At 44.0% G+C, this 57,671-nt stretch carries 39 protein-coding genes (2 of these 39 cut by a window edge); 11 read left to right on the forward strand and 28 right to left on the reverse strand.

What is annotated here, in order from left to right:
• The 4 genes from Q0L00_RS10825 to Q0L00_RS10840 form a co-directional block, all read right to left on the reverse strand.
• On the reverse strand, window positions 1-217 hold the 5' end (the start) of the coding sequence (locus Q0L00_RS10825) for an MATE family efflux transporter (protein WP_297336890.1). Its footprint begins 1,178 nt before the window's first position; 217 of the gene's 1,395 nt are visible here — the first part of the coding sequence; its start codon is at window positions 215-217; its stop codon lies beyond the left edge, outside the window.
• Window positions 217-2,640 carry a TonB-dependent receptor gene (locus tag Q0L00_RS10830; RefSeq protein WP_297336891.1) on the reverse strand — a complete coding sequence of 808 codons (2,424 nt, stop codon included), beginning with the start codon at window positions 2,638-2,640 and terminating at the stop codon, window positions 217-219. Before Q0L00_RS10830 ends, Q0L00_RS10825 begins: the two co-directional genes overlap by 1 nt.
• A gap of 48 nt (window positions 2,641-2,688) precedes the next feature.
• Window positions 2,689-17,829 carry a non-ribosomal peptide synthetase gene (locus Q0L00_RS10835; RefSeq protein ID WP_297336892.1) on the reverse strand — a complete coding sequence of 5,047 codons (15,141 nt, stop codon included), beginning with the start codon at window positions 17,827-17,829 and terminating at the stop codon, window positions 2,689-2,691.
• 558 nt (window positions 17,830-18,387) lie between these two features.
• On the reverse strand, window positions 18,388-20,202 hold the full coding sequence (locus tag Q0L00_RS10840) for a tetratricopeptide repeat protein (protein ID WP_297336893.1): 1,815 nt from the start codon (window positions 20,200-20,202) through the stop codon (window positions 18,388-18,390).
• 310 nt (window positions 20,203-20,512) lie between these two features.
• Between Q0L00_RS10840 and Q0L00_RS10845 the strand changes: the two genes are divergently transcribed.
• The gene (locus Q0L00_RS10845; protein WP_297336894.1) at window positions 20,513-20,716 is read left to right on the forward strand and encodes a hypothetical protein; all 204 of its coding nucleotides are present in this window, start codon (window positions 20,513-20,515) and stop codon (window positions 20,714-20,716) included.
• A gap of 131 nt (window positions 20,717-20,847) precedes the next feature.
• Here Q0L00_RS10845 and Q0L00_RS10850 read toward each other — a convergent pair whose 3' ends face one another.
• From Q0L00_RS10850 to uvrA, 4 genes are all read right to left on the reverse strand, one after another.
• Window positions 20,848-21,603: a response regulator gene (locus tag Q0L00_RS10850; RefSeq protein ID WP_297336895.1), complete on the reverse strand. Its 756-nt coding sequence runs from the start codon at window positions 21,601-21,603 to the stop codon at window positions 20,848-20,850.
• Window positions 21,604-21,848: 245 nt separating this feature from the next.
• The gene (locus Q0L00_RS10855) at window positions 21,849-22,583 is read right to left on the reverse strand and encodes a response regulator (protein ID WP_297336896.1); all 735 of its coding nucleotides are present in this window, start codon (window positions 22,581-22,583) and stop codon (window positions 21,849-21,851) included.
• 14 nt (window positions 22,584-22,597) lie between these two features.
• Window positions 22,598-23,653, reverse strand: coding sequence for a histidine kinase (locus Q0L00_RS10860; RefSeq protein ID WP_297336897.1), 1,056 nt, complete (start codon window positions 23,651-23,653; stop codon window positions 22,598-22,600).
• 144 nt (window positions 23,654-23,797) lie between these two features.
• The gene (gene uvrA / locus Q0L00_RS10865) at window positions 23,798-26,632 is read right to left on the reverse strand and encodes an excinuclease ABC subunit UvrA (RefSeq protein WP_297336898.1); all 2,835 of its coding nucleotides are present in this window, start codon (window positions 26,630-26,632) and stop codon (window positions 23,798-23,800) included.
• A 418-nt stretch (window positions 26,633-27,050) separates the two neighbouring features.
• On the opposite strand from uvrA, the gene Q0L00_RS10870 reads away from it, so the two are divergent.
• From Q0L00_RS10870 to Q0L00_RS10880, 3 genes are all read left to right on the forward strand, one after another.
• Window positions 27,051-27,626 (forward strand): YceI family protein, encoded by a 576-nt coding sequence (locus Q0L00_RS10870; protein ID WP_297336899.1) that lies wholly within the window; start codon window positions 27,051-27,053, stop codon window positions 27,624-27,626.
• Between the two features lie 20 nt (window positions 27,627-27,646).
• Window positions 27,647-28,921: a hypothetical protein gene (locus Q0L00_RS10875; protein ID WP_297336900.1), complete on the forward strand. Its 1,275-nt coding sequence runs from the start codon at window positions 27,647-27,649 to the stop codon at window positions 28,919-28,921.
• A 69-nt stretch (window positions 28,922-28,990) separates the two neighbouring features.
• Window positions 28,991-29,584, forward strand: a complete 594-nt coding sequence (locus Q0L00_RS10880) for a hypothetical protein (protein WP_297336901.1) — start codon at window positions 28,991-28,993, stop codon at window positions 29,582-29,584.
• Between the two features lies 1 nt (window position 29,585).
• Here Q0L00_RS10880 and Q0L00_RS10885 read toward each other — a convergent pair whose 3' ends face one another.
• The 7 genes from Q0L00_RS10885 to Q0L00_RS10915 all read right to left on the reverse strand — a co-directional run bounded on the left by Q0L00_RS10885 (window position 29,586) and on the right by Q0L00_RS10915 (window position 37,091).
• Window positions 29,586-29,978 (reverse strand): VOC family protein, encoded by a 393-nt coding sequence (locus tag Q0L00_RS10885; RefSeq protein ID WP_363318535.1) that lies wholly within the window; start codon window positions 29,976-29,978, stop codon window positions 29,586-29,588.
• 4 nt (window positions 29,979-29,982) lie between these two features.
• Window positions 29,983-31,770: a M14 family metallopeptidase gene (locus tag Q0L00_RS10890; RefSeq protein WP_297336902.1), complete on the reverse strand. Its 1,788-nt coding sequence runs from the start codon at window positions 31,768-31,770 to the stop codon at window positions 29,983-29,985.
• Window positions 31,771-31,876: 106 nt separating this feature from the next.
• Window positions 31,877-33,538, reverse strand: a complete 1,662-nt coding sequence (gene glgP, locus Q0L00_RS10895; protein ID WP_297336903.1) for an alpha-glucan family phosphorylase — start codon at window positions 33,536-33,538, stop codon at window positions 31,877-31,879.
• A 54-nt stretch (window positions 33,539-33,592) separates the two neighbouring features.
• Window positions 33,593-34,654: a CNNM domain-containing protein gene (locus Q0L00_RS10900; protein WP_297336904.1), complete on the reverse strand. Its 1,062-nt coding sequence runs from the start codon at window positions 34,652-34,654 to the stop codon at window positions 33,593-33,595.
• Between the two features lie 148 nt (window positions 34,655-34,802).
• Window positions 34,803-35,411: a superoxide dismutase gene (locus tag Q0L00_RS10905; RefSeq protein ID WP_297336905.1), complete on the reverse strand. Its 609-nt coding sequence runs from the start codon at window positions 35,409-35,411 to the stop codon at window positions 34,803-34,805.
• Between the two features lie 103 nt (window positions 35,412-35,514).
• Window positions 35,515-35,958, reverse strand: coding sequence for a nucleoside deaminase (locus tag Q0L00_RS10910; protein ID WP_297336906.1), 444 nt, complete (start codon window positions 35,956-35,958; stop codon window positions 35,515-35,517).
• Window positions 35,958-37,091, reverse strand: coding sequence for a hypothetical protein (locus Q0L00_RS10915; protein WP_297336907.1), 1,134 nt, complete (start codon window positions 37,089-37,091; stop codon window positions 35,958-35,960). The genes Q0L00_RS10910 and Q0L00_RS10915 overlap by 1 nt, the downstream gene beginning before the upstream one ends.
• Window positions 37,092-37,323: 232 nt before the next feature.
• Between Q0L00_RS10915 and Q0L00_RS10920 the strand changes: the two genes are divergently transcribed.
• Window positions 37,324-38,433, forward strand: a complete 1,110-nt coding sequence (locus tag Q0L00_RS10920) for a Na/Pi symporter (RefSeq protein ID WP_297336908.1) — start codon at window positions 37,324-37,326, stop codon at window positions 38,431-38,433.
• Here Q0L00_RS10920 and deoC read toward each other — a convergent pair.
• Both deoC and Q0L00_RS10930 read right to left on the reverse strand, forming a co-directional pair.
• Window positions 38,430-39,095: a deoxyribose-phosphate aldolase gene (deoC, locus tag Q0L00_RS10925; protein WP_297336909.1), complete on the reverse strand. Its 666-nt coding sequence runs from the start codon at window positions 39,093-39,095 to the stop codon at window positions 38,430-38,432. The genes Q0L00_RS10920 and deoC overlap by 4 nt on opposite strands.
• Complete coding sequence (locus Q0L00_RS10930; protein ID WP_297336910.1) at window positions 39,088-40,296, reverse strand: NAD(P)-dependent oxidoreductase; 1,209 nt, start codon at window positions 40,294-40,296, stop codon at window positions 39,088-39,090. Before Q0L00_RS10930 ends, deoC begins: the two co-directional genes overlap by 8 nt.
• A 34-nt stretch (window positions 40,297-40,330) precedes the next feature.
• Here Q0L00_RS10930 and Q0L00_RS10935 point away from each other — a divergent pair, with 34 nt between their 5' ends.
• Window positions 40,331-40,912 (forward strand): isoprenylcysteine carboxylmethyltransferase family protein, encoded by a 582-nt coding sequence (locus Q0L00_RS10935; RefSeq protein WP_297336911.1) that lies wholly within the window; start codon window positions 40,331-40,333, stop codon window positions 40,910-40,912.
• Between the two features lie 222 nt (window positions 40,913-41,134).
• On the opposite strand, the gene Q0L00_RS10940 is transcribed toward Q0L00_RS10935, so the two are convergent.
• Genes Q0L00_RS10940 through Q0L00_RS10955 form a run of 4 tightly spaced genes read right to left on the reverse strand, consistent with a single transcriptional unit; the run spans window position 41,135 to window position 44,293 of the window.
• Window positions 41,135-41,692, reverse strand: coding sequence for an FKBP-type peptidyl-prolyl cis-trans isomerase (locus Q0L00_RS10940; protein ID WP_297336912.1), 558 nt, complete (start codon window positions 41,690-41,692; stop codon window positions 41,135-41,137).
• A complete protein-coding gene (locus Q0L00_RS10945; protein ID WP_297336913.1) occupies window positions 41,692-42,258 on the reverse strand; it encodes an FKBP-type peptidyl-prolyl cis-trans isomerase in 567 nt (188 codons plus the stop codon). The genes Q0L00_RS10940 and Q0L00_RS10945 overlap by 1 nt, the downstream gene beginning before the upstream one ends.
• A 36-nt stretch (window positions 42,259-42,294) precedes the next feature.
• Window positions 42,295-43,218: an FKBP-type peptidyl-prolyl cis-trans isomerase gene (locus tag Q0L00_RS10950; protein ID WP_297336914.1), complete on the reverse strand. Its 924-nt coding sequence runs from the start codon at window positions 43,216-43,218 to the stop codon at window positions 42,295-42,297.
• 40 nt (window positions 43,219-43,258) lie between these two features.
• Window positions 43,259-44,293 carry a bifunctional oligoribonuclease/PAP phosphatase NrnA gene (locus Q0L00_RS10955; RefSeq protein ID WP_297336915.1) on the reverse strand — a complete coding sequence of 345 codons (1,035 nt, stop codon included), beginning with the start codon at window positions 44,291-44,293 and terminating at the stop codon, window positions 43,259-43,261.
• A 187-nt stretch (window positions 44,294-44,480) separates the two neighbouring features.
• Between Q0L00_RS10955 and Q0L00_RS10960 the strand changes: the two genes are divergently transcribed.
• Window positions 44,481-44,903, forward strand: coding sequence for a nucleoside-diphosphate kinase (locus Q0L00_RS10960; RefSeq protein ID WP_297336916.1), 423 nt, complete (start codon window positions 44,481-44,483; stop codon window positions 44,901-44,903).
• Between the two features lie 63 nt (window positions 44,904-44,966).
• Here the strand turns inward: Q0L00_RS10960 and Q0L00_RS10965 are convergent, their stop codons facing one another.
• The 4 genes from Q0L00_RS10965 to Q0L00_RS10980 all read right to left on the reverse strand — a co-directional run bounded on the left by Q0L00_RS10965 (window position 44,967) and on the right by Q0L00_RS10980 (window position 48,065).
• Window positions 44,967-45,767, reverse strand: coding sequence for a TPM domain-containing protein (locus tag Q0L00_RS10965; RefSeq protein ID WP_297336917.1), 801 nt, complete (start codon window positions 45,765-45,767; stop codon window positions 44,967-44,969).
• Entirely contained in the window at window positions 45,745-46,182 is a 438-nt protein-coding gene (locus Q0L00_RS10970) for a TPM domain-containing protein (protein ID WP_297336918.1), read from the reverse strand. The genes Q0L00_RS10965 and Q0L00_RS10970 overlap by 23 nt, the downstream gene beginning before the upstream one ends.
• A gap of 10 nt (window positions 46,183-46,192) precedes the next feature.
• Window positions 46,193-46,783 carry a LemA family protein gene (locus Q0L00_RS10975; protein WP_297336919.1) on the reverse strand — a complete coding sequence of 197 codons (591 nt, stop codon included), beginning with the start codon at window positions 46,781-46,783 and terminating at the stop codon, window positions 46,193-46,195.
• A gap of 109 nt (window positions 46,784-46,892) precedes the next feature.
• Complete coding sequence (locus Q0L00_RS10980; protein ID WP_297336920.1) at window positions 46,893-48,065, reverse strand: aspartyl protease family protein; 1,173 nt, start codon at window positions 48,063-48,065, stop codon at window positions 46,893-46,895.
• A 280-nt stretch (window positions 48,066-48,345) separates the two neighbouring features.
• On the opposite strand from Q0L00_RS10980, the gene Q0L00_RS10985 reads away from it, so the two are divergent.
• Window positions 48,346-48,816: a transcriptional repressor gene (locus Q0L00_RS10985; protein ID WP_297336927.1), complete on the forward strand. Its 471-nt coding sequence runs from the start codon at window positions 48,346-48,348 to the stop codon at window positions 48,814-48,816.
• Here Q0L00_RS10985 and Q0L00_RS10990 read toward each other — a convergent pair.
• A complete protein-coding gene (locus Q0L00_RS10990) occupies window positions 48,813-49,253 on the reverse strand; it encodes a hypothetical protein (RefSeq protein ID WP_297336921.1) in 441 nt (146 codons plus the stop codon). The genes Q0L00_RS10985 and Q0L00_RS10990 overlap by 4 nt on opposite strands.
• A gap of 1 nt (window position 49,254) precedes the next feature.
• A complete protein-coding gene (locus tag Q0L00_RS10995; protein WP_297336922.1) occupies window positions 49,255-49,869 on the reverse strand; it encodes a cytochrome c oxidase subunit 3 in 615 nt (204 codons plus the stop codon).
• Window positions 49,870-49,988: 119 nt separating this feature from the next.
• Here Q0L00_RS10995 and mfd point away from each other — a divergent pair, with 119 nt between their 5' ends.
• Together mfd and gldJ are read left to right on the forward strand one after the other, a co-directional pair.
• Window positions 49,989-53,348, forward strand: a complete 3,360-nt coding sequence (gene mfd / locus Q0L00_RS11000) for a transcription-repair coupling factor (RefSeq protein ID WP_297336928.1) — start codon at window positions 49,989-49,991, stop codon at window positions 53,346-53,348.
• A gap of 172 nt (window positions 53,349-53,520) precedes the next feature.
• On the forward strand, window positions 53,521-54,744 hold the full coding sequence (gene gldJ / locus Q0L00_RS11005; RefSeq protein ID WP_297336923.1) for a gliding motility lipoprotein GldJ: 1,224 nt from the start codon (window positions 53,521-53,523) through the stop codon (window positions 54,742-54,744).
• Window positions 54,745-54,818: 74 nt separating this feature from the next.
• Here gldJ and Q0L00_RS11010 read toward each other — a convergent pair whose 3' ends face one another.
• Window positions 54,819-55,391, reverse strand: a complete 573-nt coding sequence (locus Q0L00_RS11010) for an outer membrane beta-barrel protein (protein ID WP_297336924.1) — start codon at window positions 55,389-55,391, stop codon at window positions 54,819-54,821.
• A gap of 179 nt (window positions 55,392-55,570) precedes the next feature.
• On the opposite strand from Q0L00_RS11010, the gene Q0L00_RS11015 reads away from it, so the two are divergent.
• Window positions 55,571-57,671: the 5' portion of a prolyl oligopeptidase family serine peptidase gene (locus Q0L00_RS11015; protein WP_297336925.1), read on the forward strand. 332 nt of this gene lie beyond the right edge of the window; the window shows 2,101 of its 2,433 coding nt (coding positions 1-2,101); it begins with the start codon at window positions 55,571-55,573; its stop codon lies off the right edge, out of view.

The following is a 57,671-nucleotide window of genomic DNA, read 5'->3' on the forward strand; positions in this document are numbered from 1 at the left end:
ATAAAATGACGGGTATCGTGGCAATATTGATTACTAATGATGCAGCTGCCAATTGGTTGCTGTCAATAGAACCTACCATAAGCCCATCGATGATAGGCAGGAGTATTTGGGTCAGGTTGCTCAAAATAATCGGCCAACCCAATGTCATGGTTAGCTTGACTTCTTCCTTGAAGGAATTTTGCTGGGATGAAAAGGCTATACGTGTTGAGGGTTCCATTAGTTAGTCCTTGATTTTTCCTCATCCACACCGGTGTCTCTACTTCTAGAAGCCTTCAGTTTACTGTTTCCAAAATGATAGCTAAAGGACACCATGAACCTTCTGGTATCTTCAATTCTGCGTTGATCAACAGTAATTAATGATGAGCTGACTAATTGAGGTAAATAGTTTGTTTTAAAAATATCTGATACTCCTAGGGTGACGGAGCCTCGGTCATTTAGTATTGATTTTTGAGCGCCTACGTCTACAGTCCAACTAGTACCTGTCTTATACACTCCGAGTAAAGTGGGGGAATTATAAAATCCGGATAATTCTATATTCCATGATTTAGGAAGTGAAAAGGTATTTTGTAGCGAAAGACTCATAGCGGTCATTTCTGCATCAAAACTTGTATTCAGGGTGTCAAATTTATTTTGCACATAAAATCCTGTTACCGTACCATATACTTCCCACCATTCTGAAACAGTTAGTGGAGCGCTGATATTTAGAGTGAGTTGAGTTTGCTTGTCCAGATTTACAAAGGTTCCTATGCTTCGATCGTTATCAAGTGGTAAATACAGATCTCCAAACAGGTTTGTAATTTGATTATAGGTTAAAGAGGAGGTAACTGTAGCGTGATAGGTATGCCCGATGGTCACAGTTGTGGCGTATTCAGGAAGTAAATTAGGATTGCCCTGCTCTAGATAAAACTCATTTAGCAAAACTTGGAAAGGATTTAGGTTTTTATAATTTGGGCGATTTATCCTTCTATTTGCTCCAAAAGACCAATCATGTTTTTCATTAGGAAGGTAGCTGAAACTTACACTCGGGAAAAAGTTTAAATAATTCCGCTCAAACAAAGCGTTTTCAAGTGACTGTTGACTTTGTAGATTACCTTTGGTTTGAGTGTGTTCTGCTCGTAAACCCGTGACGAGTTTATATTTTTCTCCCCAATTAATCCGGTAGGAAGTATATGCAGCGGTGACATTTTCAGCGTAAGAAAAATCATTGGATCGCTCGGTGTCTAGCATCAAATTACCTTCTTCATCTCGGAAAAACTCGAACTCATTGTCCGATTGAATATCGGTAAATTTCATTCCTAAACTCAAGTTGCCTGGACCGAGCGCAAATTCGGTGTCCGCTTTTATCGATTTGATATCGATAATCGTAGGGGCATTGGTGACATAAAAGTTTTCTGTAAGTATAGTACTCCCGGTAGGATCAAAAATTTGGTTAGGCTGACGATTATTCAGGCTATTATCAAAATAGGCATAATCTGCATCGAGGTTGAAAAATGTACCATTTTCATTTTGAAAGCGATAATTCAAATTAAATGAAAGATCGGTGCGGGCGACTAAATTATTGCTCTCTGCCCGTAGCAAACCTTCAACGCCAGAGGAAGAAGCAATGGTCGCTTGGTCAGCTATTTCCAATGATCCATCAAGAAAGCTCCCATTGGCCAAAAATCCAATGACACTTTTTGGCGACAGATTGACATCGACCCCAGTTTGGAAGGCATGCCGACTCAAAGCGAGATCACCTTGTGCCACTAAGTCTATGATTAAGTCTTTTTGCTGGGTTAAAAAGTCCTCATCGTAAGGATTTTGGTATCGATTATAACTATACGAGCCAAAGACGTTTAGCAAGTTGTTTCTATAGTTACCAGAAAGTGAGGTATTGTAGCGAGACTTGTTTCCTATGGAATAACCCGAACTAAACGACCCATTTGATCCCAAGTCTGAGTTTTTTTTCAGGACAATATTGATCACCCCTGAAGTTCCCACTGCATCAAACTGGGCTCCAGGCTCCGTGATTAATGCGATAGATTCGATTTGATCGGTTTGGATGGTTTGTAAATAAGCCGTAAGGTCAGCACCTGTTAGGGGAAGGATTTTTCCATTGATGGCTACAGTAGCGCCAGTTCTACCCAACAATCTGATATTTCCAGCATTGTCGATGAGTACATTTGGTGTTTTTCTCAGCAGCTCCAAGGTACTTATTCCTACCGTAGTGATGCTTTGGGCTACGTTGAAAATAACCTGCCCCTGTTTTACCTCTAAGATTGGTATTTCGCCCTGTACCACCACTTCGTCTAGTATTTCCTCTAAATTCTCAAGTCTCACCTCCTTCCAAGGCAATTCGAGGTTGGAGCCTAAGTCAAATTTGTCGCTGGTGTAGGATTGATAGCCGACGAAGCTGATTTTTAACCAGTAGCTACCTGCCTCTAGTCCAGGGAGGATAAATTTACCAACGTCATCTGTGAACCCAACTTTAACCAGGTTTGAATCACTTGCGGTGTAGAGGGCCACATTGGCAAATGGAATGGGTAGGGTTTGGTTATCGAGCACTCTTCCTGTTATACTTGAGGGAGATTCTTGAGCTTGAGCCCAAAAGATGGATGTGATTGGAAAGAAAATACTTAAAATTAATAGGCGCTTTTTCATGGGTTGTGGAGTTATTATCTGCGATAAAAAATTTTCTTCAGAGGGTTACTATATTTCTAATTGTTTCTTTTTTGAGGCTGAGTTGGAGTTCTTTAGAGTACTAAATTCTTCCTGATAATTACCGAATCCAGCAAGATTGGCTTGGATTGCTTTTGCTAAATAGGTCACATTAGGCTCGATCATCATGCTGATATGGTTTCCCGGCGTCACTGCTATTTGTAATGTTGTAGTCATCACAGATGACCAACCTAGACACCTTGGTACTTCAGAAGTTTCCGATTCAGTTTCTTCAGCTTTAAAAAGAATAGTTTTCTGTTTCGTGCTTTTTGGCTGAAAACTCATCCGACTATTTATCCCGATGACTTGTGCCCATCTTTTGATTTCTTCTTGGGAAAAATTGGCAGGGACTAATCCTTTGGAAATTGCCCATTGATTAACTTTTTCAGTTCGATCTGACTGAGCTACCAAGTCAAGAATTTTTTTTAGCTCTGAAAGGTTAATCTCTGGATCATAATAGTCTGCAAGTCTTTGGAGAAGCAAAAGGAGATCGTTGATCTCTTGGTCATTGGAGTGAATAGAGAATCCTTCTCTTTGCTCAAAAATGGTGGGAGAATAGGAGTCAAATAATCCAAGGAATACCACTTTCTCGCCTTGCTTCCTCAATTGATTGGACATTTCCATGACCACCCAGCCCCCCATTGAATGTCCTCCCAGAAGGTAGGGGCCTGATGGCTGGATTTTTTTCATCAACTGAATATTGAATTCCGCCATTGCTTCAATCGAGGTTAGGGGTTCCTCTCCGGCTAATAGACCTACACTTTGGAAGCCATATACAGGCTGATCCTCTCCCAGAGCTTTGGCTAATTCGACTAAATAATAGCATTTACCTTCGATCCCTGGAGCGATGAACAATGGGGTTTTAATTCCTTTCGGTTGCAATGGAATCAAAGAGGATTCCGTTTGACTTTTATCAGTTTTCAAGTCATTTAAAAAATCTGATTGTGCCCTTACAGTAGTTCGTTTAAATACTTCATGGAGAGGCAATTTCTTTAGGAGGTGCTTTTGAATTTCTGCTATTAAGGAGACAGCTTTTAGGGAGTTGCCACCTAATGCGAAGAAATCATCTTCAATTCCAATTTCTTCTATCCTTAGTCCTAATGTCTTAGACCATAGTTCAACTATATCTTTTTCTTGTTTTGTTCTCGGAGCAATAAATTCAGTTCCTGTCAGGATACTTTCTCCAGGCTCAGGCAGGGCTTTTCGGTCAATTTTACCGGCAGGACTCAAGGGGAGGTTTTCCATGGCCACATATCGGGCTGGAATCATAAATTCGGGCAGGGTCTGGCCAAGGAAGCCTCTGAGTTCTTCCACGGTCTTCTCAGTTTCGGAGACATAATAGGCACAGAGGTATTTTTCACCCTGATGATCCTGCCGGACGGTCAAGGCCACCTCGAGGATACCCGGATATTCCAGAAGATTATCCTCAATCTCTCCGAGTTCGATCCGGAATCCCCGGATTTTGACTTGTTGATCGATTCTACCAAGGAATTCGACTTCTCCGGAAGGCAGCCAACGGGCGAGATCGCCGGATCGGTAGATGCGTCGGGCCGGATTAAAAGGATCTGTTACAAACTTTTCAGCAGCCAGCTCCGGTCTATTGAGGTAGCCTCTTGCCACGCCGGCTCCGCCGATGTAAAGCTCCCCGGCCACTCCGATTGGAAGTTGGTTTCCTTCCGGATCCAGAATATGGCATTGGTAGTTTGGCAGAGGGTTTCCGATGGTGATTCGTTCTGCTTTAGGATCAACCTTGCTCAGGGTCGCACAGACGGTAATCTCAGTGGGACCGTAGGCATTGATGAGTGTTGTAGCAGAAGCCCACTTTTGTGCCGTAGTCAGCGGAAGTGCCTCTCCGGCACTGAATACCCTGTGAAGGCTTGGCAGCTGTGCAGGCTCCAGATGACTCAGTACCACCGGGGTGAGTACGGCTAGCGAGACTTGATGAGTGTTGATGATCCGGGTCAGCGAAGGCCCAGGAAGGAGTTCTTCTTTGGAGGCCATCACCAGTCCTGCCCCTGATGCGAGTGCGAGAAGGAGCTCAAAAACCGAAGCATCAAAGCTGGAGGAAGCAAACTGGAGGACTCGGTCAGAAGGGTTTACCCAGATGGAATGCTGCTGTGCGAAGGCCAGATTGACCGCGTTTCGATGCTCCAGCATCACCCCTTTGGGTTTTCCGGTGGTACCCGAGGTATAAATGACATAAGCCAGATTGTCCGAATGGCAGGCTGGGTCAGGATTGGTCTGCGGATATCCTGCTAAACCCGTTTCCAATTCCTCGTTGCTGACCAGTTGAACTTGACTAGTTTGGCAGACTAGTTCCAACAGTGGAAGCAGGGAGTTCTGGGTAAGGATAAGTTCCAGACCGGAATCTTCAATCATGTAAGCCAGTCTGTCCCCCGGATAGGATGGATCCAGGGGCACATAGGCACCTCCGGACTTCCAAACGGCGAGTATGGAGATGATGAGTTCCGAAGAGCGTTCCAGGCAGATCCCTACTCTGCGCTCTGCGGCGATGCCGCAGGACCTGAGGTAGTGGGCGAGCCGGTTGGCTTGTTGGTTCAGGACCGAATAGCTCAGCTGCTGTTGCCCAAAGATCAGGGCAATGTGCTCGGGATATTCCAAGACCATGGCCTCGAAAAGCTCGTGAATAAGTGCGGTTTGTGGCACTTCAAGCACTTTGCTGTTCCAGCTTTGTATCTGCTCGGCTTCCTGATCGAGCAGGATCGAGCATCTTTCTATCGGTTCTTGAGGAACCTGGACCGCCTGATCGAGAACGTTCAAAAAGCGCTCCGCGAGCAGTCGCATACTTTCTCCGCTAAACAGTGCCTCAGCATAGACCAGATCGAAGTTTATTTCCTCTTCCCGTTCAACACCACTTAGACTCAGATCAAATTTGGCCTGGGAGACTGACTCAGTTTCTTTCAACAGGAGCCTGCTGTCTCCCAGATGAAGGGTGTCTTCACTTTCCTTGAGCAGGGTGAACATCACCCGCACCGCCTGATCTGTGTGTCCTTTTGACCGGAGGTCGGCCACGAGTTCCTCATAGGGATAGGCGTCATTTTCAAAAGCCGAAAGCAGAAGCTGCTTGGTACGATCCAAAAATGTGGTGAAGGGCAGAGAGCCTTCTACCTGATTACGGATGGCCAAGGTATTGACAAACATGCCGATCATGTCCTGGGTCTCGGGAAGGTTTCTGCCCGATGAGGTAGTGCCGATGACTATTTCCTTGGTCTGGGCGTATTTGCTGATGAGTAGGGTGAATGCCGCATAGAGGAAAATGAACGGAGTGGTTCCCGATTCTTTGCACTGCTTTTTGATATTCCGGAAAAGTTCTCCTTCGAGTTTGAAGGAATGGGTTGCTCCGTGAGGATTGGGGATGGCAGTGCCATGAAAATCCAGCGGAAGCTCCAGAGCAGGGATTCCGTTTTCAAACATGGATTGCCAGAACTCAGCCTGCTCGGCCTGCACCTGCCTTTGGGCACCTGACTGTTGCCAATAGGCATAATCAAGGAAAGAAAGCGCATCGGCAGACAAAGATTTTCCCTGATAAGCATCACAAAGCGAACGGAAGAACGGCTCATAGGACATCCCGTCCATGATGAGGTGGTGGGTGTCGATGAGTAAAAACTGCTGACGCTCGGTCTGCCAGAGCTGCATGCGGATCAAGGGTGCATTCCCCAGATCAAAAGGTTGGGTTCCCCAGCTTTTAAGCGCTCCCTCGATTTCTTCCTCCAACAGCACCTGAACAGGAATATCAACCCTTACCCCTTCCAAAACCCGCTGCCGCAGGTCTTCCCCATCTATGAGAAAAGAAGTCCGGAAGGCATCGTAGCGGTTGACGACCTGCTGGAAGGCCTGGGTTAGAAGTCCATGATCCAGCGCCCCGTCAACTTCATAGACCGCGGGCATATTGTACAGGACAGCGTCGAAGCCCTGCTGAAGGGAATGAAGGTATACCCGCTTTTGGGCTGAAGCCAGGGGATAGGAGTCCAAGAGGGGTGCCTTGGTGATCTTAAAAAAAGTTGATTGCCCTTTGGAGCTGATCAAACTGGCCAGACTGGCAAGTGAAGGATTGGAAAAAATATCTTTTACCGATACCGAAGTTCCTGTTTCCTGCGAGAGCCTCCCGGCCAGCTGTGCGGACTTCAGGGAGTCTCCGCCCAGTGCAAAAAAATCGTCCAGGGTACTGATGGATTCCAATGCCAGTCCCAGAAGCTGTGCCCATAGGCGGGCAATGATGTTTTCCTCCGGGGTACTTGGAGCTATAAATTCTGCTCCCGAAAGGATCGTTTCTCCAGGCTCGGGCAAAGCCTTGCGATCCACTTTTCCGTTTGGGGTGAGGGGAAACTCAGGCAGCTGCATGTATCGCGCGGGAATCATGTAGGCAGGAAGGGTACGGGATAGAAAATCACGTAACTCCACAACAGAGCGCTCCACATTGGAGACATAGTAGGCACAGAGCAAGTCTGACCCGTCGGATGACTGACGGACGGTCACGGCCACATCCAGGATGCCCGGGTATGCAAGAAGATTGTCCTCGATCTCTCCGAGTTCGATCCGGAATCCTCGGATTTTTACCTGCTGATCGATTCTACCAAGGAATTCGACTTCTCCGGAAGGCAGCCAACGGGCGAGGTCACCGGTCCGGTACAAGCGTTGTCCTGGACTGAACGGGTCAGCCACAAACTTTTCGGCCGTGAGTTCCGGACGGTTGAGGTAGCCTCTTGCGACTCCGACTCCGCCGATGTAAAGCTCACCCCGAAGACCGATCGGAACCTGGTTTCCATGTGGGTCAAGAATATGCACCCGGGTATTGGGCAGCGGTTTACCTATCGTGACCTGATCCGGGTCAGGACTTACCTCAGAGACCAACACTTCGATGGTCGCCTCCGTGGGACCGTAGGCATTGAAGAGCTTTTTGTGCCTAGCCCAGAAGGCAGCGGTCTCTTTCTTCAGGGACTCTCCTCCGCTGACCACCACTTCCAAATCGGGAAAATCCAAGGGATTTAACACCGCAAGAACCGACGGCGGTGCAGTAAAGTGGGTGACTTTATACTTCCTAATCGTATCGGTCAAGTGCTGGCCGAGCAGTAGGTTTTCCGGCTTGACCATCACCAGGGAAGCTCCAGCACAAAGGGAAAGAAGAATCTCCCACAACGAGGTGTCAAAACTGATCGAGGCAAACTGGAGAACCTTGGAGTCAGGGGTGAGTGAAAATCGCTCAGTTTGGGCCAAAATCAAGTTGACCAAACCGCCATGCTCCAAGAGTACTCCTTTCGGTTTACCCGTCGAACCCGAAGTGTAGATGATGTAGGCAAGATCAGAACCGCTGATGGATAAGTTCGGGTTTTGAGTGAAGGAGCTATGTTCATTCTTTACAAAGTCTTCCCAAATCAAAATCTTCCCATTGAAGCTGTCCAAGGCATTTGCTAAAGTATGCTGAGAGGATTTATGGGATAAAAGGAATTGGATAGCAGCATCGTCTACCATGAACTGAAGCCTTTCTTGTGGATAATCCGGGTCCAAGGGGATATAAACAGCTCCGACTTTCCAGATGGCAAGAATTCCGACAACCAATTCAATAGAGCGAGACATGCAAAGACCGACGTGACTACCCGGAATAACGCCTTGTATTCTCATCCAGTCCCCTAATTCGTTAGATTTCGTATTCAACTCTAAAAAACTGATTCGCTCATCTTCAAAAAGAAGGGCATCTTTATTTGGATACTCCTCGACCTTCTGTAAAAAAAGTGCCTCAGTTGACTTTGCTTGCTCAGTCTTTCCATTTTTTTGGTTCCAATTTTCAAGTTGCTCTTCCTCTTCCTGCAAAAGAATCGAATGTTTGCTTACTAATTCATTTGGCCTATTTAGAATTAAATGTAGAAGCTGGAGAAATCTTTTAATTAACCGTTCAATGCTAGATTTGCTAAAAAATTCGCTTGCATATTCAATATCAAAAGCAATACATTCTTGAGTTTCTCTTCCACTGAAGGTCAAGTCGAACATGGCTTGGGAGGATTCACTTCCTCCGAAAATTTCAAGACTGCAGTCATCAATAGTTTGTTGTAGTTCAACATCCTTAATCATGGTGAACATCACCTGTACCTCATGATCGGAAAGTCCCATTGAACGGAGACTAACAACCAATTCATCATAAGGATAGGAATCATTTTCAAAAGCAGTAAGCAAAATTTCTTTGGTCTTTGCTAAAAAGGAGGAGAAGGAGTCATTGCCCTCAATTTGGTTTCGGATAGCCAATGTGTTGACAAACATTCCGATCATGTTTTCGGTCTCTGGAAGATTCCTGCCAGATGAGGTGGTAGCGATGACAACATCTTCTGATTGGGCATATTTGCTAATCAAAAGGGTACATGCAGCGTAGAGAAAAATAAAGGGGGTAGTTCCCGTTTGTTTGCAGTGCAGATAAATACTCTCCAAAAGCTCACCTTCTAATTGGAAAGACATTGTTCCCCCACTGTGGTTCCTGACCAAGGGAGCACTAAAATCTAAAGGAAGCTCAAGAGGCTGTATTCCATCCGAAAACATTTCATGCCAAAATTTTGCATCATTTAGCTTCAATTCTTGAAAAGCGGCAGACTGTTGCCAGAAGGCATAATCAAAAAAATCAAGTGGCATAGTTGTGGGTTCAATTCCTTGATAGGCGTTTGAAAGCGCTTCAAAAAAAGGCTTATAAGACATTCCGTCGAAGATTATATGGTGGGTATCGATTGCCAACAGCTGCCGACTCGCTGTCTTCCAAAGTTCAACCCTTATCAAAGGAACCTCGACGAGGTTAAAAGGAGTCTTTCCCCAGTTTTTGACCTGACCCATCAAATCTGATTCTGAGAATCTTTTTTCTGATACAGTCATCGATACCTTTGGAGCTATGACTTGTGTCAACTCTCCATCACGCATCACAATTGATGTACGTAGTGTAGAAGATTGGTTTACAATAGTTTGTAATGCTTTGCCTAAAAGCCCAGCTTCTAATTTTCCCTCTTTTACCTGATATACTATTGGCATATTGTACAGGACAGCGTCGGAACCCTGCTGAAGAGAATGAAGGTAAACCCGCTTCTGGGCTGAAGCCAAGGGGTAGGAGTCCAAGACGGGTGCTTTGCTGATTTTAATAGAAGTTGATGGTGCTTTGGAGCTGATCAAAGCTGCTAATCCACGAACGGTCGGATTCGTAAAAACATCCTTTACCGATACCACTGTAAGGGTCTCCTGGGACAGCCTGCCTGCGAGTTGGGCTGACTTTAGCGAATCTCCCCCCAAGGCAAAAAAACTATCTCCGGTACCGATCGTTTCTTGGTCTATCCCCAGAAGTTTGGAATATAACCCGGCGATCAGCAGTTCGAGTTCTGATTCGGGAGCGATAAATTTTGAACCCGTGTTCACCGTCTGACCAGGCTCAGGCAGGGCTTTTCGGTCAATTTTACCGGCAGGACTCAAGGGGAGGTTTTCCATGGCCACATATCGGGCTGGAATCATAAATTCGGGCAGGGTCTGGCCAAGGAAGCCTCTGAGTTCTTCCACGGTCTTCTCAGTTTCGGAGACATAATAGGCACAGAGGTATTTTTCACCCTGATGATCCTGCCGGACGGTCAAGGCCACCTCGAGGATACCCGGATATTCCAGAAGATTATCCTCAATCTCTCCGAGTTCGATCCGGAATCCCCGGATTTTGACTTGTTGATCGATTCTACCAAGGAATTCGACTTCTCCGGAAGGCAGCCAACGGGCGAGATCGCCGGATCGGTAGATGCGTCGGGCCGGATTAAAAGGATCTGTTACAAACTTTTCAGCAGCCAGCTCCGGTCTATTGAGGTAGCCTCTTGCCACGCCGGCTCCGCCGATGTAAAGCTCCCCGGCCACTCCGATTGGAAGTTGGTTTCCTTCCGGATCCAGAATATGGCATTGGTAGTTTGGCAGAGGGTTTCCGATGGTGATTCGTTCTGCTTTAGGATCAACCTTGCTCAGGGTCGCACAGACGGTAATCTCAGTGGGACCGTAGGCATTGATGAGTGTTGTAGCAGAAGCCCACTTTTGTGCCGTAGTCAGCGGAAGTGCCTCTCCGGCACTGAATACCCTGTGAAGGCTTGGCAGCTGTGCAGGCTCCAGATGACTCAGTACCACCGGGGTGAGTACGGCTAGCGAGACTTGATGAGTGTTGATGATCCGGGTCAGCGAAGGCCCAGGAAGGAGTTCTTCTTTGGAGGCCATCACCAGTCCTGCCCCTGATGCGAGTGCGAGAAGGAGCTCAAAAACCGAAGCATCAAAGCTGGAGGAAGCAAACTGGAGGACTCGGTCAGAAGGGTTTACCCAGATGGAATGCTGCTGTGCGAAGGCCAGATTGACCGCGTTTCGATGCTCCAGCATCACCCCTTTGGGTTTTCCGGTGGTACCCGAGGTATAAATGACATAAGCCAGATTGTCCGAATGGCAGGCTGGGTCAGGATTGGTCTGCGGATATCCTGCTAAACCCGTTTCCAATTCCTCGTTGCTGACCAGTTGAACTTGACTAGTTTGGCAGACTAGTTCCAACAGTGGAAGCAGGGAGTTCTGGGTAAGGATAAGTTCCAGACCGGAATCTTCAATCATGTAAGCCAGTCTGTCCCCCGGATAGGATGGATCCAGGGGCACATAGGCACCTCCGGACTTCCAAACGGCGAGTATGGAGATGATGAGTTCCGAAGAGCGTTCCAGGCAGATCCCTACTCTGCGCTCTGCGGCGATGCCGCAGGACCTGAGGTAGTGGGCGAGCCGGTTGGCTTGTTGGTTCAGGACCGAATAGCTCAGCTGCTGTTGCCCAAAGATCAGGGCAATGTGCTCGGGATATTCCAAGACCATGGCCTCGAAAAGCTCGTGAATAAGTGCGGTTTGTGGCACTTCAAGCACTTTGCTGTTCCAGCTTTGTATCTGCTCGGCTTCCTGATCGAGCAGGATCGAGCATCTTTCTATCGGTTCTTGAGGAACCTGGACCGCCTGATCGAGAACGTTCAAAAAGCGCTCCGCGAGCAGTCGCATACTTTCTCCGCTAAACAGTGCCTCAGCATAGACCAGATCGAAGTTTATTTCCTCTTCCCGTTCAACACCACTTAGACTCAGATCAAATTTGGCCTGGGAGACTGACTCAGTTTCTTTCAACAGGAGCCTGCTGTCTCCCAGATGAAGGGTGTCTTCACTTTCCTTGAGCAGGGTGAACATCACCCGCACCGCCTGATCTGTGTGTCCTTTTGACCGGAGGTCGGCCACGAGTTCCTCATAGGGATAGGCGTCATTTTCAAAAGCCGAAAGCAGAAGCTGCTTGGTACGATCCAAAAATGTGGTGAAGGGCAGAGAGCCTTCTACCTGATTACGGATGGCCAAGGTATTGACAAACATGCCGATCATGTCCTGGGTCTCGGGAAGGTTTCTGCCCGATGAGGTAGTGCCGATGACTATTTCCTTGGTCTGGGCGTATTTGCTGATGAGTAGGGTGAATGCCGCATAGAGGAAAATGAACGGAGTGGTTCCCGATTCTTTGCACTGCTTTTTGATATTCCGGAAAAGTTCTCCTTCGAGTTTGAAGGAATGGGTTGCTCCGTGAGGATTGGGGATGGCAGTGCCATGAAAATCCAGCGGAAGCTCCAGAGCAGGGATTCCGTTTTCAAACATGGATTGCCAGAACTCAGCCTGCTCGGCCTGCACCTGCCTTTGGGCACCTGACTGTTGCCAATAGGCATAATCAAGGAAAGAAAGCGCATCGGCAGACAAAGATTTTCCCTGATAAGCATCACAAAGCGAACGGAAGAACGGCTCATAGGACATCCCGTCCATGATGAGGTGGTGGGTGTCGATGAGTAAAAACTGCTGACGCTCGGTCTGCCAGAGCTGCATGCGGATCAAGGGTGCATTCCCCAGATCAAAAGGTTGGGTTCCCCAGCTTTTAAGCGCTCCCTCGATTTCTTCCTCCAACAGCACCTGAACAGGAATATCAACCCTTACCCCTTCCAAAACCCGCTGCCGCAGGTCTTCCCCATCTATGAGAAAAGAAGTCCGGAAGGCATCGTAGCGGTTGACGACCTGCTGGAAGGCCTGGGTTAGAAGTCCATGATCCAGCGCCCCGTCAACTTCATAGACCGCGGGCATATTGTACAGGACAGCGTCGAAGCCCTGCTGAAGGGAATGAAGGTATACCCGCTTTTGGGCTGAAGCCAGGGGATAGGAGTCCAAGAGGGGTGCCTTGGTGATCTTAAAAAAAGTTGATTGCCCTTTGGAGCTGATCAAACTGGCCAGACTGGCAAGTGAAGGATTGGAAAAAATATCTTTTACCGATACCGAAGTTCCTGTTTCCTGCGAGAGCCTCCCGGCCAGCTGTGCGGACTTCAGGGAGTCTCCGCCCAGTGCAAAAAAATCGTCCAGGGTACTGATGGATTCCAATGCCAGTCCCAGAAGCTGTGCCCATAGGCGGGCAATGATGTTTTCCTCCGGGGTACTTGGAGCTATAAATTCTGCTCCCGAAAGGATCGTTTCTCCAGGCTCGGGCAAAGCCTTGCGATCCACTTTTCCGTTTGGGGTGAGGGGAAACTCAGGCAGCTGCATGTATCGCGCGGGAATCATGTAGGCAGGAAGGGTACGGGATAGAAAATCACGTAACTCCACAACAGAGCGCTCCACATTGGAGACATAGTAGGCACAGAGCAAGTCTGACCCGTCGGATGACTGACGGACGGTCACGGCCACATCCAGGATGCCCGGGTATGCAAGAAGATTGTCCTCGATCTCTCCGAGTTCGATCCGGAATCCTCGGATTTTTACCTGCTGATCGATTCTACCAAGGAATTCGACTTCTCCGGAAGGCAGCCAACGGGCGAGGTCACCGGTCCGGTACAAGCGTTGTCCTGGACTGAACGGGTCAGCCACAAACTTTTCGGCCGTGAGTTCCGGACGGTTGAGGTAGCCTCTTGCGACTCCGACTCCGCCGATGTAGAGCTCACCCCGAAGACCGATCGGAACCTGGTTTCCATGTGGGTCAAGAATATGCACCCGGGTATTGGGCAGCGGTTTACCTATCGTGACCTGATCCGGGTCAGGACTTACCTCAGAGACCAACACTTCGATGGTCGCCTCCGTGGGACCGTAGGCATTGAAGAGCTTTTTGTGCCTAGCCCAGAAGGCAGCGGTCTCTTTCTTCAGGGACTCTCCTCCGCTGACCACCACTTCCAAATCGGGAAAATCCAAGGGATTTAACACCGCAAGAACCGACGGCGGTGCAGTAAAGTGGGTGACTTTATACTTCCTAATCGTATCGGTCAAGTGCTGGCCGAGCAGTAGGTTTTCCGGCTTGACCATCACCAGGGAAGCTCCAGCACAAAGGGAAAGAAGAATCTCCCACAACGAGGTGTCAAAACTGATCGAGGCAAACTGGAGAACCTTGGAGTCAGGGGTGAGTGAAAATCGCTCAGTTTGGGCCAAAATCAAGTTGACCAAACCGCCATGCTCCAAGAGTACTCCTTTCGGTTTACCCGTCGAACCCGAAGTGTAGATGATGTAGGCAAGATCAGAACCGCTGATGGATAAGTTCGGGTTTTGAATCGGTCGCTTCATAAGCTCATCCTGAATATTTTCCCAAAAAACCTGATCTCCGGAATAGTTGCTTAGTTTTTCTTCCACTTGAGCCTTACAAGGAAGATGAGTTAGAAGAATATGACTTGAAGCATCCTCTACCATGAATTCCAATCGATCCGAAGGGTATTCGGGATCAAGGGGTAAATAGGCAGCTCCAGCTTTCCCAATTGCCAAGATGGAAATAATCAGCTCGGAAGATCGCTGCATGAAAACTCCAACAATGCTTTCTTTCTTTATCCCTGATGAAATCAGGTAATGGGCAAGCTGGTTGGCTTGTTGATTGAGTTGGGAAAAGGTGAGTTCAAGATTCCCAAAACTCAAGGCAGTTTGATGAGGAAACTCGAGAACTTTTGATTCAAAAAAATGAAGAACATTCTGGTTTTTGGGAATTTCCTGAGAAGGGTTGCTCCAAATCGATAGGGTTTTTTCTTCCACTTCTAAAATCAATGGAATTGTGGAAACAGTTTTTTGCGGAACATTCACTGCAATCCGCAGGACATTCAAAAAGCGATCGGCGAGAAGTTTGATACTTTCAGGATTGAAGAATTTGCACTTATACTCGAACTCAAAACCAATCGTTTCCTTATCCTCAAATCCACTCAAAGTCAGGTCAAACATGGGAGTCGTTTCATGTTTTACACGGAGAAGATTGATTGGGTGTCCTCCGATAGTCTGATGTTGGTAACCGGCCTGAAGGAGTGTAAACATGACCTGAACGGAATTCACCTCAAGCCCCTTTGCTCTGAGATCAGCAATCAGTTCGTCATAGGGAAAGGCGTCATTTTCAAAAGCAGAGAGTAAAAGCTGCTTGGTGTTTTCCAGAAAAGAACTGAATGGTAAGTCGGGATTTAGTTTATTTTGGATGGCCAGCGTATTGACAAACATTCCGATTATATCCTCGGTCTCCGGAAGGTTTCTTCCTGATGAAGTGGTAGCAATCACCACATTTTCAGACTGGACGTATTTGGATATCAATAAGGTAAACGCAGCATATAGAAAAATAAAAGGAGTAATTCCTATTTCCCCACCATGCTTTTTTACCTGGTCAAACAGCTCTCCTTCAAGCTTGAAAAAATAAGTTTCTCCCTTAGAGTCTGGAATAGTCAGTGCATGAAAATCCACTGGAAATTCAAGCCTTGGCATTCCCCCTGAATACATTGACTTCCAAAATCCAGACTGTTCGATTCTTTCTAATTGTTGATTTTCGGACTGTTGCCAATGCACATAATCCATGAACGAAAATGGATGAGCACTTAGCTCCTTTCCTACATAAGCATCGGATAGAGCTTGGAAAAAGAGTTTATGAGACATGCCGTCCATGATGACATGGTGGGTGTCGATCAGTAAAAACTGACTACCTCCCGCCTGCCAAAGTTCCAGACGGATCAACGGGGGATGGCTTAAATCAAAAGGCTTTGATCCCCAGTTTTTGATTGTTTCTTCAATCTCTGCCTCAGGAAAAGTGAGTAAAGGAATATCGACGATTACCTGATCGAGAACCTGCTGCCGCAAAATTTCCCCGTCCATCTGAAAGGAAGTCCTGAAGGCATCAGAGCAATTGATTACTTGCTGAAAAGCTTTGGTAAGCTGTCTGTGATCCAGTGTGCCGCCAACTTCATAGACGGCAGGCAAATTGTAAAGGACAGAGTCGGATCCCTGCTGAAGAGAATGAAGGTAGACGCGCTTCTGAGCTGAGGCTAGGGGATAGGATTCCAAAAGAGGCGCCTTCGTGATTTTTTTCGTCTCCGATTTTCCTCTCGAGCGGATCAAAGTAGCTAGTCCGCTTACTGTTGGGTTAGTAAAAATATCCTTTACAGATACACAGGTACCCGTTTGCTGCCAGAGTCTTCCTGCCAGCTGAGCGGATTTCAAGGAATCTCCACCAAGTGCTAAGAAGCTGTCATTGATACTTATTGAATCGGATACCAAATTTAATAGCTGTGCATAGAGCCGGGTAATCCTTATTTCTAGTTCTGTTGATGGAGCCACAAATTCAGCTCCTGTGGTAATTATTTCTCCCGGTTCGGGTAGGGCTTTTCGGTCAATTTTGCCGGAAGGGCTTAATGGAAGTTTTTCCATAGGAACGAATCGGGCGGGGATCATAAAATCAGCAAGAGTCTGTCCCAGGTAGGTTCGAAGTTCTTCCACTGTCTTTTGGACTGCACTTACGTAATAGGCGCAAAGATATTTTCCCCCCTGAATGTCTTCGCGAACGGTGACAGCAGCCTGGGTGATATCAGATTTTGAGAGAAGGGCATTTTCAATTTCCCCCAGTTCGATCCGGAATCCCCGGATTTTGACCTGATGGTCAATTCTACCTAAAAACTCAATCTCCCCATTTGGGAGCCATTGAGCAAGGTCTCCTGAACGGTACATTTTCCCCTCAGGAGTAAATGGATCTGCTACAAACTTTTCAAGGGTTAGTTCTGGACGGTTTAGATACCCTCTTCCTACGCCTGCTCCCCCAATACACAGTTCGCCAGGGCTTCCACTCGGTAGTTGATTCCCCTCCTGATCCAAAATATAAACCCTGTAATTGGGAAGAGCTTTGCCTAAAGTGATTTGTTTCGAATCCTTTTCTACTCTACTCAGGGTCGCACAGACAGTAATCTCAGTTGGGCCATAGGCATTGATGAGAGATTTGGTATTGGCCCATTGTTTTGCTGTGCTCAGTGGGAGCGCTTCTCCTCCGCTCAAGACCGTATGCAAAGAGGGAAGTTGATCTGGGTTTAATTGGTTGAGCGCTGTTGGCGAAAGCAGCGTGATGTTGACTTTGTGGCAATTAATAGTGGCAGTCAGCTGATGGCCTGGCATGAGGTTTTCCTTGCTTGCCATGACCAAAGCAGATCCTGAGGTAAGTGCCAGAATCAGTTCCAGGACAGAAGCATCAAAGCTGATCGAAGCAAACTGTAAAACCCTTTCTCCAGGCTTTAGCACTATAAATTGCTGCAGTGCATAGGCTAGATGGACGACATTTCTATGCTCAATCATCACGCCTTTTGGTTTTCCTGTTGAACCGGAAGTATAAATAATGTAGGAGAGATCAGAATCTTCGATCGGGAGAGCTAAATTTTCAGTTGGGTAGTTGGCTATTTCTTTCTGGAGAGATTCCCAAACCAAAACTTTCTTGCCAAATTTTTGAAATAGTTGTACAGAAGCCGTTTGGGATGCACGATGTGAAAGAATAGAGCTTATGCCAGAATCTTCTACCATGTACTGCAGCCGGTCCTTTGGATAGTCCGGATCAAGGGGTAAATAAGCACCACCTGCCTTCCAGATCGCCAAAATGCTTAGGATTAATTCTGGAGATCGCTGCATGCAAATCCCAACTACAGTTTCTTGACCGATACCCTGTGTTCTCAAATAATGGGCAAGTTGATTGGATAACTTGTTTAAGGTTGAGTAAGTCAATTCATATCCTTCAAAAATTAGGGCGAGATTGTTTGGGTTTAAAAGAACCTGAGCTTCAAACAGCTCAAATAATCCTTTTATTTGCCTGGAAGTTGAATTGTAAAGCATGTTAAAAGATTTCTTATTTTATTCTTTGCCTTCTTTAAAAGAAGATTTTAAGATTTTTCGGTTAATTCGATTAAAATTTATTTTAATCGCGTTTTACCAAGCATTTACCTCTTGAGGAACAACCGAAGGGATGATAGCAGAAGGAAAAGTTTTTAGATGTTTTGTAAAATGAGTTCATAAAACAAAAGTACTTTTAGTTTTACTGATATGTTCTTTATAATCTCATAAGAGAAGGTTATCAATCACTAAATCCTATCTGGTATCCCTTCAATTCGCCTCTCGAAAATGAAATACACCACAACTATGAGAAGTAAAATGGCCACGATAAATAAGATGAATGTCCAATCAAATCTTCTCATCTTGGAGCTTTTAGCCGGCTAGTTTAGTGATGGAAGGTATTTAGTGAGAGCTGTTTACACCAAACTTTTTAGGCGACAAAAAACTGACAATCACCGGACAAGTACCGGACAACGAAATTTAAAACACTTATAATCAGAAGCTTGAATCGAACATTTGACCCTAAAAATTTCTCCTTTGAATTCCTAAAAATGCACTTGATCAAATTTCAGCGATATAATCATCTAGATTGGTATCGGCACTGAGTTGAAGCCGCTGCCGTAACCGCTGCCGTGTTTTATGCACACTGTCCACGGAAATACCCAGCATAGCGGCCATTTGCTTGCTGGTCAGTTCCATGCGAGTCAGTGCGGCCATCCGTTGCTCAGCAAGGGAGATATCCGCTGTATTTTTTTTTAGCTTCTGAAAAAATGAAGGATAAATTTTATCAAAAAGTGATTTGAATTTTAGCCAATCGTCTTCGGTCAGGATAGTTTGCTGGCTCAATTCGGCTATGAGTTCTTGCTGTTCATCGGTAGCGATCCTGCCGTTCAGCTGTTCTTCCAATTTCTCAATTAGGCTCGTTTTCTCGATAATATGATTGGTAAAGATTTTTATTTGTTCTTTGGCTAATTGAATTTCTTGCTCCATCCGTAATTTTTCACTTTCAGCTCGCTCCCAGGCCAATTTGTTTTTTAAACGCCCCCGGTTGACGATTAAAAAAGCAATGAATGAAAACCCAACAATCCCCGCCATCAAACTATTTCGGATGAAAAGCTGACGTTGTTTCTCCTTATTAATTTTTTCAATTCTGTAGCGACTTTCTTCACTGATCAACCTCGCTTTGGATATCTCCAGACTGCTCGTAGCCACTTCTTTTTCCAGTGAATCATTTAGGGAAATAAAGCGATCACTAAAGTAAAATGCGCTATCATAATCCCCCATAGCCCTGAACAATTGACTGAGCGTAAAGTAGGTGTCGCGACGGTAGGGCTTATTTGGCCAGAGACTAAGTAAGCGAAGGGCTTCCTTTGCATTGGCTAATGCGGCTTCTGGGTTTCCCCTTGCCAGATTTGCTTTGGCCATCCATTGTGAGGCATTTGCAGCAGCATTGAATGCGCTATCCTTGATGCTACGGTGAAAATCCGTATTGAAAAGAGCCCAAGCTGAATCATAATTATTTTGAGAATAAACGACTTTGCCAATGCTTCCGGATACTTTTCCCAGCAAGGCCGAATCCAACTGTTCACTCGCTAACCAAAAGGCCCGCTGCAAATAATAAATTGCTGAATCAAATTCATTCGTATAATAAAAACTGCTGCCAATTGTATTCAATGCATTCACCTTAAAAAGGTACGGCTTCTCATACCCTTCTTCATAAGTGGGGATTTTCCATGCTTCCAGTGATTTTTTAGCATAGGTAATCGATTCCTCGTATTCCTTCACCTGAAGGAGTAATTCGGCAAGTTCAGAATAGACGTGAGGCTCAACGGGGTATTTTATTTTTTCAAACAAATCCACCCCATTTTTAGAGTACATCACGGCCCAGGCGGTTTCCCCGAACGAAAGTATCCGTCTCGCGGAATAAAAATTTACCCAACCAATTACTTTTTCACTTTCAGTTAGGTAGGCAGCATCCAGGGCAGCGGTGTACAACTTCATCAATTGCTGTTTGATGGGGATTAAGGCCACATTACTTCGGTCCTTGAATTTGTCATATCCAGCAAATTTGGCGTAGATCACTTCTGCTTTTACCATGTAAAAGTAGGTCTTGAAATAATGCCCTTTTCCCATCTTCGAGTTTTCGAGGGAATCCAAAAAACTAAGCGCCCGAATACTATCCGATTCGATTAATTGGTTCGTCAGACTTCCAAGGCTATTTACTTCATTCAACTCAACCTTACTCATTTCCACTGCCCACTTATCGACTTCAAGTCCGATTTTTTCGGGCTCTTGGGCGAAGGTGGCAAAATGAAAACCTGCAATGAGCAAAAAAATAAAACAGGCATAAAGCCATGGATTTCTCAGCTTTTGCATAAACAGTCTAAATAATTTGACATGAACCGCACTAAAGAAGAATTATAAATTCGAAGAATTGTTTCCCTCTACATCATAGGAATTAAAAGCTCTAAAAAGCTTAGAAAAATATACTATTTCCCTAAAAATTCAAAAAATCACAACCCAAAAAAGCAAGTCTTTTTTGTCCGACACTGACAGCATTGTGTACGAATTCGTACGCAGCTACTTTTGAAAACCCTATAATTTGGCTGATTTTGGCCTTTTTTGACTTTGGTCGCTTTTTGGCATATAGAATTGGTACAATACGAAACCAACATTATTTAAAGCCATGAATACTTCAATCTTCACACAAAAAAACGTCTGTGCAGCACTCGGATTGGCTATGGCTATGACTATCGTAATCAAAGCAAAAACAGAAGCCAATCTTGCTCAGAATACTGCCCGATTTGAAACTACTAAACCAACTCCACAAATCGGATTTGAATCAGAAAAAGGTCCTGATATTTTTCAGGTAAAGATTTACAGAAATTAAAAGTCCCGGCAAACCGGGACTTCTTAAAGAAAACCTCGTAAGGGTTAATTTGGTTGATTGTTTGGTTAATAAAAAAGGTGGGCTTTGTCCACCTTTTTTTTGTCGACAATTGAGGATGAGGATCCGTAGGACTAGCTTTCTGTAATGGTGTTTAATTTAGCTAAAAAGCTATTGTAATACTGCCTGCCGACCTGTACAACTGATCCTTTTTTTAGTGTGATTTCTTTGGTATTGAAACTTTCGATCTGACCGAGGTGAACGATGAAGGATTTCTGCACCCTCAAAAATAAATTGGAGGGTAAAATCTCTTCAATTTCCTTCATGGACTTTCGGATATGGTAATCCCGGTTCTTTGTAAAAATGGTCACCATATTTCCATTAGCCTCGATGTAATAAATTTCTTCGTAAGGTACTCGCTCAAAGGCGTTGTCTGCCTTGATGAATACCGCGTCAGTTACTAGAAAAGGGCTCTCGGAAGGAGATTTAACAACCGTAGCCTCGGTACTGGGTTTGGTACGTTTGTTATAAAGAACAATCTCAACAATCGCATGAATATCATTGGTGTTGAAAGGCTTGACGATAAAACCTGCCGGATTGATCCGCTTTGCGCGCTCGATGATGGTAGGATCCGAGTAAGAAGTAACAAAAACCAAAGGCACATCAAACATTTGATGAATTATTTCCCCAAGTTCGATTCCATCTTTGTCACCTTTAAGTTTGATGTCCATGAAAATCAGATCGGGTCTGGTTTTCTTGATGATCTTGATACACTGATTGGCAGAATTGGCAATATCAATATTTTCAAAGCCTAAAATTTCAAGAATTTCTTGGATGTTTTCCGCAATACTGGGATCATCCTCTACGATTAGGATGCGCTCTTCTTTCATAAGGTTCTAGCAATCAATGCGTTTTAGTTAATATTAAGTAAATAAGGTTTGTTTCTTACCTCAATTATACACTAATTATACAATTAATCCCTGAAATCAAATGCTTTTTTTTAGGTATGAAATCGAGCTTTGGTAAATTTCAAACCCAATCGGCTTTCTCAGCCGCCGAAAGATTCGCCCAGAAATGCAAAGACCTGCGGAAAAGAGCAGGTCTCTGTGTAAGAATTGATTAAAGGTGTGGTTTTTTAAAGACTCATCATTTCCTTAAATCGAGCTGCTTGTCTTCGACTGACCTCGATCCGGTCTCCGCCTTTTAGCGTGACCACCAGGCCTCCGTTAAACCAAGGCTCAATCCCCTCTACCCAGCCTAAATTTACGATATGCTTTCGGCTAGCCCTGAAAAAAGATTTTTCGTCCAATCGTTCATCGAGGGCATTGAGTGATTTGTGAATCATCGGCTTTACATTGTCAAAATAGACTTTGATGTAGTTGCCATCGGATTCAAACAAGCGAACATTAGCCAAGCGGACAAACCAGCATCGGTCTCCGTCTTTGACAAAAACCTGATCGTCCAGTGTTAATTTCTTATTGGAATAGGATGAGGGAAAGTCTTCCTGCTTTGCAGTAGCCTCGATTTTACCGGAAAGTCTTTGTATGGCTTCCTCCAGCCGCTTGGGCTCGATAGGCTTGAGCAAATAATCCAAGGCATTTACCTGAAAAGCCTTCAAGGCATATTCATCATAGGCGGTGGTAAATATCACATGGGGAACATTATCGAGTTCCTCCAAAAGATCAAATCCAGTTTTCTCGGGCATTTGAATGTCCAAAAAGATCACATCCGGATTGAGTTGCTCAATTTTTTCTTTGGCATCTTCTACATTGACCGCCTCACCGACGACTTCGACAGATTCCAATTGGTTAAGAAGGGTGATCAGCTCTTTCCTTGCTAATCGTTCATCGTCAATTACAATGGCTCGCATAGTTGTTCTTTTTGTTAGTCTAAAGTTACTCTTTGTTTCGGAATTTTGATTTCTGTAATCACAAATTGACTTCCAACGTTGAAAATTCTGAAACTGGCTTTGTCTCCATAGATTAATTTTAACCGCTGTACGGTATTACTCAATCCATGACCTCCATTGGATTTGGGCTTGAGACTGGGTGGGGCAAGGAGGTGGCCACTATTTCTGACCTGAATATACAGATCATCTTCCAATCCTTCCCGACATTTGATTTCGATCAGCCCGCCTTTCACCAGATTAGAAATGCCGTGTTTAATGGCATTTTCGACGATAGTTTGTAACATCATCGGGGGTATTTTGTAGCTAAAAGCCTCATCTTCAATTTGATACTCTACCTGGAGCCGCTCCTCAAAACGGATTGACTCCAAGGTCAAATAATCCTTTACCGTATTGAGCTCATCTTCAAAATCTATGGTCTGCTTTTTATCCATCATGAGCGAAAACCGAAGAATATTGGAAATGCGGGTGATGGCACTTTTGGCTTTATCCGGATCTTCATCCACTAATGCACGGACACTATTCAGTGCGTTGAAAATGAAATGCGGATTCAATTGACTTTTCAGATGATTGAGGCGAATCTGATTGATTTTAGCCTCGTATTTGAGTGAATTATTATAATTATCCAAAAAATGAAACAAGAAGTAAAGCAAGAACCAAATGGAGTAAAAAAGAAAAGCGATAAAAAGATTGGCCAAAATCACCAAAACCTTAAAATCCTGCTCCGCATTTAAGGTATCAAAGGCGACGTTTATAAGGATTTCTACCACCACATTGACAAAACTCATCGCTAAAATCGCCAGGAGAGACTGGAAGACCAGCTGAGAAATCGCCAACTTAAACCAATCGTAAGTTTTGACGATATAACGGATAAAATGAGTCGATAGGAAATAAAAAAGTGCCAACAAAACAAAAGCCACTACCTGAACCTGAGTAATCCCCCGAGGGGACAGGTAGGCAAAAATAATATTGACACATGCAATACTGCCCCATCCGAGGATCTGCAAGGTCCAATATAGGCTAATTCTATTCATAGAATTGCAATTTACACAAGCCTTTGACTCTTGACTTGAGGAATTTGATAAAAGGACTCAGGAACTGATTTCGGCTTCAATCAGAATTTTAAGAAGAGGACAAGCATGAGTTTTACAGCGTTTTCCTTTTTTTGCCGCCCTCGCTTAGGCTCCATTCAATTCAGCTTGAAGAAATTTTCCTGTATAACTCCCCTGATGTGCCGCCACTTTTTCGGGAGTTCCTTGAACCAAAATCGTTCCGCCCCTATTTCCTCCTTCCGGACCCAAATCTACCACATAATCGGCCACTTTGATGACATCCAAATTGTGCTCGATAATCAAAACCGTATTTCCCTTTTCGACCAGCTTTTGGAGGACATTCATCAGTAACTCGATATCCTGAAAGTGCAAGCCTGTCGTAGGCTCATCCAAAATATAAAAAGTCTTGCCGGTATCTTTTTTGGAAAGCTCCGTGGCCAGTTTGACCCGCTGAGCTTCCCCTCCGGAGAGCGTCGTGGCATGTTGCCCCAGCGTAATATAGCCCAATCCCACGTCATTTAAGGTTTTGATTTTACGAAGGATTTTGGGTTGATTCTCGAAAAACTCCACCGCTTGCTCCACGGTCATTTCCAGTACATCAGAGATGGATTTTCCTTTAAACCGCACCTCGAGGGTTTCTCGATTGTAGCGCTTTCCTTTACAGGTTTCGCAAGGAATATGCACATCGGGAAGAAAATCCATTTCGATCAGCTTCATTCCCGCACCTTCACAATCCTCACATCGTCCCCCTTTCACATTAAACGAAAATCTACCGGGCTTATAACCCCGAATTTTAGATTCGGGCAATTCGGTAAAGAGCGTGCGAATATCAGAAAACACACCCGTGTAAGTGGCCGGATTTGACCGCGGCGTCCGACCAATCGGAGATTGATCCACCTCGATGACTTTGTCCAAATGCTCCAAACCACTGAAGGATTTATAGGGCATGGGTTCCTTTTTGGATTTATAAAAATGCTGTCGCAAAATCGGATACAGCGTCTCATGAATCAACGTACTTTTTCCACTTCCCGATACTCCGGTAATCAAGGTCAACGTACCCAATGGAATAGTCAAATCCACATTTTTGAGGTTATTCCCACTCGCTCCTTTCAAGACTAGTGCCTCGCCTTTTCCTTTTCTTCGCTTTTTAGGAATCGGCAAACCCAATTTCCCTTTCAGGTAATCTGCCGTCACTCCCCCTTGTTGGAGGATTTCACTGGGCGAACCTAAAGCCACAATATGTCCTCCATGTCGGCCGGCGCCCGGACCCATATCCAACACAAAGTCTGACTCCAGCATCATGTCTCGGTCATGCTCCACCACCAAGACAGAATTTCCCAAATCCCGCAAGCTCTGAAGGGCTTTAATCAGCTTGACATTGTCCCGCTGATGGAGCCCGATACTCGGTTCGTCCAAAATATAAAGCACGCCCACAAGCTGAGTTCCGATCTGAGTAGCGAGCCGAATCCGCTGAGCTTCCCCTCCAGATAGCGTTCGAATGGGCCGATTCAGCGTCAGATAATCCAATCCGATATCGAGTAAAAAACCGATCCGCTTTCGAATTTCCTTCAAAACCTCCTGAGCGATAATATTCTGTTTTTCGGAAAGCCTACTTTCCACTCCCTCAAACCAACGGCCCAAATGGGTGATATCCATCATGGCCAATTGGCCAATATGCGTATCGTCAAGCTTGAAATGAAGCGCTTCTTTTTTTAAGCGATAACCCTGGCAATCGGGACAGGTCTGCGTGATGGTGAATTCTGAAACCCAATCTTGGATTTTCTCCGAACTCCCCTCTTGATATTTTTGGAGAAAATTAACAATCCCTTCAAACGTAGTATTCCACTTGGTACCGGGATATTTGACCGAATCCACTGCTACCTCCACTTTGTCTCCGTAAAGCAAAACCTCCACCACATGCTCTGGGAGCTTTTTGATCGGGGTGCTCATACTACACTTATAATGCTTGAGAATAGCCTCAATCTTTTTAAAAATCCAGATATCCCGGTATTCTCCAAGCGGGGCAATCCCTCCGCGAGTGATACTCAAATTGGGATCGGGGATGATGCTTTCCCGGGTAATTTCTTCGGTTATGCCCAATCCATTACAGGTTGGACAGGCTCCATAGGGGCTGTTAAATGAAAAGGTATTGGGTGCCGGCTCCTCATAGGAAAGTCCCGTTTCGGGATCCATCAGGTATTTGGAAAAATGGTGAATCCCCCCTTCTTCATCACGAAGCATCATGACTCCTTTTCCATGTTGCAAAGCAGATTTAAGCGACTGAGTAATCCGAAAACGATCCGATTCATCAGCCACTATCCGATCAATGACAATCTCAATATCATGGATTTTGTATCGATCCACCTGCATTTTAGGAAGGATGTCCATGACCACTCCGTCCACCCGGATCTTGGAAAAGCCCATTTTCCGAATTTGCTCAAAAAGCTCTCGATAGTGCCCTTTTCTCCCTTTGACTACAGGTGCGAGAATGTAGAGTTTTTTACCCGAAAACTTCGAAAACAATTGTTCAATAATCTGATCCTCGGTTTGTCGAATCATTTTAACGCCCGTCTGGTAGGAAAATGCCTCCCCTGCGCGAGCAAAAAGCAAACGCATAAAATCATAAATTTCGGTTACCGTACCGACCGTAGAGCGCGGGTTTTTGGAAGTGGTTTTTTGTTCAATAGCGATTACCGGAGAGAGTCCATTTATTTTATCGACATCGGGTCGTTCCAATCCGCCTAAAAATGAGCGTGCATACGCGGAAAAACTCTCCAAGTATCTTCGCTGTCCCTCCGCATAGATGGTATCAAAAGCCAGCGAACTCTTCCCGCTTCCACTCAAACCCGTGACGACTACTAGTCTTTGGCGCGGGATTTTGACGTCTATGTTTTTCAAATTGTGCTCTCTTGCACCAAAAATCTCGATGTATTCTTCCTGCGAAGCAGTGACTTGGCTCATAAACTTGGGGGCAAATTGAAAGGGCAAAGGTAAGAAATAATTGATGGATAGGGGCTGTACCCGCCAAGAGTCTAACTCATTCCCCTTCAATTTGGTTTACCTTTATCCCTCCCAAATCGAGGCAAAGCCAAGACAATTCCTTTCTTTTCATTTTGCAGGATGAAAGAGTAAAGTTGAGTTTATCGAAAAGACTATTTTAAAATATTCATCTGAAAATAGTTGAAATAATCAGTGGTAAAAAACACCATATTGATTTTTTAATAAAAACTTCAAAAACCAATGGTTTAAGCTTACAACTTATCTTTTATAGAAAAAGTGACAAAAGTCATCTTTTCAAGCAATTTTGATCACGCTTTGGCCAGTAGGTGCCCTCTACCTTTGAGTCATCAAAGAAAGAAAAAACCAACCCTTTAATCTCATGAAAAGGTTCAAAAAAATAACAACACTCGTTTTCGCTATTCTCTTCTCTGCAGGAGCATCCTTGGCACAGCAAACTTACCACCTCAGCGGTCCGGTTGAAATGAAAGTCTCCGGAACCTCCACCATCCACGATTGGGATATGGTCGCTGAAAATGGAGTAAGCGGTCAAGGACAAATGACCATAGAAAATGGCAAGCTTTCCAAAATCAGTTCCTTATCCCTCACCATGAATGTGGAAAGCCTGAAAAGCGGAAAATCAGCCATGGACAAAAATGCCTACGCGGCCTTGAACGCCGATAAGCATCCAAAAATCACCTTTCAACTTACCGAGGTAATCAGTATTTCCGCTGCAGAGGTAAAAGCGAAGGGCAAAATGACGATCGCCGGCAACGCACAGACGGTGACGCTTACAGTCCCTTATCAAATCAGCAAAAATCAAATCAAATTCAATGGAAAACACGACATCAGTTTTAGCCAGTTTTCGCTCGAAGCCCCCACTGCGGTCTTTGGCACCATCAAAACCGGCGATGAGCTGACGCTGAGCTTCCAAACTACATTTTCCCCAAAAAATTGACCCCTTAAATTCCAATCGCTATGAAAAAGCAATCCAACTGGCTCCAAGCAGGTGCATTTGTACTCGCAGCCATGACTTCAACTGTAGCATTTGCTCAAGAAAATGAAACCGAACTTCAGTACTTCCGGGCAAATGACAAAAGAGGACTCAATGTATTCGAAACTCCTAAAGAAGAGGAGAAGAAATTTGACAAAGTCCGGGTATTTGTCGGCGGGGATTTCGCCCTTCAATTCCAGTCCATCAACCACTCCAATGCATTGAATAATTTGGTTGACCTAGGCTCCAATGTCAATCTACCTACTGCCAACCTAAACATCAACACGCAGCTGGCCGATGGAGTCCGATTACACTTGAGAACTTACCTTTCTTCCAAGCACCACAATGAAGCTTGGGTCAAAGGCGGACACATGCAAATCGACAAATTAGATTTCATTCGTCCCGGTTTCTTGGAAGGATTGATGAGTAAAACGACCATCACCGTAGGGTTGGACGAATTCAACTATGGCGATGCGCACTTCCGACGATCTGACAATGCCCGCGTGATTTTCAACCCCTTTATTGGCAACTACATCATGGACTCTTTCTCCACTGAGGCTTTTGGTGAAGTGACAGTGCAGGACAAGGGATTCATCGGGGTGGTCGGTTTATCCAATGGTAAATTGAACCAATCGGTAATCGTCAATGACAACTCTGACAATAAGGTTTCTTTCTACGGAAAATTAGGGTTTGACAAACAGTTGAGCGAAGACTTCCGATTCCGATTGACCGGGTCTTGGTACATCAATAAGGGAACAACTACTGGTACTTGGTTATTCGGTGGGGACCGGGCTGGCTCTCGATACTACAATGTAATGCAAGCATTAGAAGGAAATGCGAATGACTTCGAAGGTCGATTCAACCCACGATTCCAGCAAATGTCTGCGATTCAGTTCAACCCCTTCATCAAGTACAAAGGCTTGGAATTCTTCGGAATCTATGAAATCGTGAGCAACTCAGAAGAATTGGGAAATGGACAATTCACTCAAGTAGCAGCAGAAGCTCTCTATCGATTCGGAACTTCTGAGCAGTTTTACATCGGTGGACGTGTCAACTCTGTCCAAGGAAACGCCAACGAATCCGCAGCGGATGTACAAATCAACCGGACCAATATCGGCGGTGGCTGGTTCATGACAAACAATGTCTTGGTAAAACTGGAGTATGTCAATCAACAGTACAAATCAGGTTTTGCTGCTGACAACAAATACAACGGCGGCGAATTCAAAGGCCTAAGCCTTGAGGCTGCCATCAGCTTCTAATCCAAGAAGAAAAAACGAGCTAAATTAACGGCCGGCCTCCAAGGCTGGCCTTTTTTAAAACAACTCATCATGAAAACCCGAGCACTAAGTTGGATAGGTTTGGCAGTAATTCTCCTCGGATTCACTGCGACAAACAAAAAAGAAAGCCAATGGCTAGTCTCCGAAAAAAGTGTGGTCGAGATATTAGGGAAAACCAATATCAATAGTTTTGAGTGCCAATCAATCAACTATAGCGGAAATGATATTCTGACCGAAGTCCTTTTTCCTGAAAAAAATCAAGCGGTTTGGTCTGGCGAGATTGTACTTTCTTCAGCCAATTTTGATTGCTTCAATCGCATGATGACTAAGGACTTTCATCAGACGGTCCAAGCCGATGAACACCCGCAGATTCGAGTACGTTTTTTGGATTTGATTCGTAAAAACCCCAATACCCCCCAAGAAAGTCTCAATGGAAATGTGGAAATAACCTTGGCAGGGGTCTGTAGACGCTTTCCGATTTCCTGCGACTTGAAGTTTGAAAAAAATGGCAAAACCCGACTCATCGGGTCTCAAACGGTGACCTTCAGCGATTTTCAAATTGATCCCCCGGTAAAATTTCTAGGCACAGTTAAAGTTCAAAATGAAATCAGCGTCCGATTTGGACTGGTGCTGGAGGAGATTTAACTCAAACCGTCAACTCGATCCAATTCCCCTCCGGATCTTCGATTACACTTTCATAATAGCCATCACCAGTCCATCGGGGCTGACCCAAAACAGCAATCCCGTTTTGCTCAAAATTAGCGGTGATATGATCCACCTCTTGCGTAGAGCCCAAACTGATCGCAAAATGTGCCAAGCCCATTTTTTCACCACGCTCACCAAAATAAACAGGTATATCATTTCGGTGCATTAATTCCAATCTTGGCCCATCAGGTTTTCTCAAAAAATAAGAGGTAAAACCCTTCGCTTGGTTCTGGTATTTATCTCCTGCCTCAAAACCAAAATAAGTGCAGTAAAACTCCTTCATCAATTCCAGATTTTTTACCCATAGGGCAATATGTTCGATTTTCATAGTCATTTCGTTATCGTAATTTCCCTACAGGAATTACCTTCCAGTTTTGATCAAAGTATGGAGTACGCTCATAAAACCAACGATAGATACTCCGCGGAGAATGTACCCAATCAGGGTTTGCAGCTTTTGCCTGCTCAAATTCTGCCCTCATCGCTGCATCCTCTTTCAACAGCTGCTGAATCATCGGCTCCATGATGTAAGTTTCCATGTATTCGGTTTGGGAAAGAATGGGCATAAAATACCCCCACTGGAAAAAACTATCCACTGACTCGGCTTCCAAGAGAAGACTTGCTAACTCACCCAAATTCTGATCCACGGGGATTTTGACTGAGCCGGGCACCAACTTTACTCGCCGGGTGATCGGCTTGGTTTCAAATGACTGGAAACGGATTTTGCCTTCCAGGGGGCTCGGCGAAAGTTGGTATTCGGTCAAAAAGTCAAATTCCAATTCGAGTTCAGTGGAAGTTTCGAGGGTTTCCATTTTTAATCCATGCAGCCGAAGTTTTTCGATCACTTCAGTCCATTCGGCCGAAATAAAATAAGCTTCCGGTGTACTCACTTCTTGTACCGGTCTATCCATTAGCAGGCTAGGAACCTGCTGGGTGATGGGTTCTCCTTTCCACTGGATGTATTCTCTGCCCGTGATCTCAGATTTTACTTTTTCGGAAGCGATTCCCAAAAATTCCATCGTATCCGCAGGGCTTTCCCGAAAGCCAAATTTGACAATCAACTCTTCTTTAACTTGATTTTGGTCTGCTCGTATTGCGTCCCGAATTTCCTTGTAATGCTCACCGATCGTTTTGATCGCTTGCTCCAAAAAAACATAGGTGCCCAAAACCCGCTGCCGAAAGGGCTTGAGGGAATGATTTTCGATCAAAATCGAGGGTAAATGACGCGCATCCCCGTAGGTATGAGAAAATCTTGGACTGAATGAAAATGCCACATTCCCTTCGGAAAAATCCTGCCCGTTGGCCGCAAAAAGCAAGGGACCTGGAATATGTCCCCAATCACTCAAGGCCTGATCGACTTCGGGTTGGAATTTGTCAGACAAAAAAGCGCTGATTGCTGGGGAATATCCACCCGTTTTGACATAACCGTAGGTAATATCGTACTGATAATCTGCTCCGTCAGTCACATGAATATCCACATATAAATCAGGATCATAAGCATTGATCACCTCAACTACCGCCCGAACACCGGCTGTTTCGAGCTTGGTGTAATCGCGGTTTAAATTAAGGTTTTGCGCATTGCTCCTCCAGCCCATTTCGCGTGGGCCTCGCTGATTAACCCGGCCATATTCACTTCTCCGCTCATGCCCGTCCACATTGAGAATAGGTATAAAAAGCAAGATGGCCTGATCCAATAAATGTCCTTTTTCTCCATGAATAATATCCCTGAACAGCATCATTCCGGCATCTTTTCCATCGATCTCACCAGCATGAATCCCCCCATGAAATAGCAAAACCGGTTTTTCTTGAGCGCTAATTAGGGCTGGATCGAAATGGGAATCACCACTGGCTACCAGCATCCAAATGTCTCTTCCTTGCTCACTTTTACCCAGCGATTTCATTTCCACAAGTGGGGAGGAGTTGGCAAGTCTACCTAACCAACTGACCGTTTCTTCATAATCCGGTGAGGTAGTCAAATCATCACGTTCGCCCGGAGTGACCCAAGGGTGATCTTTGGCCACGGGTAAACTTTCCGATTTACCACTCCAATCGATCAAAGGCGGCATAAAATCCTGTGAATAGCCAGGTAAATACACCAGGGCTAAGATAAAAATTACGAGGTTTTTCATGGGGTATGCTTGGTTAGGATAAGGGAATTAATTGAATACCGATCGAAAACTAAAGGCTCAAATTGGAATTTCCGCTTTGAGCCTGTAAATCTAGGATCAACGGAATTTATTCCGGATGATACATCAGCTGATAATACTCATCGGCCATTCGGTTACTCTCGAAAAATCCATTGACTTGGTTCATCCCCTGTTGCACGATTTTCCTCCACTGATCTGGCTGATCGTAATAAGTGGGAAGGATTTCATTCTCAAGAATTTCAAAAAACTTCTCCATATCGTATTCATCGGTCTCCTGAATCGTCATGGAAGCATAATTGGCAGGAGGAACAATGAAGCTATTTTTGCCAGGATCAGCAAACTCACAAATCCATCCATCATAAGTGGAAAAGTTAACTGATCCATTCATCGATGCAGTCATCCCTGAGGTACCAGAAGCCTCCCTGGGCACCCGGGGAGTATTCAGCCAGATATCCGAAGCCTGCTTCAATCGCTTACTTAGTGTCAATTCGTAGCCCACACATACGGCGACATTAGGATAGTTTTTGCTCAAATGCACCAATTGATTAAATACCGAAATTGCGCCATAGTCCATGGGATAAGGCTTTCCTGCCCAGATGATTTGAACAGGGTAGTTGGTATTTCTCATCAGGGCATCAAATCGACGCAAATCCCGAGTAATCAAGTCTGCCCGCTTATACGCTGCAAATCTTCTAGCCCAGACCATAGTTAACACGTCGGGATTTAGCAATTTTCCCGTTTGATCCGCCACCAACTCAAAAGCGCGCTTTTTTAAGTACCGTTTCCGATCAATAAACCCTGCATCATCCTTATTTTCCAAAAAACGATACAGCTGCTTATCCGCCCAATAGCGAAAATTTTGAGAATTGGTAATGTGGGTGATTTCAGGAATATCAGGGTAATTTTTCCACATCTCGCGGCTCACTTCACCATGTAGTTTAGATACGCCATTGGCTTTTCGGGCAAAGCGTAAGGCCGCCAGACTGTGATTAAAAATCTCTCCATTCATTCCGGTGAGTTTTTTGACTTCCTCCAATGGCAGCCCATTGAAAAAGCTCATTTTATTGAGCAGGTGATAATCGTGTTTTTCGTTTCCAGCTTCCTCCGGGGTATGGGTGGTAAACACCAATTGTTTTTTCACGGCTTCTTTACTCCCCAATTTTTGAATCAGGTGAAATACCGCACTCACTCCATGGGCTTCGTTGAGATGATAAACATCCGGGTTGAAATTAAGAATATCCAGCAGTTTGGCCCCGCCCAATCCCAACAGCATACATTGGGCGATTTTGGCTGCGGTATCTGCATCGTATAATTTATGGGAAATCGTTTGGCTGAGGTAGTCGTTTTCGGGAAGATCCGTACTGAGCAGAAACAGGGGCGCCGACTGAAAAGTCTCCGGAGCAAGATACCAGGCTTTGACCCAAACGGGATTATCATGGACCGTAATTTGAAATTTGATCCCGCTGTCCTGAAGAAAACTATAGGTTTTTTCGTACCACTCGGGCTTCAGGGTTTGATCCTGATTTCGACTCTGATCGTAGTAGCCATATTTCCAAAGGATCCCGATTCCGATCAGGTTCTGCTTCAATTCATAAGCACTTCGCAAGTGAGAGCCAGAAAGAAAGCCCAATCCGCCAGAATAGATTTTTAAGGGCTGATGAATGGCAAATTCCATGGAGAAATAGGCCACTTTTTTAGCATAGGGATCAGCTACCGGATACGGCACTTGATAGGGGATAAAATTAGTCATAGAAGAAGTGTCAAAGGGATACGAAAATATTCAGGATTGAGCTGAATTACATTCTTATGGAGAATCTGTTTTTTCTTTTAAAAGCTCATATTTTTTCTGCTTGGTTTTCCAGCGCTCCAGTGCATATTTCTGCATGTCTTCAATCTGGTCTTTTTCATCGAGAATTTCAAATCCGAGAAGCGTTTCGATGATATCTTCAAGTGTGGCAATTCCGTCTACCCCGCCGTATTTATCCACAACAATGGAAATATGCTCTTTTTTCTGAATCATTAAATCCCAAGCGCTAAGTAAGGTTGTAGTCTCTTGGAAAGTCAAAATATCCCGTTTGATATCTTTGAGTTTAAGGTCAAACTGATCCTCTGCGAGCTTTTCAAAAACCAATTCCCGAAAGACATATCCTGTGATATTATCCCGATTACCCTGGTAAACCGGGATCCGAGAAAAGTGCAAAAATTCCTTATTCTTTAAAAACTCCTGAAGTTCCATTTCCTCATTGGCCAAAACCACTACGATCCGAGGAGTCATAATTTCGGCGATTTTATAGCTTTTGAGCTTAATCAGATTTTGAATGATTTTATTCTCCTTTTCAGCAAAAATTCCCTCCTCGGTACCGATGCTTGCCAAAACAGAGATCTCGTCCCGACTAGTGGTCAGTTCCTGTTTGTTTCTAGTCAAGGCTTTAGTCAGGACAGAAGAAATCAAAACCAGAGGGTAGGTTATAAAAATGGTAGCCTGGATCAGTTTGCTGGCTAAAGCGGTAAGCTCTTTGGCATAATTTGCTCCGAGTGTTTTTGGGATAATCTCAGTAACAACCAAAATCAAAAGCGTTAATACTGCAGAAACGATTCCAAAATAGGCTTCCCCAAAAACTAAGGTGGCTTGCGCCCCAACCCCAGCTGCACCTACCGTATGTGCCACGGTGTTTAGGGAAAGGATAGCGGAAAGCGGCCGGTCAATATCTTTTTTTAGCTCGATCATGGTAACCGCACTTTTGACTCCTTTTGCCCCCTGAGCCCGTAAATAAGAAACAGGTGCAGAAAGGAGAACCGCCTCCATAAATGAGCATAAAAAAGAGGTGATTAAAGCAACAAAAAGGTAAAGGAATAATAATATCATAGGAAAGTAAGCTGAGCGTTCCGCCAGTAATTTAATCAATTATGAAGTAATCGATTATTTGTCTAGAAAATTAATGACAAGAGCGACCAGAAGAAAAAAATAACCCTCTCGATCAAATACCAAGAGGGTTAAAGTAAAGTTTAATCGATTATTTCAAGGCCGCCAAGTAGCGTCTGTTTGCTTCACCCCAATTGATTACATTCCAAAATGCAGAAATGTAATCCGGCCTTCTATTTTGATAATTCAGGTAGTAAGCATGCTCCCATACATCTAAACCGATGATTGGAGTTCCTTTGATTTCAGCAACATCCATCAGAGGATTATCCTGATTCGGGGAAGAAATTACTTCTAGCTTGCCTGCTGCAGTCAAAATTAACCAAGCCCAGCCAGAGCCGAAACGAGTTGCTGCTGCCTTATTGAAAGTTTCCTTAAAATTATCAAAGTTGGTAAATTTATCATTGATCGCATTGGCGAGCTCGGCAGTGGGTTGACCTCCGCCGGTAGGGGAAAGAATGGACCAAAAAAGACTGTGGTTGTAATGTCCGCCTCCATTGTTTCGGACCGCTACGTTAGCTCCTGCTTGAAGCATCAGCTCTTCGAGCGATTTTCCTTCTAGATCAGTGCCTGCGATGGCATTGTTCAAGTTGGTTACATAGGCGTTGTGATGCTTTCCGTGATGAATTTCCATGGTGCGGGCATCGATATGCGGTTCGAGTGCATTGAAAGCGTAAGGTAATGGTGGGAGTTCAAAAGCCATTTTGTTTTAAAATTTATAGTTAAACATGAATTAAAATTGATTCTTACATTTGGTTTGAAAACCATCGAATACTAAAAAAGGTTCTTTGAACTCCAAATTCTAGCTATTTTCTCAGCTTTTTAAAAAATTCATTCAACAATTGAGTGGATTCCTCAGCCAAAATCCCGCCTTGAACCTTGGTTTTGGGATGTAAAACCGAGGGCCCAATTTGCTGGTAACCTCGTTTGGGATCAGCCGCTCCAAAAAATACCTGACTGATTTGGGACCAAAAAAGTGCCCCGCCACACATCAGGCAAGGTTCTAACGTCACATAAAGGGTACAATCAGAAAGGTATTTACTCCCCAGGGAATTAGCCGCTGAGGTAATGGCAATCATTTCGGCATGGGCCGTGACATCATTGAGTTTTTCGGTTTGATTGTAGGCTTTGGCAATAATTCTGTTTTTACAGACCACCACCGCACCTACTGGAATTTCTCCCTCCTCAAAGGCGATTTTTGCCTGTTTGAGGGCTTCATTCATAAAAAACTCCTGGGAATAAAGCTCCATTACCGGAAGTAATCCAAAATTTCGTTTCGTACTCCCTCATTGATAATAATTGCCAAAATCAGGGAAACCACTAATCCAATAAAGGCCTTGGAAATGTCTTTTCTGGCTAAGGTAAAAGCTCGATACCTCCACGCATGCTTTTTCTTAGCTTTACCATGCTTCCCGATCGCAATTGCCAACTCTCTACCGCCCAGCAAACCAATAAATACCCAAGTCGTACTCATGGGAACTGCACTGTATATTTTGAAGTAAAACAGGATTATTGCATACACAAAATCCACAATTGTCGCCGCCCGGACATCAGTGACACTGGTTTTCTCATTAACAATCTGCTGGATTTTATCCCCCTTCATGTAAAAGAGAAAACCAAGTCCAAGAAATACGAATCCAGCATAGGCCGAAAATTCCCAAGCATTTAACTGTCGGGGTAAAAATACCGCGATATTAGCCGCGTCTTGCATAATCCATACCGACCAAAGCATTCCGGAAGTAATCCACTGTAAAAAGATCCAATACGGTTTGGCTTCCCCTTTCAGATAATTCTTCACAAATCGCTCCAAAACAAACCAAACCACGATGGCAATCACAAAGGCTAAGAGGTAACCGGAAAAACTTTTGAACATCACGTCCACAATAGTTCCTGCTTTGTACGTAAAGACGTTCAAAAGGAGGAAAGTGGTAGATACCGGCATCCGCATCCTAGTCATGATCAACAGGACTATGGGTGCAGCCAATTGGAGAAAAACAAAACTAGTCGGAGCTTGTTCCAACCCCGGAACACTTAAGCGCTCATAGCTAACATCACCATTATAGGTAAACCAACTGTAGGTGACCGTACCTACAAAGATCAATCCCATAAATAACCACAACCAGTACCACTTACGGTTTTGATTGGAGGCGATAAATGTTCCTATCGTTTGGATACTGTCATTAGCAATGGCCGAATAGGCTGCCAAACTAAACCCAAACCACATCGCCGCATAGGTATAAGGAGTGATGATCGCCGCAATGGAAACTAGTACGCTGACCATGATCAAAAATGATTTTTCTTTCTTGGTAAAATCAAACAGGGCATAGGCGGTTTTAGAAAGCTTTTCCTGATTGATATTTTGGTCGATGTTTTTCTTGGCCATGGTGGGTATTTATAGGCTTTGGGACAAAATTAAAGAAGTTATTTCGCTAGCCATATTAAGAAATTGTTAACTCAGTGCAAATCATTCGTTTTGAGCAGACTTGAAGCTTGTATTTCGTAAAAAAATTTCAACTTTTGCCAAATAATTGAATAAAAATTTGGAGAGTGGCTAAATTTAAACAAGTCATTTCCCATTTCTTACTCACCTAAACCAACTCACCACAGCCAATCAAATGGAAAGCTGGGAACCAGAGATCAAAAAGTCAAATCCGACTAAAAGCTATTTAGTCATGGGAGTGGCTTTGCTCCTGTTTATCTTTTCCATTGACATGCTGGTGGTGTCTATGGGCAACCTGAATGATACTGTTTTTAAGGAGTTGTTGGTGGCGACCCGAAACCCCTTTGTCAGCCTTTTTATCGGTTTATTGATGACCGCCTTGATTCAAAGCAGCTCTACGGTAACTTCCAGTATTGTGGCTGTAGTCGCGTCAGGATCCATGAGTTTGGATCAAGCGGTACCCATGGTCATGGGGGCCAATATTGGTACAACACTAACAAGTACGTTAGTGTCTTTTTCCTTCATCATGAAAAAGAAGGAATTCAAACGTGCCCTTTCGGCAGGAATAGTTCATGATTTATTCAACATTTTCACGGTATTGTTCCTCCTTCCCCTGGAACTTTATTTTGGATTTTTATCCCAATCCGCCTCATTTCTAGCGGGCTTTTTTGTCTCTGACGTTCCTTTAAATGGCCCCATATTTAACAATGTGGTCTTTACCCGGCCGCTAACCGAATGGCTTAACCGCATCATCGGTATTCCTTTTTTAATGGCATTGATTGCCGTCTTCTTGGTTTTTGTGTCCATTAAATTGCTGGCTACCGCGGTTTATAAAACCTTTGTGGTAGATAGCTTTAGGGATATCAGCAAGCTGATATTTAAAAAAACAGGCATCGCAATGCTTTATGGGGTTTTTTTTACTGCAGCTGTCCAGTCAAGCACGGTTACTACCTCCCTGATAGTCCCTTTAGTGGCCAATCGAAAGGTCTCACTTAAAAAGGTTTTCCCTTTTATTGTAGGAGCTAATATTGGAACGACCATCACAGCAGGGATTGCCGCCATTTACAAAAGTGAAGCAGCAATTGCTTTGGCAATCGTTCATTTATTGTTCAATGTTTTGGGTGCAATAGTCATTTTATCCTTTCCTTCCATTCGAATTTTACCCGTACAACTCGCCTTATATATGGGTAAAAAATCGGTCCAATCCCGATTTTTGGGATTTGCTTATATTTTGTTAACCTTCTTCATTATTCCTTTTTTACTGATCTACTTCAGTACCGATTAAGTTTTGGCAGCCCTCCAAGCATCCATCAATTGCTTGGCAGAACTGGTACCGATCCGATCGGCACCCGCTTGAATCAAGCTTAAAGCAAAGTCCAAGCTTTTGATTCCTCCGCTTGCTTTGATCCCCACCTGAGAAGATAAGGTCTTTCGCATCAGGACAATATCTTCCATTTTAGCTCCGCTTGTAGCATATCCTGTTGAAGTTTTGACAAAGTCTGCGCCCGAATCCTGACAAATCAAACAGGCTTCCCGGATTTGCTCTGAATTAAGATAGGCGGTTTCGATAATGACCTTGAGTGATCGATCTGATTCATGACAGATTTTACTAATTTTTGCGATCTCAATTTTCGGCCAGTTCATCCCGGAATGATACGCGGTCTGTGACCAGACCAGATCCAACTCATCAGCCCCATTTTCAATAGCCACACTGGTTTCAAAGGCTTTGGTCGCCGTGTCTTGATAGCCAAAGGGAAAACCAATTACAGTAACCAATTGAATATCCTGATCCTGAAGATCTCTTTTTACTTTTTTGACCCAAAATGGAGGAACACAAACTCCGACAACCTGCTCTTCGATCGCTTCCCTGACCAAAACGTCTACCTCCTTTTCAGTCATGGTCGGTTTCAATAAGGTAGACTCTAGGTATCTGTTTAGCTTATTCATGAGGATAAACAAAATCTTTTAAATGCATAAATTCCAAGGTTAGGTCTCCATCCCTGGCGACGGTTGCTTGCTCCAAAATAGGCGAATGATCTTTTAAAAGTTCCGGAATCACCCATTTTATGAGTTGCTCTCCAAAATCCCGGCTCGCCTCCCGGGGCAATTCACAGGGCAAATTATCAATTGCCATCACCGAAATACTGGTTTGCTTCCCAAACGCTTTAATTTCCTGACCGCTCTCCCGATCAATATCGTAAACCGGTGAAGCAATTGTCGAAGCACGGCAGGTAGTAGGAACTGAGCCATTGATGTCACAGGTGATATCGGCTATGACAGAAATGGAAAAATCCTCATCATTGATTTGGTGAAGCTCAAACAAACGGGGAGCCTCCGGATCCCAGTAGGAAGCCGCAATTAATAGCTCTGCGGCTTCAGCAAATTTAGCAAAATGACTCTCGTACCGCTCTGGAAACTGATAAAATTCCTCCTTGTCAAACCCACCATCCGTCTTTCGGCGATTGTAATCAGCAGAATGCAAGTTGACAAAAACCGGTTCATCAAAATACCAGTGGAGAAATTCCTCCTTGCTAACTTCCCGAATATTCAGGGATTCCAATATTTCCCGTGCTCCTTTGCCTACCCGTCCTGCTCCGGTAAGAATGATTTTGATCGGAGGAAGTTGCACTTTTTCCAATTCGTCCTGCATCTCGGCCAAATCAAAGCAATCTTTAGCCCGTTTGAGCTGAAATAAATCCGTTTTGACTCCATAGGTCCAAAAAGCATTGTAGGCTCCTACAATGCCCGCCCAACGACCAAAGGCCACGACTCGATTTCCCTGTTGATTCTTGAGCACCTCGTAGTCAATGAGCCGAATGTTTTTTTCCAAAACTGCTTGGAGAAGCCCTCTATTGTAGATTTGACGCTTGATCGTATGAGAGAAAAAGAAATAAGTCTTTCCAGACTTGAGCTGCTCGATTGGAACTTCCTTCACTCCAAAAAAAACATCACATGCTGAAATGTCATCTAAAACTTCAATCCCTTTTTGTCGGTACTCCTCATCGGAAAATGCCCTGTCCGGACTTGACTCCACAAAAAAACGGAAAGCCCCTTCGTATCTTTCCTCCAATAAGGACACTTGCTCGGGTGTAAATGGACTTCGCCTATCCGGGGGATTTTTTCCTTCACGAATAATTCCGATTTTCATAAAAATTTAGCGTTTTACTGGGTAATCACTTTCAATGGAATATCTACTCTTAGCCGGAAGCTGGGCGATCTTTTACGGCCTCCACAGTTTCTTAGCCAGCTCCAAGTTAAAAAGAATTCTTAAGGAGAAATTAGCTTCAGGCTATAAATGGTACAGACTTTTTTATTCTACCTTTTCCATCCTTTTGTTTTTGGCAATCCTGATACAAGCTGTTCTCATCAAACCAGATCGGATTTTCAAAGAAAGTAATCTGATCGTCTATTTGGGATACCTTCTGGCTACTTTTGGGACCATTCTCTCAGTCAAAAGCAGCAAAGCCTGGTCTATAAAGCAATTCTTGGGTCTAAATCCTGCTTCACCGGAGAAGGAAAACCTGATAAAAAGTGGGCTTTACGGAAAAATAAGACATCCTTTGTATGCAGGGCTCCTGTTGATTGCTTTAGGTTATTTGCTGGTAGCCGGAACTGGTACCGCAATGATTCATTTAGCATGTTTGGTGATTTACCTGCCCATTGGGATTTATTTTGAGGAAAAAAATCTCATGGAAAAATTCGGCGATTCGTATAAGCGATACCAACAAAAAGTCCCCCCGCTGATCCCGAGTTGGAGAAAGTAATCTTTTTTGAAATCGAGCATGATGTGGAATCAGACATGGGTAGAACAATACCCCCCGGAGATTCCACCTGACCCTTAAAAATCAACTCTAATCACCTTATTTTTGCCACCTGACCCACCCAAGTCGAGTGGTCGACGCACAAAAATGATTCTACAGGGTTTTCCATGTGACCATAGACGAAAAAAACTAAAGAAGACAAAAAAAGGGCCGAAGCCCTTTTCCTTAATCAATTCCTAAGAAATCCACATCAAATCGAAGCACAGAATTAGGGGGGATAGCTTCGCGGTCTGCATCCCGATATGCATAGGGGGAAGGGATTAGTAAGACAGCCTTGGATCCCGGTCTCAGGCGTTGAAACCCAATCTCCCAACCTTGAATTACTTCAGCACGACCTACAGTGAATTGGATGGGTAGGTACTCTCTTTCTTCGTCAAACAAATCGTTTTCTCTGGCCACATCCTCAAAGCTCGTGTCGAATACCGTCCCATCAGAAATCAAAGATCCCGTGTAATCGGTGTAAACCACAGATCCAACCATGGGTCGAGTACCTTCTCCTTCCTCCTGAACGATGATGATGACTCCGCTTTCATGGTGAATTCGATAGAGGCTATCAATCTCGGCATTTGCCAAATACTCGTCAATAATGACCCGGTCTCTTTCGAGGTTTTCCTCGATGTTGTAGGTGGGACCATTACCAAAAGGATTGGTGGGCTCGCAGGCGGAAATTGCCACAGCCAAAAGAAGAGAAAAGACAGAAAAATAAGGATTAGTACGATTCATTAATTCGTTGGTTTTTTGATATCAAGAAGTTCGATTCCGAAAATTATCGGAGAATTGGGTGGAATCGGAACTGGTCCACCTTGACTACCTGCCGAACCATAACCATAGATGGAGGGGAAAATGACGGTCACACTATCGCCTTCTTCCATCAAACTAACGGCCGATTCAAAACCCTCTATTAACTGAAGTTGATTTGAAAGTCTATATCGAAGAGGACCATATTCTCGATTTTCATTATACACATCATTGTCCCGAGCAATTTGCTCCACTGAAGTATCAAAAACTCGGTTGCTCAATAATTTTCCCACATAATCTACCGAAAGGGTATCCCCGATCTCAGGTTTAATTTCACTTTCTGACACCCTATGCCAAAACATGTGAACTCCGGTGAATTCATCGATAAACTCCTTTTCACCTTCCAGTGGATTTTCAGCAAGGTATTCAGCTATAGCCTCCTTATCCTTGATCAAGATGGCCTCCACTGTAGATTCATTATCAATACAGGAGCTTAGACCAAATCCTACTAGAAAAAGTAGAACCAGAGAAAAACGAATTGATTTTAGCATATGTGGTTTAGTTTGATTTTACTCAGTAAACGTCGTTTATTTTTGCACGTCTGTGACTTCAACGTCAAAGATCAAAATAGAGTTGGGACCTATCGTTGCTCCAGCTCCATTTTCTCCATAGGCAAGCGGAGAAGGGATCAAAAATTTGGCCTTAGACCCTTTTTTAAGGAGCAATAACCCCTCATCCCATCCTGGAATCACCTGACCCATTCCAACATTGACCGGAAGTGGTTCATAAGCACGCTGCTCAGAATAAACATTATTTTCTTTAGCGATCTCTTCCCAAGAGGTATCAAATAAGGTTCCGTCCAATAGGTATCCGGCATAGTTGACATACATGGTCGTGCCCGGAGTCACTTCCTCGCCAGTACCCTCCTCTTCGATGGAATAATACAGCCCATTTTCAGTTTTCTGCACTTCGATGTTGTTTTCTGCGGCGTACTCCTCGATGGTTTTTCCTTCCTCAACGATCAAGACTTTGGCTCGCTCGGCCTTTTCGGCATTCTCCTTTTCCATCACTTTGGCAAAGTAATCCTGAATCCCTGCCTCGTCCATGATTTCGAAAGCTCCTAAACGAACTTTGACTGCCTCTCCCGCTTCCAGAAATGGAGGGAAATTAGGACCGAAGATGGTTTCTGCAGTAGACTCAAAGGCAATGCTATCCCCTTTTTTCAAATTGAGGAAAATCTCATCCATCCCATTATTGGTTGGGGTAGAATCATTGGCCTGAAGATAGCCTGGAAAAGGCTGCTCCAAAGTGGTATAAATTACCGAATCCTCCCCGTTTTTGATCTCAAGGTGATAAAGTACATATTCTCCATTTTCTGGCTTTTGAGCCCCTTCTTCAATGTAGCTGTACTCTATGCCGTCCTTTTCTGTTACTTTGGTTTTCTGACAGGAGGAAACACTTAGGCCTAGCACCACCGCTAGGATAGCCAAAAGGCTTTTGGAATTTTTCATAAAGATTTGATGGTTTTTTTCACGTATAAAGGCCCTCGGTTCAATCCGCTGAGACAGTTTCTTGATGAAACAATTCATCCTGATGCTCATCGACCAAGGATTCAAATCGCTCGATCGTTTCTTTCAGGCTCAGTTCGGATTTCCCTCCGGCCGCATTTTTGTGTCCTCCTCCATTGAAGTAGGACGCAGCAAATTTATTGATCGCTACATCAACAGTGGATCGAAAGGAAATTTTTATTCCATCCTCCCGCTCAGAAAATAGCGCAGCAATTTTGATTCCGTCCAAAGATAAAGCATAATTCACCAATCCTTCGGTGTCACCAGTACGGCTTTGATATTTTTTAAGATCTTTTTTTCCTATTGCAAAGTAGGCCGTATGAAGGTCTTCTCGAATAATCAATCTCCTGCTGATGGCAAAGCCAATAAACTTGAGTCGATTGATCGAATTGGAATCATAAATCCAGTTGGCGATCTGAGAGGCATTTGCTCCGATATCAATTAATTCGGCAACGACCAAATGGACATTTTTGGTGGTATTGGGATGTCGAAATCCACCCGTATCGGTCATAATCCCAGCGTAGAGACACTCAGCAATATCCTTATCAATCAATGCTTTATCCCCTAGATTTACAATCAGCTCATAAACAAGCTCACACGTTGCCGCAGCCTGTGTACTCCAATAGCGAAAATCTGCAAAATCCTCCGGATCCTGATGATGATCGATGTTAACGATAAAGGCATCCGATTGACGGATCATCTCTCCCAGTTCATTTACCCGACCCAAAGCCGAAAAATCCAAGCAGAATATCATGTCTGCTTCCAAAAGGGCTTTTTGGGCAGCTGGCTTCAAATCCTCTCGACTAAAATCCAGCACGGTATCATTGCCCTCCATCCAATTCAAAAATGAAGGATAGTCTGTGGGCGTGACCACCGTGACCTCATGACCTTTCTTGAGCAGATAGTTAGCCAATCCCAAAGAGGATCCCAGCGCATCGGCATCAGGTTTGACGTGAGTGGTGATAAATATTTTTTTTGATGAGGAAAGTTCTTTCTTAAATGAGGCTAATGCTTCCATTTATATCTATTCAACGGCACTTAGGCACTAGTAGTCCGCAAAGGTCATGATTTTTTTTGCAAATGCCAACTCGGTCATTTTACTGAAAATGAATCGAATAAGGGAATATTCGACAGATTCACTCGGATTCTGATTTCTATTCCCCTATTTTTGCGCCCGAATTAAACCAATGTAAACTCAAAAACACATGGCAGGAAACAGAACATTCACCATGATCAAGCCTGACGCATTTGAAGCGGGCAATTCTGGAGCAATCCTTAAAATGATCGAAGAAGCAGGTTTTAAAATCGTAGCGATGAAAGCGACCCAACTGACTCCAGAGTTAGCTGGTAAATTTTATGAAGTACATCAAGAAAGACCATTCTATCAAGACCTTTGTTCCTATATGTCTTCTGGACCGATTATCGCCGCTATTTTGGAAAAAGACAATGCGGTAGAGGATTTCAGAACCCTGATCGGGGCAACCAATCCAGCAAATGCAGCAGAAGGAACTATCCGAAAGATTTTTGCCAAATCCATTGAGGCAAATGCTGTACACGGATCAGATTCTGATGAAAATGCCGCTATCGAGGGAAATTTCTATTTCTCCCAAATTGAAAGAGTGGGTTAATTCGGTTTGTGTATAGATCAAAAAAGCGCCAAACATGGCGCTTTTTTTATTTTATCTTTTTGATCACCAAGACCCTCCAGCTCCGCCGCCTCCGAAGCTACCGCCTCCGAAACCGCCAAAGCCGCCACCCCCTCCAAAACTTCCACCACCACTGGAGAAATCACCAAATTTTCCTCCACTGCCTTTCAGCATATTGGCAAGCATGATCGTAGTCCATAAATCTACTCCACCGCCACGACCACCCATGTGGTTATTGTTATCATTTCGATTTTTAAGCATCGGCAAAACGACAAAAATCACGATGAATAGCAAAAATACAATCAGGGCCCCTCCGCTATTGCCATCGGACATGACCTCCTCTGCCTGGTACTCTCCTGAGGCCAATTTGATAATCATATCCGTGGCTTGATCCAACCCTGTGTAGTAATCCTCCTTTTTAAAATTGGGGATAATCAAATTGGTCACGATACGTTTTGCCAGAGCATCTGGTACTGCCCCTTCCAGACCATATCCAGTTGCAATGAAAACTTCCCGGTCGTCCATGGCGCCCAGGATCAGGATTCCGTTATCATTTTCTCCTCCTCCAATTCCCCAGAGATCTCCGAGTTGAAAGGCATAATCGGAAATGTCGTAGGGGCCGACCGATTTAATCAAAACGACTGCGATCTGTGAGGAAGTGCTGTCATTGTAGGCGGACAGTTTAGTTTCCAATCGGGCGACTTGATCGGAAGAAAGCACTCCAGCAAAATCATTGACCAGTCGTGGCGGATTGGGCACAGGAGGAAAATCCTGAGCGAAAACAATCGCTTGAACACTAAGAAAGAAACTGAAGAAAAGGACGTTAAGCCCCAAAGGAAATCTCATCTGATAGTTCGTTTTCATCCTCATCCCCCTGATGGGGGAAATGCGTAGCCAATTGCTCTCCAGCCCGATGAATTCCATCTATCAGGCCCAGGGTGAATTCACCCAACCTGAATCTGGCAGTCATGTGGTCTTTGATACTTTCCCAAAAGTTAGTTGGAACAACCCGGTTGATCCCCGCATCTCCCAAAATGGCAAATTTATGATCGGATACCGCCAGGTAAAATAATACTCCATTTCGCTGAGCAGTTTGATACATTTTTAGGGTTTCAAATACTTCGGCAGCCCGATCCAGCACATCTCCTCGACAGTGATTTTCGATGTGCACCTGAATCTCTCCGGAAGTTTGATTTTCTGCTGTTCGAATTGCTGCTACTATTTGTTTTCTCTCCTCATCGGAGAATAATTTTTTAGCCATAGCTAATTATTTAAAACTCCACTGTAGGTGCATTTTCCGCCCCTGCAGCAGCCTCAAAGGTTCCCTTGGTTTCAAAACCATACCATCCTGCAAAGATGTTATTTGGAAAGGTTCTCAAATTGGTATTGTAGGTGATTACCGACTCGTTGAAATTTCTACGAGCTACGGCAATCCGGTTTTCGGTTCCCTCCAACTGAGCCTGAAGCTCCAAAAAGTTTTGATTGGCTTTGAGATCAGGATAGCGCTCTACTGTCACCAATAATCTGCTCAATGCTCCTGAGAGCTGGTCTTGTGCGGCTTGAAACTGCTCGATGTTTTCTGGGCTCAAATCATTGGCATCAATATTCATGGAAGTGGCTTTTGCTCGTGCTTCCACAACACCCGTTAGCGTTTCCTGTTCAAAATCCGCATAGCCTTTAACCGTGCTAACTAGATTAGGAATTAAATCTGCCCTTCGCTGGTATTGGGTTTCTACTTCTGCCCATTGACCGTTAACCTGCTCCTCCGTTTGGACAAACATATTATAGGTACCGACAGCTTTGGTGTAAACAAATACACCGATAATCGCTAAAATTGCAATAGGGATTACTAATTTTTTCATAGTGTGTTTTGGTTAGAAAACTTCTCTAAGGACGGTTTTTTTTGAAATTGGTTGTCCAAAATTTTGCCGGTTCAAAAGTATGAAATTTAAACCAGATCATTCGCTGATTTCAAATTTGCTTTCGGAGAGTAAACTGATAAGTAAAATCCTCATACTGGACCAAATCCTCATCAAAATAACGACGCACTTCAATTTCAATCGTTCGCCCTTCTTCGGACCTCAAGAGCTTGATCACCTCTGAAAGCTCCCAAATCAAAACTGGGATTTTATTGATACTCAAAATCTCATCGAAGGGTAATACCCCTGCCTGTCCAGCAGGAGAGCCTGCCCGCACATCGCCCACATAAAACCGCTTTTCATCCGAAGGAGTCTTCCGCACAGTCAATCCGCTCATATCGTATTGGTAGGGTGCATAAAAAGCATCTCCTTTTTTGATGTAGGCTTTTTCATTGGGATAATCTAAGATCAAACGCGTGCGACCCAAAACTTCGGAACCCAAACTCCCCAGTCGTCCGGTATTTTTAATGAGGTAAGAAAATGCGGTCTCATCTGGATAGGAGGTCAAGACCTCCTGCTGCTTGAAGCCAGCAATTTTCAACCAGTCCACCCTGCCGATATAGCCATACAGGAGTCCTCCAAGACTTTGGCCCAACTCAGCGGCAATAAAAATCGGAGGCATGGTAATGTCCTCGGTGATTTCTCGATTCAAAAGTAATCCGTGATTTGCTCCGGTATCAATGAGCAGCTTTGCGGTAAGGTGGCTCCCGTCTTTTTGTTGGATTTTAGATTGGATATAAGGCTTATTTTGAACGATTTCTAAGTCCATTTTTCTGAAAAAAAACTTATTCCATCCCAACCTATCGACCTGAAAAAAATCAATTCGCTCATGGTCATAATTAATCTTTACCGGATTAAATTTAAAAAACTCATAACCGATGATCCCGTAAATGGGCACCCCCACTACAGCTTCCAAATCCAGAAAATTATCCTCAATAACCAGCAGACTTTGGGCGATGCCTTCAATGGGTCCCAAATCAAAATGGTTGACTGGAGAGACCGAGGCCATGATTTCATCACTCCCGTCAGCGCCCATGAGATTCAGTCGGCGGGTATATTCCAGTCCTAAGGCATCCCCAAGATCTTTCGAAAATAGGATATTCGATCGAACTCCCGTGTCAATTAAAAAATTCATCGGTGGGTTTCCATTGATCGAAACCGGCACGATGATCAAGCTATTGGAAGCATAAAAAGGCAATACCACCTTTCGCTTATCCTCTTTCATAAAAAAACCAGGTACCTGACCCAGGCTTTCTACTGAAAGGAGGATGAGCAGAAAAATTGAAAAACAACTATTCTTTACCATGAATCGATTTCCGGGGAATGCTTTAATATACGGTTTTTCACAATCAACTGTCAAAAAACATAACCAGTTTTCCCAGGCCACTTGTTTTAAACAAACCGAAAGGGTTTAATTAGATTGAAACCAAATTAGAATCTAAGAGCGCTCAATGGTTGTCAAAAAAATGAGAATGATTCATCTTTATTTTTGGAAAAAAGAGATCATGGCAGATAAAGCACTAATCGAAAAAGCAAAAAAGATATTTGAAAATTTTCTTCTCAAGCAAGGAAGTCGTAAAACCCCTGAGCGGTATTCGGTTATCGATGAACTGTATTCACTTCCCGAAGACGAGCATATTGACGTGGAAGGGCTTTTTCTGAAAATGCGCAATAAAGGATATACCATAAGCCGCGCCACAATTTATAATACCTTGGATCTTTTAGTTGAAAGTGGTTTAGCCGTAAAACACCAATTCAAAGACAAAGTCGCACTCTACGAGCAAGCGCTCACGTACAAGCATCACGATCATCATGTCTGCAATCAATGCCGAAAAATCCGGGAATTTTCTGATCCAAAAATCAATCAGATTAAAGAAATGATCGGAATGAAATTTCAATCCGAAATCACCTCACATTCCTTGGTCCTATATGGAGATTGCCAAATTCCAAACTGTGATCATCAGACGGTAATTTAGCCTTTATTGAAGAGCTTTTTGTAAATGGGTTTTCGGTACAGAAACTGCAAATAAAGTGCAGGATAAAGTAAAAGCGTCATGAAATGATTGGGTCCGGCATAGGTGATTTCATCCCGAATGACGGCCCCTGATTGCTTTTGGATTACCCGGTGTCGATGCTTCCATTTTTTCAGAAAAAAAGGTAATTCGATCCCTTCATCTACAAAGAAAAATTCTCCTTCAACTAAGCCGTCTTCGGTAATTTCACTGGTCCATTTTTGCTTGAAAAAGATAAAATTCAACTCCAAAGACACCAAATCCCCAGTTTTTGACCCATCAAACCGAAGGAGCTCTACCGGAGGAAAAGGAGGACTTAATTTTTTGAAAAGTGATTCATTGAAACCCGCCTTTACTTGGTGAACAGACGAATTGACCCATGTTTCTATCGTAATTTTCATATCAAAGGCTAAGGACAAATAACAAAAACAAAATCAACCAAATCCCATCCATGAATTGCCAATACACGGTAAAAAGCCGGATGCGCATCTTCTCAAAAGGATTGGTTAACAAAATCAACTTTTTTATCTCATCGGCTTGATGTTTTTTCAATTGGATCCAAAGAATTACCGCAAAAATCATTGCTCCCAACAAGTGAAAGATATGGATTCCGCTCAAAACATAAAGAAAACTTCCACTTGGAATACCTTGAAAACTGATTCCCATCGCCTCTAGCTCTTGCCAACCGGAAACTTGCAAAAATGTAAAAACCAGTCCAAGTAATAGGGTGTTCCGAAGGGAATCAATCACTTTCTGGGTGCGCTCCTCTTGGTAAAATATCCGCATCCGCGTAGCCGTGTAACCACTAACCACCAACAAAAATGTGGAAATTAAGAACGAAAGAGGCATTTTTTGGTTCATACCACTTAGCTGGTCCAATCCTGAAAACAGAAAGGCCACAGTCAAAAACAAAAAAATCAAGCCACTTCCAAACATCCCCAAATACAAGAGTGTCTCATAGGGATGTAAATTTTCGATTCGCTGGAACCATGTTTGTTGTTTTTGGGGCGCCTTCACGTTGAGCAAAACAATTTTCGAACCCTTAGGTTCAAAATTTTATTGATTAGATGAATTTGGGATTCAACCATCCAAATCCACTAAATTGCAACCCCAAACCTATAAATCCCTCCCATCCCTTGGACGTACAGGCTTTCCTTTCCATATATCAATCTGATCCTTTTTTACAGACTTTCTCAGAAAAACTTTCCTCTGAAACCAAAGCCGGTTTTCAGATTCGGGGTCTTTCCGGAAGTCTGGACATGGTGGTTTTTGCAAGCTACTTTCGCAGCAAGGGAGGTTTTCATCTGATCATCGCCCAAGACAAAGAAGAAGCCGCTTACCTCAATTCAGATCTCCAAAGTTTATTGGAGCTGGAGGAACACTTGATTTTTCCCTCCAGTTTTAAGCGTCCCTATCAATACGAGGAAGTGGATAATGCCAATGTGCTGCTTCGATCTGAAATTTTAAACCAGGTTTTGGAGCACAAAGACAACTCAAAAATTATCATTACCTATCCGGAGGCGCTCTATGAAAAAGTAATCAATAAGCGGTCCCTAAAAGAAAATACCTTTACGGCTAGTGTAGGCGAAAAAGTGGATATGGAGTTTGTCTCCGAGCTGTTGAGTAGCTATGATTTTGAGCGGACAGACTTTGTCTACGAACCTGGACAATTTGCCATCCGAGGAGGGATTTTGGATGTCTTTTCCTTTTCCAATGAGCACCCTTACCGAATCGAACTTTTTGGAAGAGAAATCGAAAGCATCCGAACCTTTGATCCGGAAACCCAACTCTCGATAGCCTCGGTCAATCAAATTTCTTTAATTCCCAATACTCAAACCAAGCTGCTTCAAGAAGTGCGTCAGTCTTTTCTGGAGTTTTTGCCTGAGCATGCCATCCTTTGGATTAAAGATTATCAGCTCACAGCCGATGTGATGACAGAGGCCTATCATAAGGCTGAACAGACTTTTGAACAAATCCTTGCCAAAACCAATCAAACCAAGACGGTATTGAAACCTGCTGATCTTTTTGACAAGGGAACTGATTTTATCCGGATGGTGAGTGGATTTTCGCATGTGGAATTTGGGCGGCAATTTTATCTCAAAACCCCAACTATCCTAGACTGGGATTCTCAGCCGCAACCTTCATTCAATAAAAATTTTGACCTTCTGGTCAGTAACTTAGCTGAGAATGAAAAGAAAGGATTTACCAATATCATTACTGCTGAAAATGGCAAACAAATCGATCGACTGATCGGGATATTCCAAGAATTGGACCCCACTTTACAGGTTCAAAGCATGTTGATTGGGCTTAGAGAAGGGTTTGAAGACCGAAGCAAAAAGTTGGTATGTTTTACCGATCACCAGCTTTTTGAGCGATTCCACCGATACAAATCCAGGAAAAAAGCCAGTAAATCCAAAGCGCTCACAATCAAGGAACTCAAAGCCCTTCACCCGGGCGATTACATCGTACACGTGGACTACGGTGTCGGTCGATTTGCCGGATTGGAAAAAGTGGATGTAGCCGGTAAAATGCAAGAGGCCGTCCGCTTGGTGTTTCGGGATGACGACTTGCTTTATGTCAATATTCATTCCCTGCACAAAATTTCCAAATACTCGGGACAGGAAGGGCAAATGCCATCGATGTCCAAGTTGGGCTCCCCTGAATGGGAAAATAAAAAGAAGCGCGCCAAAAAGCAGGTAAAAGACATTGCAAAAGATCTCATTGCGCTCTACGCTAAGCGAAGATCGGCTTCGGGTTATGCGTTTTCCGCGGATTCCGTCCTCCAAGTGGAACTGGAAAGTTCCTTCATTTATGAAGACACCCCAGATCAAGCGATTGCAACCTCAGATGTGAAATCGGATATGGAAAAATCCTATCCGATGGACCGATTAGTTTGTGGAGATGTAGGTTTTGGGAAAACCGAAGTGGCCATCCGGGCAGCATTCAAAGCCGTGAACGACCGAAAACAAGTGGCAATATTGGTTCCAACCACGATTTTGGCCATGCAGCATTACCAAACCTTTAAGGAAAGGTTAGCTGATTTTCCAGTCAATGTGGATTACATCAACCGGTTTCGCACAGCCAAGCAAGTCAAGGAAATTATCGAACGGGTCAAAACCGGTGACATTGATATTTTGGTGGGAACACACCGGATTGTGAACAAAGACATCGTTTTTCGAGATTTGGGACTTTTGGTCATAGACGAGGAGCAGAAATTCGGAGTGAAAGTTAAAGATCAACTCAAAAACCTTCGGGTCAATGTGGATGTCTTAACCTTAACTGCGACCCCGATCCCGCGAACCCTTCACTTTTCACTCATGGGGGCCCGAGATTTATCGGTCATTGCTACTCCTCCCCCCAACAGACAACCGGTTACTACGGAAGTTCAGACTTTTCAAGAGGAAGTGATACGAGATGCCATCGCTTATGAGTTGCGGCGCGGTGGACAAGTCTTTTTTGTCCACAATCGGGTAGGAGAAATCGACAGTATTGCAAACCTGATCATGAAATTGGTCCCGGAAGCACGAGTGGTCGGAGCACATGGTCAAATGGACGGCAAAAAACTGGAGCAGGTCATGGTAGATTTTATCAATCACGAATACGATGTTTTAGTCTCTACCAATATTATTGAGTCGGGATTGGACATTTCCAATGCCAATACCATCATCATCAACAGAGCTCATATGTTTGGGCTAAGCGATCTCCATCAAATGCGCGGAAGAGTCGGACGAAGTAATAAAAAAGCATTTTGTTACCTTTTAACCCCGCCGATGTCCGGATTGACGCCGGAATCCCGGAAGCGACTGCAAACCTTAGAGGAGTTTTCCGATTTGGGTGACGGGTTCAAAGTTGCCATGAAGGACCTTGATATTCGGGGTGCGGGAAATCTATTAGGGGCAGAACAAAGTGGATTCATTACCGATTTGGGATTTGAAATGTATCATAAGATTCTCGACGAGGCGGTTCAGGAACTAAAGGAAAATGAATTTGCGGCACTTTTTGAAGAGGACCTAAAGGAAAAAGTCAAAGTGCTGGTCCAGGATTGTACGATCGAAACGGATTTGGAACTGTTAATCCCTGAGGAATACGTGGGCAATATCAGTGAACGACTGGGATTGTATTCCAAGTTGGATTCGATCAAAAATGAGGAGGAATTGGAGGCATTCGCTGCAATGCTTCTGGATCGGTTTGGCCCGGTTCCCGAATCGGTCGTGGATTTAATGGAAACGGTGCGTTTGCGTTGGAAAGCAGAAAAATTGGGAATTGAAAAACTAGTCCTAAAAAGCAATCAGATGAAATGCTACCTGCTACCGGCGAGTCGAGAAGACTTTTACAGCTCTCCGGTGTTTATGCAGATTATGAGGTTTGCTCAATTGAATTCCCGACATTTTAAAATAAAAGAACACAAAAATCGTTTGATTCTTACCGTAACTGAAGTGGGGAGCATTTCTTCCGCCCAAAAATGGCTAAAAGAGATGCTTGAAATCAAAAATTAAAAAATTTAACTGGCATAAATATTGCACTTTCGCACACAAAATTTGTCGTAAATGACCAAATTCGCTTAATTGAAAGCCTTCGCTCTTGAAATAGAAGGATATTTACAATTGGAAGTGCCTGTTATAGGCTATATATTAGCGCTTTAAACTTGATCTAAACTCGAAAAAACATATGCGTTTTAGTAACAAATCCTATGGAATATGGGCCGCCGCTCTGATGATCGTCGGAGGGTCCTTGCTCTCTTCCTGTAACAAAACTCCAGGTTATGGTCGACGCACCGCTAACAATCCCGGAAAAAAAAGTGCTACCACCGGAGCTGAATTTTCTTTTGAGGAAAACGATTCGACCAATTTTTTTGTAGCCAAAAATGCGGAGCAAATTCCAGGTCCAAACTTGAAATTTATCCAAGGGGGTAGGGCTGTTTTGGGTTCTCAAGAAGAGGATGTGATGGCTTTCCGAGACAATTTGGAGCGAACAATTACCGTAGCCAATTTCTACCTTGACGAAACTGAAATCACCAATAACGATTTTAGAGAATTTCTCTTCGACATGAAAAAGCGAGTGAGTGCTGATTCATTGGCAAATCTTGAGCCAAGAGAAGACGTGTGGGGTGGGGCCTTGTCCTTCAATGACATGTATCAATCGTATTATTTCAGATTCCCAGGGTTTAATTTTTACCCCGTAGCGGGAGTATCTTGGCAACAAGCCAATACCTATGCCAAATGGAGAACTGAATATGTACAAGAACTTATTCGTGAAGAGCGTGGCATAGACTCCTCGTTCACCAAATCACAATTAATCGAGCGAGGAGTTGCGCTTGCAGATTACCGCCTTCCTAGTGAAGCTGAATGGGAATATGCTGCCAAAGCGATGATTGGAACACAGTATTTGGATGAAAACCAGGAATATGGCCGAATATATCCCTGGGATGGTCGAGGAGTTAGAAATCCGTATAATGTCAAGCGTAAAGGCAAGCAAGGGGATTTCCTAGCTAACTTTAAGCGTGGTAGAGGTGACTATGGAGGTATTTCTGGAAATCAGCGAAACGATGGAGAGATCCTTCCTACCAATGTATACGACATGGCTCCCAATGACTTTGGGCTTTATCATATGGCGGGAAATATGAACGAGTGGGTTTATGATGTTTATCGTCCATTGACTTATCAGGATGCTGATGACCTAAATCCAGTTCGAAAGGATGGGTATCAGGATGAGGCAGAAAACTACGAAATATCCAAATTCAGTGATGAAATCAGAGTTTATAAAGGGGGAAGCTGGAGAGATGTTACCTACTGGCTAGCGCCAGGTACGCGTAGATTTATGCATCAAGACTCTGCGACCAATCACATTGGATTCCGATGTGCGATGATTTCTATCGGAGAAAAAGGAAAATAAAAATCCTTTCGCTGAAAAAAGGCCAAGTTGAACAAAATCAACTTGGCCTTTTTTATTGGTCTCCAATCAAAAGATCAAAACTTGAGTCGAAAACCCGTCTGAGCAAAAAATCCATTCGTTCGTCCAAAATCAATTTGAGCAAAAGCCGGAGAAATATCATTGACCGACCATTCATAGGAAAGATCTACAAACAGGATCCAGATATTTAAACCCGTCCCGGCAAATACCCCCCATGCAGGATCATTCAACTCATCTGGATTGATATCTCCAGTATCGGTGTAAAGAAATGCCGACGGCCCGACAAAACCTCTCCAGGCAAAAATGGACTCTTCATTTCCAATCAGATAGGCTCCCAGACTTACCGGAATCCTAATTCCCTTAAAATCCGGATCACTGATGTTGATCCCCTGGGTATTTCCATCTTGAATTGCAAAACTCCTAGAGATGAAAAACAGTCCAGGCTCGACATACATTTTCTTTCCAAATTCCACACTGAGCCCGACCTGCCAGCTTCCATTTCCATTGATGACATCATCGGAAGATTTTACATCAGAAAAATTAAGCCCAATAGTGGGTTTTATGGCTTGTCCATAGCCAAAAATGCAGCTAAAGAAGAATAAAATAACGAATGGAGTTGACTTTTTCATAGCAAGGTTTTTTTGATAATCAAGGTAATTAAATCTTTAAAAAAATTAAATCAAATTCCATTAAATCCATCGCTATCCAGTAAGCATTCATTAAAACACGGGATTGACCATTGGATAAGATTTCTGAAAAAAGTCAGCCTGGGTTGATTATTTTAGGGTATTAAAATCATAAAATGAATATGAGCCTAAAAAGAAAACTACAATCCCTAATTTGGCTAGTTGTAGCAGCATTTTGTTTGCCTGCTTTTGGTCAAACTTACCAAACTCCGCCCAGTGCTATTGCGGATTTGGTCAACGCCCCAAACACCCCATCGGTTCGCTTCTCCAAAGATGGAGATTGGATGATGCTTTTAGAAAGTGCAGGAAATCCCACCATTGCGGAGCTTGCCCAGCCTGAACTGAGAATCGCCGGCATGCGAATCAATCCTGCTACTTCTGGACCTTCCAGAAGTCGATCTGTGGAAAATATTAAAATCCGGATGACCAAGAGTGGGGAGGAGATCCAAATCAAGAGCTTGCCAGAAAACCCTGCCATGGGTGGTTTTGCGCTTTCTAAAGATGAAAAATACCTGGCCTTTACCAATACCGAAGCTAAAGGCATCAGCCTGTGGGTGGTAGATATGGTGACATTTACAGCAAAAAAACTAACCGATCCCATTCTCAATGATGTAATGGGTAATGTGATGACTTGGACCCCAGAAAATCAAATCCTGATCAAAGCCAATAATCCAGATCGCGGATCCATACCAGAAGAACCTGCTGCTCCTGCAGGTCCAGTAATTCAAGAAACAAGTGGTGATGCTGCTCCTTCCAGAACCTATCAGGATCTGTTGAGCAATCCTTACGATGAGCAACTTTTTGCTTACTTCATGGATACTCAACTGATGCTCGTTGATCTTGATGGGAATAAAAAAGCCGTTGGACCGAAGGCTATGATCAAGTCTTTTGATCTTTCTCCTGACGGTTCTTACCTACTTGTAGAGATTATTAAGCAACCATTTTCCTACCTAGTTCCAGCCTCTCGCTTCCCGTATGATGTGGAGATTTGGTCCAAGGAGGGACAAAAAGTAAAAACTTTCGCTCAGATTCCGTTGGACGAAGTCAGACCAACAGGATTTGATGCGACCGTAACTGGCCCAAGAAGCATCAACTGGAGAGCAGATAAGCCTGCGGTATTGTATTGGGTGGAAGCTCAAGACGGCGGAGATGGCAAAGTGGAAATGGAAGAGCGTGAGATCGTCTATACCTTGGCTGCTCCATTTTCCGGAAGCAAGCAAAAATTAGCGACTACTTCACTCCGTTTTGGGGGAATTTCCTGGTCAACTGATGATTTTGCCATCTTAAATGAGCGTTGGTTCGGTGCCCGTCGAGAAATCCGATCCGTCATCAACCCATCTAATCCTGCCCAGGAAAAACGCGTAATCATTGACCGTTCTTACGACGACATTTACAATGATCCGGGAAGTCCGATGTACACTGAAAATGAATTTGGAGAAAATGTGCTCTTGAGAAAAGGCGATTTGATTTTTATGACTTCTGAGGGAGGAAGCCCAGAGGGAAGTATGCCTTTCTTATCCACATTTAATACCAAAACCAAAGAGCAAGAAATCCTATGGAGGTCCGAAGCTCCATTTTACGAGCGTGTGGTCAAAGTCTTGGATGATGAGGGAACCGAATTCATTACCCTGAAAGAAAGTACAGACATCCAGCCTAATTATTGGTTGGTCAATACCAAAAGAAGAATAGCTCCTCAGCAGGTGACCGCATTCGCTCACCCTTATGAATCCATTAAAGGAATCAACAAGCAATTGGTCAAGTACAAACGTAAGGATGGTTTGGATCTTTCAGCTGTCATTTATACCCCAGAAGGATTTACACCAGGCGAAGATGCACCACTACCCGTATTGATGTGGGCTTATCCAAGAGAATACAAATCAGCCGAAATCGCATCTCAGGTAAGAGGCTCAAAGTATCGATTTACCCGATTAAGCTGGGGTTCACCAATCTACTGGGTGACTCAGGGCTATGCGATTATGGACCAGACTGAGATGCCTATCGTAGGTGAAGGAGACAAAGAGCCGAATGACTACTTTATTGAGCAATTGGTCGCGAATGCCGAGGCTGCGATCGATCATATCGTCGAGTTGGGAATCGGTGACCGAAATAGAATTGGGGTTGGAGGACACTCTTACGGTGCCTTTATGACGGCCAATTTGCTTTCACACACCGATTTATTTGCCGCCGGTATCGCTCGAAGCGGAGCGTATAACCGAACCTTGA

Source organism: Algoriphagus sp., assembly GCF_024305035.1.
In the GTDB taxonomy this organism is placed as follows: domain Bacteria; phylum Bacteroidota; class Bacteroidia; order Cytophagales; family Cyclobacteriaceae; genus Algoriphagus.

What these genes read in the sequence shown, in the direction of transcription:
- Q0L00_RS10830 (WP_297336891.1), bottom strand. Translation starts at nt 2,640, where the DNA reads ATGAAAAAGCGCCTATTAATTTTAAGTATTTTCTTTCCAATCACATCC.
- Q0L00_RS10835 (WP_297336892.1), bottom strand. Translation starts at nt 17,829, where the DNA reads ATGCTTTACAATTCAACTTCCAGGCAAATAAAAGGATTATTTGAGCTG.
- Q0L00_RS10840 (WP_297336893.1), bottom strand. Translation starts at nt 20,202, where the DNA reads ATGCAAAAGCTGAGAAATCCATGGCTTTATGCCTGTTTTATTTTTTTG.
- Q0L00_RS10845 (WP_297336894.1), top strand. Translation starts at nt 20,513, where the DNA reads ATGAATACTTCAATCTTCACACAAAAAAACGTCTGTGCAGCACTCGGA.
- Q0L00_RS10850 (WP_297336895.1), bottom strand. Translation starts at nt 21,603, where the DNA reads ATGAAAGAAGAGCGCATCCTAATCGTAGAGGATGATCCCAGTATTGCG.
- Q0L00_RS10855 (WP_297336896.1), bottom strand. Translation starts at nt 22,583, where the DNA reads ATGCGAGCCATTGTAATTGACGATGAACGATTAGCAAGGAAAGAGCTG.
- Q0L00_RS10860 (WP_297336897.1), bottom strand. Translation starts at nt 23,653, where the DNA reads ATGAATAGAATTAGCCTATATTGGACCTTGCAGATCCTCGGATGGGGC.
- uvrA (WP_297336898.1), bottom strand. Translation starts at nt 26,632, where the DNA reads ATGAGCCAAGTCACTGCTTCGCAGGAAGAATACATCGAGATTTTTGGT.
- Q0L00_RS10870 (WP_297336899.1), top strand. Translation starts at nt 27,051, where the DNA reads ATGAAAAGGTTCAAAAAAATAACAACACTCGTTTTCGCTATTCTCTTC.
- Q0L00_RS10875 (WP_297336900.1), top strand. Translation starts at nt 27,647, where the DNA reads ATGAAAAAGCAATCCAACTGGCTCCAAGCAGGTGCATTTGTACTCGCA.
- Q0L00_RS10880 (WP_297336901.1), top strand. Translation starts at nt 28,991, where the DNA reads ATGAAAACCCGAGCACTAAGTTGGATAGGTTTGGCAGTAATTCTCCTC.
- Q0L00_RS10885 (WP_363318535.1), bottom strand. Translation starts at nt 29,978, where the DNA reads ATGACTATGAAAATCGAACATATTGCCCTATGGGTAAAAAATCTGGAA.
- Q0L00_RS10890 (WP_297336902.1), bottom strand. Translation starts at nt 31,770, where the DNA reads ATGAAAAACCTCGTAATTTTTATCTTAGCCCTGGTGTATTTACCTGGC.
- glgP (WP_297336903.1), bottom strand. Translation starts at nt 33,538, where the DNA reads ATGACTAATTTTATCCCCTATCAAGTGCCGTATCCGGTAGCTGATCCC.
- Q0L00_RS10900 (WP_297336904.1), bottom strand. Translation starts at nt 34,654, where the DNA reads ATGATATTATTATTCCTTTACCTTTTTGTTGCTTTAATCACCTCTTTT.
- Q0L00_RS10905 (WP_297336905.1), bottom strand. Translation starts at nt 35,411, where the DNA reads ATGGCTTTTGAACTCCCACCATTACCTTACGCTTTCAATGCACTCGAA.
- Q0L00_RS10910 (WP_297336906.1), bottom strand. Translation starts at nt 35,958, where the DNA reads ATGGAGCTTTATTCCCAGGAGTTTTTTATGAATGAAGCCCTCAAACAG.
- Q0L00_RS10915 (WP_297336907.1), bottom strand. Translation starts at nt 37,091, where the DNA reads ATGGCCAAGAAAAACATCGACCAAAATATCAATCAGGAAAAGCTTTCT.
- Q0L00_RS10920 (WP_297336908.1), top strand. Translation starts at nt 37,324, where the DNA reads ATGGAAAGCTGGGAACCAGAGATCAAAAAGTCAAATCCGACTAAAAGC.
- deoC (WP_297336909.1), bottom strand. Translation starts at nt 39,095, where the DNA reads ATGAATAAGCTAAACAGATACCTAGAGTCTACCTTATTGAAACCGACC.
- Q0L00_RS10930 (WP_297336910.1), bottom strand. Translation starts at nt 40,296, where the DNA reads ATGAAAATCGGAATTATTCGTGAAGGAAAAAATCCCCCGGATAGGCGA.
- Q0L00_RS10935 (WP_297336911.1), top strand. Translation starts at nt 40,331, where the DNA reads ATGGAATATCTACTCTTAGCCGGAAGCTGGGCGATCTTTTACGGCCTC.
- Q0L00_RS10940 (WP_297336912.1), bottom strand. Translation starts at nt 41,692, where the DNA reads ATGAATCGTACTAATCCTTATTTTTCTGTCTTTTCTCTTCTTTTGGCT.
- Q0L00_RS10945 (WP_297336913.1), bottom strand. Translation starts at nt 42,258, where the DNA reads ATGCTAAAATCAATTCGTTTTTCTCTGGTTCTACTTTTTCTAGTAGGA.
- Q0L00_RS10950 (WP_297336914.1), bottom strand. Translation starts at nt 43,218, where the DNA reads ATGAAAAATTCCAAAAGCCTTTTGGCTATCCTAGCGGTGGTGCTAGGC.
- Q0L00_RS10955 (WP_297336915.1), bottom strand. Translation starts at nt 44,293, where the DNA reads ATGGAAGCATTAGCCTCATTTAAGAAAGAACTTTCCTCATCAAAAAAA.
- Q0L00_RS10960 (WP_297336916.1), top strand. Translation starts at nt 44,481, where the DNA reads ATGGCAGGAAACAGAACATTCACCATGATCAAGCCTGACGCATTTGAA.
- Q0L00_RS10965 (WP_297336917.1), bottom strand. Translation starts at nt 45,767, where the DNA reads ATGAGATTTCCTTTGGGGCTTAACGTCCTTTTCTTCAGTTTCTTTCTT.
- Q0L00_RS10970 (WP_297336918.1), bottom strand. Translation starts at nt 46,182, where the DNA reads ATGGCTAAAAAATTATTCTCCGATGAGGAGAGAAAACAAATAGTAGCA.
- Q0L00_RS10975 (WP_297336919.1), bottom strand. Translation starts at nt 46,783, where the DNA reads ATGAAAAAATTAGTAATCCCTATTGCAATTTTAGCGATTATCGGTGTA.
- Q0L00_RS10980 (WP_297336920.1), bottom strand. Translation starts at nt 48,065, where the DNA reads ATGAAAGAGGATAAGCGAAAGGTGGTATTGCCTTTTTATGCTTCCAAT.
- Q0L00_RS10985 (WP_297336927.1), top strand. Translation starts at nt 48,346, where the DNA reads ATGGCAGATAAAGCACTAATCGAAAAAGCAAAAAAGATATTTGAAAAT.
- Q0L00_RS10990 (WP_297336921.1), bottom strand. Translation starts at nt 49,253, where the DNA reads ATGAAAATTACGATAGAAACATGGGTCAATTCGTCTGTTCACCAAGTA.
- gldJ (WP_297336923.1), top strand. Translation starts at nt 53,521, where the DNA reads ATGCGTTTTAGTAACAAATCCTATGGAATATGGGCCGCCGCTCTGATG.
- Q0L00_RS11010 (WP_297336924.1), bottom strand. Translation starts at nt 55,391, where the DNA reads ATGAAAAAGTCAACTCCATTCGTTATTTTATTCTTCTTTAGCTGCATT.